We start from the raw sequence: 50,174 nt of genomic DNA on the forward strand, positions 1-50,174 counted from the left end.
CGTTCAGCGCCAAGAGGTTCGTCTGGAAGGCGATCTCGTCGATCACACCGATGATCTTCGAAATCTCTTCCGAGCTCTTTTCGATCTCGGCCATCGCCTCGACCGCCTGGCCGACGATGGCGCCGCCCTTTTCGGCGTTCTTCTGTGCGGTCTCGGCGGAGTTCTGGGCACGGCCGGCGCTTTCGGCCGTCTCGTTCACCGCCCGCGTCACCTCGGTCAGCGCCGCCGAGGTCTCCTCCAGGCCGGCGGCCTGCTGCTCGGTGCGCTGGGCGAGATCGTTGGTGGCCGAGTTGATCTCATCGAGACCCGAGCGGATCGAGCCGATCGAGCCGATCACCGAGCCGAACGTGTCCTCCAGCTTTTCCACCGACGCATTGAAGCGGCCGCGAATTTCCTCGTATTCGGGCGCGACGGGCCGCTCCAGGCGCACCGTCAGGTCACCCTGCGACAGGCGGTCGAAGCCCTGCTCGATATCGCCCACAAAGGCTTCCAGGCGCTCGGCCTTCTCGTGCTCCTCGGCGGCCTGGCGCGCCTTCTCGGCCGCCTCTCGTTCGCGGGTGGCCCGGGCTTCCGCCTCCAGGCGCTCGCGTTCGATCGCCGCCTGCTTGAAGGTCTCCACCGCGCCGGCCATGGCGCCGATCTCATCCTTGCGGTCGACGGCCGGGACGATGACCGACTTGTTGCCGGCCGCGAGATCGCGCATCGTTTCGGTAATGCCGCGGATCGGCTTGGCGATGGCGCGATAGAGAACCCAGCCCAGGCCCACCGCGAGCAGGATCAGCAGCAGCATGCCGGCACCGAGCACCCACTCGGTGGTCTTGGCATTTTGCATCTGCTTTGCCTGGGACGCCTCGGCGGCCTTCTTCTTCAGGTCCCAATAGCCGTCGAGGATCTCCTCCACAGGCTCGATATACTGGTCCGCGACACCGGAGGTGAGAATATCGACGGCCTGCGGGTAGGTCGCTTCGCTGCCGGACAGGGCAATGACCGGGTCGGCGACATGCTCGTGCCAGTTGGCCATCGCGGTCTCGAGTTCGTCCAACCGGCCGAGGACGGCAGGATCGTAGGCCGCAGTGCGAATGTCGTTCACCGCAGTCTTGAAGCGCTCGTAGTGATCCTTGACCCGCTGCGCATAGTACGGGTCCTTGGTGATCATGTAGCCGCGCAGCGACCCTTCCTGGCGGGTGACGGTAAACCGCGCTTCGATCGCAGCCAGCGCAACGGCATTATCCTTCTGCGCTACCAGGTTGGATCGTTCGACACCGAGGACGTTGCCGAAGACGACGGCCCCCATGACGGCCGCGCCGACGACGATGACGACGAAAGCCGCACCGATCTTCCGGGTGATATCGATATCGCTGAAACGCATACTCAAGCTGCCTCATCGTCATGCGAAGAGGTGCAGCGTCGATCGGCCGCACCTGACAGGCGAACGCACACTCTGCTCTGTCGGTCGCGACCTTACGGTGACGACTCCTAAGTATTGGTTACATCGAATGTCTAAGGGAAGCAGCGTCGTTGCCCGATAGCCCGGCTCATATCGTCATCTCGACCGCCAACGCCGGGCTCGGGGCCTGCATAATCACCGCAGATTCAAATAAACGATTTTTGGGAGAAATGTATCTCGCGATTTCCATTTGCCCCAAGCAGCAACTCGCCGCGTCCGTTACCCACGATAAAGGATGTCTTACCCATAATAAGCTAGACGTATCAATGACGCTTCCGCATCGTCGCTTGAGATCAGGTGCCTCGGCGCCGATATTAATGCATGGCGATAGGCCCTACGTCAGCGCCCAGCCGTGGACGGCATCCGGCTGACAACCCGCTTGAGGCTATGCATCGAGGCGGTCACGTTGGCGCAGTCGTGGATCGCGGCCTTCAAATCGTCTTCGTCGACCGGCTTGCCGCCCTCGATATGGTGAAGGAATTCGCAGATCTTGGTCGTGCGCTCGTTGATATGATCAATCGCGCTATCCAGGTTCTTCTTCATCGGGGTCAAACTCCCTGACCGCTTTCGGTATTCGTTCCAGAAAGGCGGCACGAACCGGACCGCGTCGGATCACCACAGACGCTAGGCATCGGGCGACGCATTCATGACAGTGTGAAGCGTTTCCACCAGATCGGTTTCGAGACAAGGCTTCTGGCAGACGATCGCATTCGGATATCGCATCGACAGAGCGGACCGCTCGCCATGGCCGGTATGGAAGAAAAACGGGATGCCCTTGGCAGAGAGCACGTCGGCAACCGGGAAACACTCCCGGCCAGCGAGATCGAGGTCGAGCACCGCGCCGTCGAAATGACCGTCCTCGGCAGCCGCGATCGCCCGCTCGATGGTCGGCGCGCAGGCAACACTTGCCCCGCGGCTCTCCAGACTTGCCTCCAGGTCGATCGCAATCATGAACTCGTCCTCGACCACGAGGATTCTCTTTCCGTCCAACCGTGTCAGCATCAATCAGCGATACCTGTCACTTGAAGCCGCCCCCCGCGGGCCTACTCAACTCTGTTTCAACTCAACGGCTCCAGCCAAGCCGCCTGAACGGGAACGCTCGGGCAGCGCTGCTTCGGGTGAACGTCTCAAGACCGGTCTGGTTGCACGCTCCCGGCGAGAAACACCGAGAGCGAGGTTAACGGCCTAAGGGGCCATATCCCGGATCGCGAGGGGAGACGGAACCCTGGAAAAACCTTTCCAGAAAGCGCGCCATATCCGACAGTCTTTGCTCTTGCCAGCCCTTCGCCAAGTCGTTACCTCCGCGGCAACGGGCTGATAGACGTACACAAATCGGCCGTCCTCAGGGCGGCCGGCGTCGAGTGTCCGCTCATCGCAGGAAGTTCGAGGACCCCAGATGACCTACGTCGTGACCGACAACTGCATCCGCTGCAAATACATGGATTGCGTTGAAGTCTGTCCGGTCGACTGTTTCTACGAAGGCGAGAACATGCTCGTCATTCATCCCGACGAGTGCATCGATTGCGGCGTCTGCGAACCGGAATGCCCTGCCGAGGCGATTAAGCCGGACACCGAACCCGGACTTGATTCCTGGCTCAAGCTCAATGCGGACTATGCCGCGCAATGGCCCAACGTCACCATCAAGCGCGATCCGCCGACCGATGCCGAGGAGCATGACGGCGAAGAAGGAAAGCTGGACAAATATTTTTCGCCGGCCGCCGGCCAAGGCGACTAGAGCAGCGATCGCCTAACCTGCAAGGCCCGTCGCGCCGCCCCCGCCGGCACGACGGCGAATTGCCATGTATACAGCGCATGGTAGGATTGCAGCTACGTGAACAATCCTTGAATTTCGACGCTAAGTCAGGTATCATTGTTGCCACAGTCGAGCGAAAAGTGCTGCGGCTCCTGAGCGGTAGAACGCTCGAGGCTCCATCCGGAAGGACGTTTCCCAATTGGGCTCCGATCATCGCCAGCCATCGGGCTGGGCGGTATTCATGGGCCTTTGGGGCATGTTGCCAACAGAGCCGACTCGACTGTGGTTTCGCCATGACGGCGGAGCCCACACATCACCGGCGGTGCGAAGCACCGAAGCGTGTCTAGCGGCTCTCGCGGCCGGGCACAACAGGGAGTTTTGAAAAGCGTATGAGCAGTCAGAAGAAGGCGTCTCAGCGGCAGGGTTTCAAGACCGGAGAGAGTATCGTTTATCCTGCGCACGGCGTCGGCCAGATCGTGGCCATCGAAGAGCAGGAAGTCGCGGGTCTGCGCCTTGAACTCTTCGTGATCGACTTCGAGAAGGACAAGATGCGGCTCAAGGTCCCGGTGGCCAAGGCTGAAGCGGTGGGCATGCGCAAGCTGTCCGAGACCGATTTCGTCGAGCGCGCGCTGAAGATCGTGCAGGGTCGTGCCCGCGTCAAGAAGACGATGTGGAGCCGCCGCGCCCAGGAGTACGACGCCAAGATCAATTCGGGCGACCTGATCGCGATCGCCGAGGTCGTGCGCGACCTCTATCGGGCGGATACGCAGCCGGAGCAGTCCTATTCGGAGCGTCAGCTCTATGAGGCTGCGTTGGGGCGGATGGCGCGCGAGCTGGCGGCCGTCAAGGAAGTTTCCGAGACCGAAGCCGTTCGTCTGATCGAAGTCAACCTTAACAAGGGTCCGAAGCGCGGCGCGAAGGCAGACTTCGCGGACGAGCAGATGGACGCAGACGCCGACGCGGGAGAGCAGGAAGAGGCTGCCTGACAGCCCTTCCGGCGTGGCGGCAGCGAGCCGCCGAAGCGTTTTCAAGAAGGCTGGCCGCGAGACTTTCGCAGCCGGCCTTTTTTGTTTAGTATTGCCGGTGAAGCGTTTGGAGAATCGACAGGAACCGTTCCGGCTTCCTTGCCCTGAATCGCCAGCGCACTATTTTCCTCCAAAAAGTTTGCCCCTTCGGGAACGTTTCGAAAGAAGCCGCGTTCCGATGACGTAGGCTGCGTGGTTCTTGCTCTGCGCACCCTGCTCCCGGCCATTACGGTCAGGCTCGTCACTGGAGGGTTAGCGATGAAGTCTCAATCCACACGCCGTACGATGATCAGGGCCGCGATGGCGGCGCCTTATCTTCAGCGAGAGGAAGAATACGAACTCGCCGTCAGGTGGAAAGAGCATCGCGATCAAGCGGCCCTGCACAAGATCACCTCCGCCCATATGCGCCTCGTGATCTCCATGGCGGCGAAGTTCCGTCATTTCGGCCTGGCGATGAACGACCTGATCCAGGAAGGCCATGTCGGCCTTCTGGAAGCCGCCGCCCGCTTCGAACCGGAGCGCGACGTGCGCTTTTCCACCTACGCCACGTGGTGGATCCGAGCCTCGATCCAGGACTACATCCTGCGCAACTGGTCGATCGTGCGCGGCGGCACGTCCTCGGCGCAGAAGGCGCTGTTCTTCAATCTACGGCGGCTGAGGGCCCGCCTGAGCCAGGGTTCCGAGAGCCTGTCCGGCACCGCGATGTATCGCGAGATCGCCACCGCTCTGAAGGTGTCCGAGGGCGACGTCGCGCTGATGGACTCGCGGCTGTCCGGTCCCGATTCCTCGCTCAACGCCCCTCTGATCGAAGACGAGTCGGGTAGCGCCGACCGTCAGGATTTTCTGGTGGCCGACGATCCGTTGCCCGACGAGATGGTATCCAGCGTGATTGACGACGAACGCCGGGTGCATTGGCTGCACGACGCGCTCGACGTATTGAGCGAGCGGGAGCTGAAGATCATCCGCGAACGGCGCTTGCAGGACGACGGTGCCACGCTGGAGGCGCTCGGCAGCAAGCTCGGCATTTCCAAGGAGCGTGTTCGCCAGATCGAGACGCGGGCGCTCGAGAAGCTGCGTCACGCGCTTCTCGAGACCAATCCCGACCGCGCGGCCTATGTCAGCTGACGCTCGCCCCCATCGCCTGAAAATTTGAGAAAAGGCCGGTGTCTGCGCCGGCCTTTTTCATTGTCCGGTTCCGTCGAGACGAGGGTTCACCAAAGAATCGATCCACGCGCTCCTGGATCAGCCGAGGGAGCGATCGCTCCGGTTATTCAGCCACGATCTTATAAAGCTCGCCGGCCTTGACCGGATCGTTCACGTCGAGCCCGTTCAGCAAGCGAAACATCTCGAGTTCGCGGTCGACACCGAACATCTTCCCGGCCATCGTCTCGACGGTGTCCTGGGCGCCGGCCTTCACGACGCGAATGCGCAAGGGCTTCAGTGCGTCCTTTTCCTGCGGGCTGAGCAGCCGGAACGATTGCGACACCTGGCCGGCGATGCCGCCGAGTTGGTCTGCCTTGGCGGCGGGCAGCGCGGTGAGGAAGCGGTAGACCTGACTGCCCACCCGCACCACCGTGACGTCGAAGACGTAGTTACCGCCGGAGGCGCGTGCCGACACGGCGTCGAGATTGCCGACCTTTTCCTCGCGCACGCTGTCGCGATCGAGGCCGCCTATCCAGCCGCTTTCGATATAGTCGGTCAGGCTCGTAGAGCGCGGCACGGAGACGCCGTCGAAGCGGATCGCGGTGTCGTCGGGCCCGGTCGCCAGCACCGCCTCGGCCGTGTTGTCGATAACGAAATCGTTCGGCACGGCGAAGGTGATGCCCAGTCCGGGATGATAGAAGCGCGATCCGCGCACATAGCCCTCGGCGGCGGAATCGCCGAACAGCATGCCGTCGATGCCCTGCAGGAAGCGGTCGCGATCGCGTCGCCCGGTGCCTTCCGGCCCGATCTTGCGGGCGTGCTGGCGCGCCAGTTGGATGCGTTGCGGCGTCTGCGGATGGGTGGCCAGGAAATCGAGATCCGGATTGTCGGCCTGGAAGGCGTTGCGGATCTTCGAATAGGCGTCCATCGCCTCCAGGAACCGGGCCGAGGCGTAGGGATCGTAGCCGGCGCGGCCGATCTGCGCGATGCCGAGCGCATCGGCCTGGAGTTCCTGATTGCGCGAGAAGCTGGCGAGGCTGAGCTGGCCGCGGGCCAAGGCGGCACGCCCGGCGGTTTCGCTGGACAGCACTTCGGCGACCACCCGGCCGGCGAGTTCGGCGGCCGCCTCGCGCTGCTGGCGCTCGATGCCGTGGTTGGCCGTCACATGGCCCATCTCATGGGCCAGAACGGCGGCGACCTCGGAGGAATCGGTCGCCAGAGCCAACAGGCCGCGCGTCACATAGAGATAGCCGCCAGGCAGCGCGAACGCATTGACGTTGGGCGAATTGAGAACGGTGATGCGGTAGGCGCGATTGGGATCGTCGCCGACGGCATTGAGCCGACCGACGATGCCGGCCAGCGTCTGCTCGAGCTTGGGGTTGGAGTAGGCCCCGCCATAGGCGGCCAGAATCTTCGGATGCTGCGACCGGCCGATGGACGACTGCGGATCATTCGCCTGAGCCCCCTCGAAGGTGACGGGCTCGCGCGTCTCCGCCGGCAAGTAGCTCGACTGGACCTTGTGGCTTTCCTTGACACTGGCGTCGTCGAGCGCATCCTGAACGGTCGAGCAGGCGCCAACGACCAAGGCGAGCAGCGGCACGACGCCCACGACCAATCGCTTCAGCTTGGCCAAACCGTGTCCCCTCAATTTCCGATCTCCCTCGCCGGCATCCTGGTCGACAGGATCGTTCACGTCGTCCCCCGACGACGCTCTATCCGAAACCCTTCGGTCCGGAGTAGTGAAAGTTCGACACAGGCGTTCAGCTTTTGATCGGATCTTCGACAATTTCGGCTAATTCAAGAATCCGCCAGAATTGCGTCGCTCTGCGGTTGCCGGCGCGTTCCGAGATAGGCCTTCAAGGCGGGCGTGTCGGGGTTGCCCAGGATCTTTTGCGTCGATCCCACCACCACAATTCGGCCCTGATCCAGGAACGCCACGCGGTCGGCGAACCCTGTCGCGTCTTCGGGTTGATGGGTCACCATGAGCACGGTGGCGGCCCTCGCCTCGGCGCGGCCCCGAACCTCCTGCAAGAGGCTCAGCATGTCCCGACGAAGGGCCGGACCCAGCGCCGCAAACGGTTCGTCGAGCAGCAGTAAGGGGCGCTCGCGCGCAAAGGCGCGAGCCAGCGCAACGCGTTGGCGCTCGCCGCCCGACATCTCCCCCGGACGCCGCGCCTCGAACCCGGACAGACCGACGGCGGCGAGCGCGGCGGCGACCCGTGCCTTTTCGGCGCGGCCGAGCCGCAGTCTCGGCGACAGGCCGAGGCCGACATTCTGCGCGGCCGTCAGATGGGCGAAGAGATTGTTCTCCTGGAAGACGAAGCTGATCGGCCGCTCCGCCGGCGGCGCCGCGGTCATGTCCTCGCCGCCGATCAAGACCCGGCCGCCATCGGGCTCGAGAAATCCGGCGACGATGTCGAGCAGCGTCGACTTGCCGGCCCCCGACGGCCCGATGATCGCCAGCCATTCGCCGGCCGGCACGGCCAGATCGAACCGCATCGCGAGGCCTTCATAGGCATAGTCGACGGCATCGAGGACAAGGGCGGGCCGAGCATTGGTCATCGGCGCTCCCCTACCCTGCCAAAGCCCCGCTCGGCAATCGCCATGAGGGCGAGGCAGACCACCCCGAGGATGAGCGCCAGCCCGGCCGCGTCGGCCGTGCGATAGCTGCCCATGCGCTGCAGGAGCAGATAGGGCAGCGTCAGGAAGTCCTGATTGCCGTAAAGCGCCACCGCGCCCAGATCGCCCAGCGAAAGGGCCAGCGCGAAGGCGAAGGAAAGCCCGAGAGGGCGCTTCAGCGCCGGCCATTCGACGTGGCGCAGGCGCGCCAACCCATAGAGGCCGAGGCTGGCCGCGAGCCGGTCGTGCCGCGAGGCCGAGGCGGCGAGCGCCGGCCCGACGATGCGCACGATGAAAGGCATCGACATCACGGCGTTGGTGGCGACCACGACATAAGGTGCCGCCGCGAAGACCTGAGTCACATGCCGGAGCGCCAGAAACCACCCGGCACCGACGACCACGGGCGGCACGACCAGAACCAGACTGCCGGATAGGTCGAACAGCGGCCGCAGGCGCCTCAGCTTCGGCCCGGCCTTGATGCCGGCGGCGCTCGATGCGGCCAATGCCTGGGCGGCGAAGAGCAGCGCCGTCGACAAGAGCAGACCAAGGCTGGCTGCCGCTGCGGCCACCGCGCCGCTGGTGGCGATCGCCCGGCGCACGCTCGCTTCGCCCAGAAGCCGCAGGAGGTCGGCGGCGAGACCATCGACGACGACGGCCAGCAAGGGCGTCACGATGAAGCCGACACCGAGCAGGATGACGATCCCATCGAAGACGCGCAGAGCCGGCGACATCCGGTCATAGCGCCGCGGCCGCCGGCCAAGGGTGAAGCCGCCCAGCCCCTCGCCGCCCAGCCGCAGCATGGCGGCCAGCACGAGTCCGGTCAGCAGAATCTGCGCCAACGCGAGGAACACCGCACGGCCGGGATCGAAATCGTACCGCAGCGCCTGGTAGACGGCGACCTCCAGCGTGGTCGCGCGCGGCCCCCCGCCGAGCGTCAGAACGAGAGTGAAGCTGGTCACGCACAGCATGAAGACGAGGCTGGCCGCTCCCGGCAGCGCGGTGCGGATCGCCGGCCATTCGACCGTCCGGAAGGTGGTGAGCGGATTGAGCGAAAGCTGGCCGGCGAGCTTCCAGCTTTCGGCCGGCACGGCGTCGAGGGCCGCCACCATCAGCCGTGCTGCCAGCGGCATGTTGAAGAAGACATGGGCGATCAGGATGCCCGGCAGGCCATAGATGTCGAGACGCGGCAGGCCGAGCGCCACGGCAGTTTGCGACAGCAGGCCGTTGCGTCCCCAGATGGCGATGATGGCGAGCGCTCCGACCAGCACCGGCAGCGCCTGCGGCAGCAGGAACAGCCGCAGCACCGTGGTGCGCCCGACGAACCGCGAGCGATGCAGGGCCAGGGCGAGCGGCAGCCCGCAGACGAGCGACAAGACGGTCGACAGAAGCGCCTGCTCCAGCGTGAAGCCGGCCACGCCCCAGAGATAGCGGCTGGACAGCACCGCGCCGAGGGATTCGATCGAGCCGGCCTGCACGAGCAGCGAAACGAAGGCCCCGCCGAGGAAGACGGCCAGCGCAAGCACGGCGACAAGTCCGGCCCCGACCCGCCATTCCAGATCCGCAACGGCTTTCACCGCGGTTCGCCTTCCCGATGCCTCACCGCCCCGTTCAGCGCCCCATCGCCTCCAGCCATTCGTCGGTCCAGGCCCGGCGGTTCGCGGCGACCTCGTCCGGCGTGAAGGACAAGGTCTTCTCCGGCATCACCAGCCGGTCGAAGGCCTCCGGCAGGGCGGCGTCGGTCTTGGCGGCCGGCATCATCCAGTTGGTGGTCGGCAGCAGGTCCTGGACGGCGGGCGAGATCAGAAAGGCGAGGAAGTCCCGCGCGAGGTCGGGGTGATCGGAGGCGGCGAGCCGGCCGGCGACCTCGACCTGGATATAATGGCCTTCGTCGAAGGCGGCCGCCTGGTAGCGGTCCGTATCCTCTTCGATCATGTGATAGGCCGGCGACGTGGTGTAGCTCAAGACCATCGGCGTCTCGCCGCCGGTCAGCATGCCATAGGCCTCGCTCCAGCCCGGCGTGACGGTCAGGACGCGGTCGGCCATCTGCTTCCACTTCGCGGCGGCCTCTTCGCCATAGACCTTCTTCATCCAGAGAAGCAGGCCGAGACCCGGCGTCGAGGTGCGCGGGTCCTCGATGACGATCTTCGTCTCGGGATCGCCGGTTACGAGGTCGTCCAGGCTGTGCGGCGGCCGATCGATCGCCTCGCTGTCATAGACGACAGCGAACCATCCATAGTCGAAGGGCACGAAACTCTCGTCATCGAAGCCGCCGGGGACAGAAACGGCCGCCTTGTCGACGTCGCTCGGAGCGAAAAGACCCGTCGCCTTGGCTTCGGCGACCAGATTGGTGTCGAGGCCGAGGACCACGTCGGCGGGCGTCGAACCGCCTTCCAGCTTCAGCCGGTTGAGGATGGCCACGCCATCTTCCAGCCCGACCCATTCGACCGTGCAGCCGCATTGGCCCTCGAAGGCCTCCTTCACCTTGGGACCCGGGCCCCAATCGGCGATGAAACTCTCATAGGCGTAGACCGTGAGCACGGGCTGGTCCTGCGCGGCGGCAGGCCCCGCCGCCACGGCAGCGGACGCCACGAGCATCAAAGAAGCGAGGATCGGACGTGAGCACATGAGCGCCTCCTTGGGTTTCGAATGGGGAAGAGGCGCGTTCGCAAATCACGAAAGCTCTTCATCCCTCCGCCGGTGCGAGCCGGATCAGGTTCGGCGGGTTGGCGGCAAACCGCCTCTCAGCCCGTTCTCGGGCACCCCGTGTGAGCAGCACCAGACTTAGAGAACGAACCGGATGGGGGCAAGCGAAGATGCACGATTGCGCGCCGCCCTCCGGCGCGCTACCAGCGCAATCATGAGCCATTTCGCCATTCTTCTCGCCGGGCCCGTCTGGCCGACCGCCACCCTGCGCGCAAAACTCGCAGGGGCTCGGGTGATCGCCGCCGACGGAGGCATGGCGCATGCCCATGCGCTGGGCATCACGCCGGAGCTCTGGGTCGGCGACTTCGATTCGGCGGCGGACGAGGAGACGAGCCGGCACAAGGACGTGCCGCGCCAGCCTTTTCCGCGCGACAAGGCGGCAAGCGACGGCGAACTGGCGGTGGAAGCGGCGATCGAGCGCGGCGCCACGTCGCTGACGCTGGTGGGGGCGCTCGGTGGGCCGCGCACCGACCACGCCTTCATGAACCTCGGGCTGGCCCTGCGCTATGGTGAGAAGGGCCTGGACGTGCACCTCGCCAGCGGCCGCGAGGAGGCCTGGCCGCTGATCGAGAGCACCCGCCGCTTCGACCTGACGGCGGGCACGGTGTTTTCGATCCTGCCCTTCTCCGATCTCGGCGGCCTCAGCGTCAGCGGCGCGAAATGGCCGCTCGACGCGATCGATCTGCCGTTCCATTCGGTCCTGACGCTGTCGAACGAGGCGCTCGGCCGGGTCGAGGTGACGATCAAGCGCGGCCGCTCCATCGTCCTGGCGCAGTCGGCGACCGTGTAGCGCGCGGATCGAACAGGGTCGCCGATCGGGTCAGGGCCATCCGATCGGGTGTTTGAGGGTTGGCGCAGGCCCTGACTTTGGCTTATGGTGCCGCCGCGTGGTCCCGTAGCTCAGCAGGATAGAGCATCAGATTCCTAATCTGAGGGTCACAGGTTCGAATCCTGTCGGGATCACCAGTTTAAGCAACTGCACCCGCCCTGATCACCGGCCTCACCCGTTCGGCTGGTGAAACCAATCCATTCATAGAAGCTCGCGACTTCAAGGCCTTGTCGACCGGCGGAAAGCGCCTGTGGCGGGGTCAGGCGTAGGGCGTGCCGGCCATGGCTGCCTTCAGGCCGAGGGTTCCCTGGTCGACGATGGCGAGGAAGGCGGTTTTCGCGTCCCTTGCCGACCCTCCCTGTCGAAAGACCCGATGCGCCTGGAGGAAGGCCACGCTCCACGTCGCCAGAAGCAGGCCGGCTGCGAGATGGGCGTCGGGATCGGATGGGTCCCGCCCGACGCGCTCCGATAGCGCCACGGCCACGACTTGCGCGAGTTCATCACGGATCGCCCTGGCGCGCGCCTTCAGGGCCTCGCTGCGTTCGACCGTCTCCACGAAGCTCCGGCTGCCGGCCGAAAACTGGAGAAAAGGGATCCGCTCCGCAACGAGCCGATGGGCCAGCAGGCGCAGCGTCTCGATCGGCGCAACGCCGGGATCCTTCCGCCGCAACGCATTGCGTAGAATCTCGCGCCCTTCCTCGTCGCGGTCGAAGAACATGTCCTCCTTGCGGGGGAAGTGATTGAAGACCGTCATCCGCCCGACATCGGCGGCGGCCGCGATCTCATCCACCGTCACATGATCGAAGCCCCGCTCCCGAAAGAGCTGGTCGGCGGCCAAAGAAATAGCCCGTCGCGTGGCTAGGCGCTTGCGGGTGCGACGGTCGTCGATCGGCTCTGACATCGGGCACCCATAACACGTCCTTGGACCGAGTCCACATTGCGGATTGACACGGGGATGGGTCGAGGCGTAATCATATATGTACTCAGTACATTTTAAAATCCAGTACATATTATTGCGCTGCGAAGACCGAGAGCGGGTTCAAGGCGGAGAACGCATGAAGGCGATTCAATTCAACGACTATGGCGGCGCGGACGTCCTGCGCGTCGTCGAGATCGACGAGCCGCATGCCCGCGCCGGCCAGGTGCGGATCGCGGTCCGCGTCGCCGGAGTCAATCCCTCGGACTGGAAACGCCGGGCCGGGCTCTATCGCGCCTTCGAGGAGGTCGCCTTTCCCGCCGGCGTCGGCGTCGAGGCCTCGGGTGTGGTGGACGAGGTCGGAGCGGGAGTCTCCAACGTTCGCGTCGGAGACGCCGTGTTCGGCTTTGGCCAAGGCACGGTCGCGCAATATGCGGTTCTCACCCACTGGGCGCCCAAGCCCGACGACCTGCCGTTCGAGGTCGCCGGCGGCCTGCCGGTGGTCGTCGAGACAGCGTCGCGCAGCCTGGATCAGGTGGGCGTGAAAGCCGGTGAGACGCTTTTGGTGAGCGGGGCCGCCGGAGGGATCGGTTCGGCCGTCCTGCAATTCGCCCGTCACCGCGGGATCGTCGTCGTCGGCACGGCAAGCGCCCACAATCATGACTATTTGCGCGAGCTCGGCGCCATCCCGACGACATACGGGCCGGGTCTCAAAGACCGCGTCGGCGCGCTCGCGCCCAAGGGCGTGGACGCGGCCCTCGATCTTGCCGGCTCGGGCATCATTTCAGAGTTGATCGATATCGTCGGCGACCCTTCGCGCGTCGTTTCCGTCGCCGATTTCACGGCGCCGCAATACGGCGCGCGGTTTTCGGCCGGCCCTCCAAAAGACCCGGAGCGGATCCTGAGCGACGTGGCGCGGCTTTGGCGCCGGGGCCTGTTCCTTATGCGCGTGAACCAGGTCTTCCCGCTCGAGCGGACCGCGGAAGCGCACGAGGTCAGCGCCAAGGGGCATGCGACGGGCAAGCTCGTCGTTTCCGTCGCCTGAGACCGTTCCTTTTCAAGCTTCCCCCATGAACAAACCGCTGACCGTCATCTTTGCGGCCATTGGTCTCGACGCCGTCGGGATCGGCCTGATCTTCCCCATTCTGCCGCGACTGATCGAGGAGGTGACCGACGCCGCCCACGTGGCGCCCACGATCGGCATCATGACGGCGCTCTACGCGATGATGCAGTTCCTCTTCGCCCCGGTGCTCGGAGTTCTCAGCGACCGGCTCGGCCGCCGGCCGGTGCTCTTGATCTCGCTCGCCGGCGCCGCCGTCAACTATGTGATCTTGGCCTTCGCGCCGCAGCTCTGGATGCTGTTCGTCGGGCGCGCGATCGCCGGCCTGACCAGCGCCAATATTTCGGTCGCCACCGCCTATATCACCGACATCTCGCCCGAGGATCAGCGCGCGCGGCGCTTCGGCCTCTTCAACGCCAGTTTCGGCGCCGGCTTCATCATCGGACCGGTCATCGGCGGCGTGCTGGGCGACGCCTGGCTGCGCCTTCCGTTCATCGCCGCCGCGCTCCTCAATGCCGGCAACCTGCTTCTCGCGCTGTTCGTGCTGCCGGAATCGCGCACGCCCAGCCGCGAGCCGATCGACATGGCGGCGCTCAATCCGCTGCGTCCCTTCCGATGGGTCGTGTCGACGAAGGGCCTGATGCCCGTCGTCGTCGTGTTCTTCGCCTTTGCCGCCACGGGCGAGGCCTACGGAACCTGCTGGGCGCTCTGGGGCACCGACGTGTTTCAATGGAACGGTCTCTGGATCGGTCTCTCGCTCGGCACCTTCGGGGTATGCCAGACGCTCGCTCAGGCCTTTCTCCCAGGGCCGGCCGTCAGGCTCCTGGGCGAGCGTGCCGCCATTCTCGCCGGTGTTTCCGGTGCCTGTCTGGCCCTGATCGTCATGGCCTGCGCGACCCAAGGCTGGATGATCTTCGCGATCATGCCGGTCTTCGTCCTGGGCGGCATCGGCGCCCCGGCGCTGCAGTCGTTGGCGACCCGGATGGTCGACGAGGACCGGCAGGGCCAGTTCCAGGGCGTGCTGGCATCGGCCGTCAGCCTCGCATCGGTTGTCGGCCCGCTTGCGTTCTCGACCGTCTACCTCATGGTCGAGGAGCGATGGCCGGGTGCGGTCTGGCTGTCCGTCGTGTTCGTCTATGCGCTCACCGTGCCTCTGGTCCTGAACCTGCGTCTCGCAAAACCTGGGACCGCCCCGGCCATCTGACCGATCCTGCTCCGTCGACGCGGCAGCTCGCTGCCCGGAGGCGATATCCGGCAATGCTGCGCGGACAACCTCGGCCCGGTCTCATGGGCGAGCTGCCAAGCCCACAGAGGTTTGTCGACCTCCGCCGAGTCGTGTGATCCCGGATGAAGAATGTTGCGTTATAACATCCGGAGCGCGATAAGGCGGTCTCGATCTTTGGATGGAGTGGTCCGATGAGGCTCTCGATGCATCGCCGCGTTCTCTCGCTCATCTCGATCCTAGCCATGGCCGCCCTCGTTCTTCTGCCCGACGCGGCGAGCGCCCACATCATCCAGGGCGGCACGGGCGGTTTCGGCAGCGGCTTCGAGCATCCGCTGACGGGACCGGACCACTTCCTCGCCATGTTCGCCGTGGGTTTGTGGGGTGCGCAGATGGGCGGCCGACCGGTCTGGTCGCTGCCCGTGACCTTTCCCCTGATCATGGTGGTGGGCGGTGTGGTCGGGATTCTGGGGATCGCGCTGCCGGGCATCGAGATGGGAATCGCGCTCTCCATCGTCGCGCTCGGTCTGGCCATCGCCTTTGCCTGGCATCCGCCGGAATGGGGCGCTCTACTGCTGGTTTCGGTCTTCGCGGTCTGTCACGGCTACGCTCACGGGGCGGAGCTTCCGCAAGCCGCCGATCCGGCGGACTACGCCATCGGCTTCGTGGTGGCGACCGGCATGATCCACCTGATCGGCATCGGCGTCGGCCTTCTCCTCAATCGGGTTTGGGAGGGCCGGCTCTGTCGGGGCCTGGGCGGATTGATCGTTCTGGGCGGGCTCTACTACCTTGTCGTCTAGCCGGACCGCCTGGCCTCTCGTCTCGGGGATGCGCGGGGCCGGGCCGGCGATTGCCCTGATCGGCATCGGTGCCGCGGCCTGGCTGCTGCTGCGGTCGCCGGCGGGCCTCGGCGAGACGGGCTGGTGGATCATCGAGAACGGCCTGTCGCCGCAGAACCTGTTGCCCATGGTGGGGCTCGGCATCGGCTGCGCTCTGGTGCCGGCGGGTGCCCTGATCGCCGGTTCTGCCTTGCTCGCTGCCGGGATGCTCGCCGCCTATTGGGCCGAGCCCGTGTGGTACCCGCTCCTGTCGACCTTGCCGGACGCCGCCGCCCACGATTTTTTCGCCGGGCCCATGGCGAGCGTGGCAGCGGGCCTCGCACTGATCGCCGGCGCGCGTCTCCGCCCGTTTTTGCTGCCGCCCGCGGCGTTCGTCGTCGGCTTTTTGTCGGCGCTCTGGATCAGGCTGACCGATCCGACGCTCGGCTCGTTCTCGATCACCCTGGCGGGCCTTCTGTGCGACCTCTGGGTTCTGGTTGCCGTGCTGCTGACGCTGCGGGCCTTCCGGCGGCCCTGGTTCGAGATCCCGGCGCGTATTGGCGGCAGCTGGCTCGTCGCCATCGGCCTGCTTCACGGCGGAGCCCTGCTGGCGCAGCGCGACACGCTCCAGCCGTTGGAGACACCTATGCCCGACCAGACGTACCAGCCGGACCCGATGCTGCCGCCCGATGGGGGCGATCCGTTTGGAGGCCCCGGCCCCTCACCGGATCGGTCGCTTTTCCCCGACCAGCCGAGCGTCTACTGATTTGAGCCGATACATTTTCGGCTCATGGCGATTTCGGGGTCTGGTCGGCATTTGCCACCCATTTGCCGGTCGACCGCTGTGGAGCTGATCGCAACAACGCCGGCCAACGAATGGTGTTTCGCGAGCCCCCTCTCGTTCGCCGGCCGCTATAGCGCGGCGCCGGTTTCGTCGAAGGCGAGGAGGTTTTCCACGTCGAGCGGCCAGGTCACCGCGTCGCCGCCCTTGACGTCGTAGCGGGCGGGTTGGACGGAGCGCAGAACCACGTCGTCGCGAAGCCTGACGTCGAACAGTGTTTCGCGCCCCTGCGGTTCGATGAAGGCGACGGTGCCGGTCAGCACGGCGGCGCCGGAGCTGCCGAAATGCTCGGGACGCACGCCGAGGCTGATCGGCTTGCCGGCCGGCAGCGACGCCAACCGCGAGGGCAGCGGCACCGCGAGATCGCCGTCGGCGATGACGACGCCTTGTTGGCCGACCTCCCCTTCCAGGAAGACGATCGGCGGATTGCCGAGAAAGCCGGCGACGAACCGGGTCGCGGGCGCCCGATACATCTCGGCCGGCGTTGCGATCTGCAGGATCTCGCCCCTGTCCATGATGGCGATGCGATCGCACATCGACATCGCCTCCACCTGGTCGTGCGTGACGAGGATCGCGGTGATGCCGGTCTCCAGCTGGATGCGCCGGATCTCCGAGCGCATCTCCAGGCGCAGCTTGGCGTCCAGATTGGCCAACGGTTCGTCGAGCAGCAGAACGTCCGGACGGCGAACGAGCGCGCGGGCCAGCGCGACGCGCTGTTGCTGACCGCCCGAGAGTTGGCTGGGCCGGCGATCGAGATAGGGCTCGATGTGGGTGAGTTCGGCGATTTCGCGTACCGCCCGGTCGATGTCCGCCGCTGTTTGCTTGCGCACCTGCAGTGGGAACGCGATGTTCTCGAAGGCGGTCATGTGCGGGTAGAGCGCGTAGTTCTGGAAGACCACGCCGACATTGCGCTTCTGGCTCGGGACGTTGCTGACGTCGCGGTCGTCGAACAGGATCTGACCGCCATTGACGCGGTGGATGCCGCTGATCGCCAGCAGGGTCGTCGACTTGCCGCAGCCCGACGGTCCGAGCAACGCCAGCATCTCGCCGTCGTCGATGGTGAGATTCATCCTGTCGATGACGGGCGTGCCGTCGAACGTCTTGGTGAAATCCTTGAGCGTGATCCGCATTAGCCTTTGACGCCTCCGCCGAACATGGTCATCAGCCGGTTCTGAAAGAAGATGAACAGGATCATGATGGGCATCGTGTAGTAGAGCCCGACCGACTTGAAGAGGTTGAAGTTGTAATCGACCGAATCCGGCACGTTCACATCGTTCAGGAACACGGACAGGACCGGAAAATTGGTCGTCGGCGCGAGCACGCGCGGCAGCACGTATTCGCCCCAGGATTCGATCAGGCAGAAGATCGCGAGCGCAATCATGCCCGGCATGACCAGCGGCAGCACCAGCCGCCACCACACCGTGAAACGGCTGGCGCCATCCTGGATGCCGGCCATCTCGATCTCCCAGGGCACAGCGTCGTAGAAGCCCTTCATGATCCAGATGCCGAGCGGCAGGAGCATGCCGGCCTTGATCGCGATGACGCCGGCGAGCGATCCGTAGAGACCGGCGAACTGCAGCACCAGGAAGGCGCCGATGATCAGCGTTACCGCGGGAAATGCATGCATCACCATGATGCCGGCCAGGAAGAACCGGCGATGCGGCAGGTTGAGCCGGGAGATGGCGTAACCGCCGGTGGTCGACAACGACAGCACCAGAACCGCAAGCACGGCGGTGAAGATCAGCGTGTAGGCCGTGGCGCCCCAGACATTGCCGGTGATGCCCGGATCGACCAGAAACTGCCAATGCTCCAGGGTGAATTCGTTCGGGACGAGCGAATCGGGCGGCGTATTGGTGAAGCTGTCGACGACCAGCGAGCCGTACATGATGGCGATCGGCAGGCTGATCACCCCGAGCACCAGATAGATCGGCCAGGCGGAAAAATTGCGTGACATCGGCCGCTCCTAAATCTCGATCCGAGGCTTCTCGACCAAGTCGCCGAAACGGAACAGGCGTAGAAGCACCATCGAGGCGACGAGGCCGACGCCGACCAGGATCAGCGCCATCGCGGCGCCGAGGCCGTAACGCAGATTGCCGGTGTAATCGAACAAGGCCGTCCGGAACGCTTCCAGCGCCCACACCGTCGTCGTGCGGCCCGGTCCCCCGTCGGTGGTCAGCCAGATCTGCTCGTAGGAGGAGAGCAGCGACAGCGTCTGGTAGCAGGTGAAGAACAGGATCGGCCAGCGCATCTGCGGCAGGATGATGCGACGAACCTGCTGCCAGCGGCTGGCCCCGTCGACCTCGCTCGCCCAGAGCTGCTGTGGAGGAATGGCGCGCAGGGCTCCCGAAAACAGGATCATGCCCAGAGAGGCGCCGACGAAGCCGTTGACCAGGATGACGATCGTCCACGCGGTCGGCACCGAGCCCTTCATGTAGTTGAAGGCCGGCAACCCCAGATGTTCGGCGACGATGGGCAGGAAGCCGTTGTCCCAGGTGAACCACTTCCACAGGATCGCGTAGAGCACCGCCGGCGTGATCTTCGGCAGGAGCCAGAGCGCATTGAAGAAGGAACCGGCGCGGCGCGGCAGGTAGAAGGTGGTGACGGCAAGAAACAATCCGGTCAGCACGTTGAAGGCCAACGTGCAGCACACGTAGAAGGCGGTGTTGAGCACGACCCGCACCGTCTCCGGCTTGCTCAGGAGCTGGCTGAAATTGTCCGCCGTCCAGACCCAGCCAGTGTAGCTGCGCTCCAGGATCGTCTCGAGTTCGGCGGCACCGATATCGGGCGCCACTCCGCGGATCGCGTCGGCGGCCTCGTCGCGGGACGAAAACCGCGTGTTCAGGATGGAACGGCTGAACGGCTCCATGGCCCGCTTGAGGTCGCGAATGCCGCGCGGATGGTGCGGCAGGTCCTGCAGAGCGCGCTTGAAATCGCGATCGTCATCGAAGGCTTTGCCGAAGAGCCGTGCCTCGATGTCGCCGAGGAAACTCTCGTCGACGCCGGCGGCACGAGCCGCCGCAATCCCCGCTTCATCGACGAGGATGGTTTTTCCGCCGAGCTCTTCGAGCGTTTGCCGGGCCATGCCGGTGCCGTTCAAATCCCGCAGCAGATTGCTGCTGATCACGTAGGCGCCGCCGCTGATGCCGGTGGCGCTGCTCATGTTGGTGAACGAGAAGATGGCCGTCAGCAGAGCCGGGACGACGAAGAAGGCACCCAGCAGGAGCACCGCCGGGGCGATCATCATCAAGCCCAACAGGCTCGTTTTCGGGTGGGCGGCGCTTGCGGCGCGGCTGCCCGGCGAAGCCCGATCGGCCGGACGCGCAAGAGCGTCCGGCCGGAGGCCTCGGGCGGTGGAGGCGGTTTCGACCATGAGGGCGGCTTACTGAATGACGATGTCGTCGCCGAGGGCCGACTTCACTTCGCCCTCCGCCGCCGCGACCGCCTCTTCGACCGACGAGGTGCCGGTCCAGGCCGCTTCCAACCCCTTGTACATCGCCGTCCAGAAGACGCCGAAATCAGCGTTGTTGGGAATGGCGTTGGTATAGGGAAGCAGGAGTTCGGTGGCCTCGGAGGTCCAGCGGTCGTTGTAGTAGAACGGGATCTTGGTCTCCTCCGAGCCGATCGCAAGGTGGCCGGACGCGACGGCGTGCAGCGCGTTGATCCGCGGTTCCGAGGCGATCGAGATCAGCTCCGCCGCCAGCGCGGCATCGTCGTCCGAGCCGGTGGTCGACAGCAGATAGACGAGCGGATGGGTGATCGAATTGGCGCGGCCGCGCTCGTTGCCTGCCGGAATCAGCGATGCGACCACGTTGTCGAAGAAATCGTGCAGCTCGAACTGGCCCGTCCACTGGGCATAGTGCCAGGTCCCGCCGTGCCAGGTGCCATATTTTCCGGCCGCCACGTTGCGATGCCAGTCGTCCCAATCGGTGCCGAGATAGGTGGCAGGCACCACGCCCTTCGCCACCGCGTCGACAAAGAACTGATACATGTCGGTGAGCGCCTGGCGATCGAAGATGAGCTTGCCGCTCTCCGGATCGGCCATCTCGCCGCCGAAGCTTTGGTAGAACTGCCAATAGTCGGGGCCGTTCACCGGACGCGGGGCGAAGCCCTTGCCCGGCTCGACGACACCTTCGTCCTGCATCTTCTTGACATCGTCCAGCATGGAATAGAGCGTGTATTCGCCGGTGCGGACGCGCTCGGGCAGCGCCTCGATATCCGCGTCCGAATAGCCGATGGCTTTCAGGTCCGGGCGCGAGAAGAAAAAGACGCGAGCCTCGGCGTCCTGGGGAATGCCCCAGATCTGACCATTGTAGCTGGCGACGTCGATCAGGTTGTCATAGAGCTGGCTGAGCGGCCAGGCGTCGAAATCGACATAGTCCTCGATCGGCCGCAGGATGCCCGCTTGCGACCAAGGACCGATGTCCTCGTGGCCGGACACGATGATGTTGGGCGCGGTGCCGGATTCGGCGGCCAGCGTAATCGCCTGCTTGAAGTCGTCCCAACCGCTCCAAACCTGGCTCTCGACGGTGATCTTGAGGTCTTCGCCCCGAACGGCCGCCTGGCGCTGCAGGAGGTCGGCCGCCATTTTGATGGCGTCGATGCGGTAGTGCGCCGAATCGCCGGTGCCGCCGGCCCATATGGTGATGGTGTGGTCTTCGGCAGCCGCCGTCATCGCCGTCGCGCACAAAAGCGCGGCCGAGATCGCGGCGCGGGATAGCATCTTCGTCGTGGTCATGGATCGCCCCTCTGACATAACTCGCAATCGTGTTTGCACGCGCGTGCAACGACGGGGGTGATAGCGTTTCTATATGACACGCTGATAACGCGTCGGCCGAGGATGTTGCCGAAAGGCGAAGGCTACGGTCCAGACGATGGCAGCCGGGGCCGAACCTCGCCGGCGCCGTTCACTCGTCCGCGGGCTCGCCCTCGGCCAGGGAATAGCGGAAGTCGCAATGCGAGGCGCCCTGCATGATCGTCTGGGTGCGCTCCAGGCTCATTTTCGGATTGTAGCCGACGCAGAACTGGCCGTCGCGATTGCAGGACAGGAGGTGCCCGATCGCGCCCAGACCCATGGCCCGATACATCTCGGCGTAGCGGCAACGCACGACATCGAAGGACAGCCTGTCGGCCGCCGTCTCGTGAATTTCGATCTGCAGCGCGTCTTCGGCCGTCCAGTTCGGCAGGATGTCGGCAAAGTCCCTCAGGTCTGGCTCGCGGCCAAGTTCGTCGCGAAACCGCTGCCCCTGCTTGACCGCCGAGCGCGAGGCGGCCTCGCCGACGGTGCGACGCGCCGCGTCGACGCCCTGTGTTTCGATCAGGACGTCGTAGACCTCCTTCAGGATTTCGGCCTCGATGCGACGACGTTCGATGATCGACAGGGCCATCCGGGCATGTCTCCTACGGGCCGGCGCCTATGGGCTGGAGCCGTTCCCATAGATCTATCCGGCCCCAACCCGGCCGCCAAGGCCGATCCCGTTCCGGCTTCGGAATAAGGAAGATCCCGGCCAGAAAGACCGATCAGGACGCCGCCACCGCATCGAGACGGGCGTCGCGGCGTGCCTCGCCGGCTTCCGGATCGCTCGACACCCCGTCGGCGAAGTCGACCGCCGCCAGGGCATGCACCTTGGTGGAATCGATGACCGGCAGGTCGGTGTCCGCGGGGCCGATCAGCAGACCGATTTCGGTGCAGCCCAGGATGACGCTGTCGGCGCCCTGGGCCCGGCCCTGCTCGATCACCTCCAGATAGGCCTGCCGCGAGGTCTCTGAGATCACGCCGCAGCACAGCTCCTCGAAGATCGTGTCGTGAACGGTCGTCCGACCCCGCTCGTCCGGAACGATCGCCTCGATCCCGAAATTGCGGCGCAGACGGTCGCGGTAGAACCCCTGCTCCATCGTATAGCGGGTGGCCAACAGCAGAGGTTTGCGGGCATTCGCCGCCTGCAGCGCCCAGCCCGTTTCGTCGACGATGTGAATCAGCGGCACGTCGATGCGCTCCGCCACGGCGTCGGCGACGAGATGCATGGTGTTGGTGCAGATCAGAATGCACTCGGCCCCGGCGTGGGTGAGTTCGACGGCGATCCGGGAGAGGTATTTTGCCGCATCGTCCCAGCGATCGGCCTTCTGCAAGGCGACGATCGGCTCGAAATCCACCGAGCGCAGCACCATGTCGGCCGAGCGCAACTGGCCATGGCGCCGCCGGACCTCTTCGTTGATCTCCTTGTAATACACCACGGTGCTTTCCCAGCTCATGCCGCCGATCAAGCCGATTGTCCGTTGCACGTCCGCCTCCGTCATTTCGAGTCGGTCGGCAGATTGACCGAAGAAGGATGAAAAGTGTCGGGATTCTGAGCTGCATTCCGACAGAAACGATAGACGACATTGCGCCGAAACGCACTTTTGTCGAAAATCATTTCGCCGACACCTCCGAGGGACCGGCGTCATTCCCTGGCATGGCATAGATCGGCCATAAAAGTCCCTAGGATCGGATTGGTCGCCTCAATTTTGATTATTATATTCAGGTATAATTTCCACTCTCGAGGTAGGGGTTGCCACATGGCGCACGCCAAGGTAGCAAACCTCGAGCGTCGGTATGAGTCGTGGGCGTCAGATCGGGTAGGAGGCGGACAGCATGATCCATTACACCGCCATGGGCGGTCATCCCTTTACGAGCGCACTGTCCGAAGAGAAACGACGCCAGTATCGCACCCTCGCAGAGACCGTCGAAAAGCTGCAGGCCGTGGTGCGCGAGGCCGAACAGGCCGCCGCGCAAAGCTTGGCCAAGGCCAATGCCGCGCCGAGGCCGCACACCGGTTCCAACCCGACCTTCATGGCGCTCTATGATGCTCATACTCAGCATCGCGAAGCGCTCTTCAGGGCGATGCGCAACCTCGACGATGCGCGCCAGGCGCTCGATTCCATGACGGCCGACCTGTCGGCCTCCAATGCGGAGACCGTCCGACGTGCTCTGCGGGACGAGATCGAGGCACAGGAGCGAGCGCAGCGCCGACTGGACGCGACCGGCTGACATCGCGGGAGTTGGCTCAGGCGCCGGCCCGACGGCATGGCGCCAGAGCGCCGCTCAGTGGCGAAGGTGCTCGGGGCGGAAGCCTATGCCGATCAGCCGTCCGGTCAGATGCGGCAACAGTCGCGAGCGGGCAATGGCACGCAGAAACGCCGGGGGTCCGCTGCGGTTCGGTTCGGCGGCGTCGGGTTTGCGTTTGCGCCGCATCATCAGCTGGACCGACTGGGTCGCTCGGGTGGGAAAGCGCCGACGTGCTTCGACGGCGGCGAGGTGCGCCTCCGTCAAGGCTCCATCGCGAAGAGGTTCGGCGAGGATGTTGGCGGCGGCGACGGCGTCCTGAATGGCGAGATTGACGCCGACGCCGCCGATCGGCGACATGGCGTGGGCCGCGTCGCCAATGCACAAGAGCCCCGGTTTCCACCAGCGCTTCAGCCGGTCCATGCGCACATTGAGCAGCCGCACCTGATCCCAGCCGGCCAGTTCCTCGAAGCGCTCGGCCGGCAGCGGCGCGACGGCGGCGAGCTTGGCCCGGAACGCCGGCAACCCCTGCTCTCGCGTCCCGTCGAAGCCGCCTTTGCGAATGACGTAGCCGAGCTGCCAATAGTCGCCGCGGTCGATCATCACCAGTCCTTGCGACGGGCCGGCGTGGCTCATGGCCTGGACCGGATCATCGGGACGGCGCGACAGCTTCATCCACAACACGTCGACGGAAGAGCCGAGGTCCTCGACCTCCAGGCCGGCCGTAGCGCGCAACACGGATTCGCGCCCGTCGGCGCCGACGACGAGGGCGGCCCCCAGCGTCTCTTCCCCACCATCCGGATGCCGGATGCGGACACCGCTGACACGATCGTCGTGCTCGATCAACCCAACGGTCTCGTAGCCCATCATCAGCCGGAAGGTCGGCAGTTCCTGCGCCTTCTCGGCCAGGAAACTCAGAAAGTCCCATTGCGGCATGAAGGCGATGTATTTGCAGCGGGTCGGCAGGCGCGAGAAGTCGGCGATGGTCGCCGATCGGCCGGCGATCTCGGCATGGAGTTGCGGCGCCTTCTGATGCGGCAGCGTCAGGAACTCTTCGAGGAAGCCCAGTTCGTGCATCACCTCCAACGTCGAGGGATGGATGGTGTCGCCGCGAAAGTCGCGCAGGAAATCGGTGTGCTTTTCGACCACCGTCGTGCCGACGCCCGCCCGGGCCAGGAGCAATCCGAGCATCAGGCCGGCCGGTCCGGCCCCCACGATGCAGACGCCGTGCTCGCTCATCGTTGTCTCCAGTCCTGACGGAAGAGCGATCCCCCCACCGATCGCCGCGTCACCGATCGCCGGCTGCCGCGTCCGCGATCTGCAGCGTCATGACGATATCCTGGTCATGATTGCCGAAGCCGCGCCCGAAGATGTTCAGGCCGCCGGGATGCTTGGCGTCGTCGTCGATGCCGATGCGCAGACGGATGGAATGGTGTCGGGTCAGTTCGAGATCGGCGATCGAGACGTCGGAGACCTTCGCACCGTTGACGAAGGTGCCGTCGCTGCGGACCGTCCAGTGCACCAGCTGGCCGTATTGCGAGCCGGCGAGCTTCCACCAGCCGGGGGTGTAGGTGCCGCGCTTGTCGCCATAGTCGCCCGGCGAGGTCCAGGTTCCAAGCCGGATGGTATTGACCCAAAGCGTGATGTCGGACGGCCAGTTGGTGTTGGTGCCGGGAACCTCCGAGGACATTTCCAGGCTGAAATCGATTGCCTCGACGGTGCCGCCGGTGGAGCGCGCATTGTTCGGAAACTTGTATTCGACATAGCCGCGGCCGAACCACAGCAGCGCAGCCTGCATGCGCTCCGGCTGAAGGAAAGCGTCGGGCACGTCGAGCAGACCGATGATACCCTGGCCGGAACACAGGCCGCATGGCGCGGTGACCGCGCAGCTGGTGTAGAGGCCGAGCGGCATCGACACGGTGATCTCGTCGTCGCGCGCGGCATCGTCCCGGGTGAAGTGAAGAACGATCTCTTCGTACCGGAACGAGCAGACCTTCTGATGGCCCTTGCGCGCCTTGATGGTCTTGGTCACCACCAGTCCGGCGTTTTCCAGGACCTGGATATTGCTCGCCACCGTCGACTGCGGCAGCCCGAGCTGCTGGCAGACCTGGTTGACGTTCAGCGGCCCGTGAGCATGCAGGCACTTCAGGATATCGAGACGCAGCGGCGAGGCCAGCCCGTGCAGCACCTGCAGCCCATCGTCCGGACCGATGGTGAGAAAGTTGCGCCCCTCCGCCGCCTCCAGTCCGGGGTCGGCCGACGTTCGCGCCACGCCGGACCGTTTGCGCGTCCGGCGCCCGGTCAGGCTCTCGCTGCCGGCGGCCTCAGCCGTTCCATTGGGCGGCATGGGTTTCACGGGATGCTTCGCCTGCAAGTCTTTCTCGATCGTGGCGCAGACGACCTGCGCCCGCATCGTCCGGCGAAAGAACCGAGTCCTTGAGCAGGATCGAGTAAGGGTGCTGCGGCGCCTCCAACACCTGGCGCGCAGCGCCGGATTCAACGACCTCACCCCGGCGCATGATCAGAATGCGGTCGCTGACATAGTACGCGGTCGCCAGATCGTGTGTAATGTAGATGATAGATACGCGCAAGTCGTCGCACAGGGCGCGAAACAGGTTGACAATGGCGATGCGCAGCGACGCGTCGACCATGGAAACCGGCTCGTCGGCGACGATGAGCGAGGGACCCGGGATCAGGGCGCGCGCCGTTGCGACGCGCTGCAGCTGACCGCCCGACAGCTCGTGCGGATAGCGCCCCCTCACCTCGGCGAGCGTCAGGCCCACCTTGCGCAGCGCTTCGTCCATCTCGGCGTCGATCTCTCCCGCCGTCCTTGCCTCGGTGAAGCCCGCGGCGGTCGCGTGCAGATAGCGCTCGACCCGCTTCATCGGGTTGAACGCCTCGAACGGATTCTGGAAGATCGGCTGCACGCGCTTCATGAAGGCTCGACGGTCGGCGCGCCGGCGGATCGTCGACAGATCCTCTCCGTCGAAGCGGATGGCGCCGGCGCTGACCGGCATGCCGCCCAGGACCATGCGGGCGAGCGTCGACTTGCCGGAGCCGGACTCGCCAACGATTGCCAGGATCTCGGGCGCGTCGGCGTCGAGCGTGAAGCTCACGTCCTTGACCGCATCGACCCGCCGGCGACCCAGCGCTCCACCGGAATGGAAGGTCTTGAAGACATGATCGACCTCGAGCAGCGGTTTCGTCATGGTCGCCCTCCCCCATCCGTGACCGCGAAGCAGGCGACTCGATGATCCTCGCCGATCGTGGCGAGCGGCGGGGATTCGACCTTGCAGCGATCCATCGCCAGCGGGCAGCGCGGGTGGAACCGGCAGCCGGACGGCGGATCGGCGAGATTGGGGGGCTGGCCGCCGAGGCCCGGGCGTGGCCGCTGATCGCCGATGCGCGGCAGGCTGCCGACCAGATGCGTGGTGTAGGGATGGCGCGGCGCCTTGAACAGCGTCCGCGTCGGCGCCTCTTCGACCAGCCGCCCGGCATAGATGATGCCGATCCGGTCGGCGATGTTGGCGTGCACCGCCATGTCGTGGGTGACGAAGATGAACGAGGATCCGAGTTCCTCCTGAACGCCGGAGATCAGCGCCAGCACATCCTTCTGCACGACGACGTCGAGCGCCGTCGTCGGCTCATCGGCGATGACGAACTCCGGCGTGCAGAGCGTGGCGAGCGCGATCACCACGCGCTGGCGCATGCCGCCCGACAGTTCGTGGGGATAGGAATCGAGCACCCGCGGCGAGAGGCCCAGGCGCTCGATGTGAGCCTCGGTCGCCGCCCGGAATGCCTTGCGGTCGAGACCCATGTGGCGGGACGCGAAGTCGGCGAAGGTCTGGCTCACGCGGCGAACCGGATTGAGCACGCTCATCGAGCCCTGCATCACGTAGGACAGATGTTTCCAGCGGATGGCCGAGAGCGTGGCCGGAGTTGCCTTGGTGATGTCGATCGCCTGGTCGCCGAAGCGATAGACGGCAGAGCCCGCGAGGACGTTGAGCGGCGGTCGCACGGCGCCCACCAGGACCTTGATGAAGGTCGACTTGCCGCTGCTCGATTCCCCGGCGATGCCGTAGATCTCGCCTCGCCGGACCTCCAGCGAAATGTCGTCGGTGGCGCGCACATCCCGCTCGATGCCGAACGCACCCAATTGGTAGTAGGCGCGCAAGCCCTCGACGGTGAGGATGGGATCCGTCCGGGTCATCGCGCGCCCACCCGGTCCAGCCGCGTGCGCGGGTCGATATATTCGTTCATCGAGACCGACAGGAGGAACAGTCCGATGAACAGGAGCACGACGGCCACCACCGGCACCGCGATCCACCACCAGATGCCGGCGGTGAGCGCGGTGTATTGATTGGCCCAGAAGATGGTGACGCCGATGGTCGGCGCACCGATGTCGGTCAGGCCCAGTACCGCCAGCGTGATCTCCATGCCGATCGACCAGATCATGTTGTTCATGAAGGTCGAGAACATGATCGGCAGCACGTAGGGCAGATGCTCCTGGAACAGGATCTGGCGCGTGCTCATGCCGGCATAGACCGCATGTTCGGTGAACTCGCGGGTCCGAAGGCTGATCGCCACGGAGCGGATCAGCCGGGCGTCGTAAGGCCAGCCGAGCGCCGCCATGACAAGGATGAGGGTGGTCCAGCTCATGTCGCTGCGCAGGATGAAGAAGACCAGCACCAGCACCGGAAAGGCCGGGATCACCAGGAAGGTGTCGTTGATCGACATGATGATGCGGTCGGCGATGCCGCCGAGATAGCCGGACACGAGACCGACGACGAGCGCGACGATCCGGCTCAGGAGCGCCACGCCGAGGCCGAACAGCAGCGTGTTTCGCAACGCCACGCTCAATTGCCAGACCATGTCCTGACCGCGCGAATTGGTGCCGAGCCAATAGGTCAGGCCGGGCGGCACGTCGGGCGCCACGACATAGGTGGCGTAGCTCGGATAGGGCGAAAAGACCGAGGCGGCGGAAAAGACGATGATGATCGCCACCAGCACCGAACCGATCGCGAATTCGGGATTGTAGACGAAGAGATCGCGGAACACTCGTCGCATGTCGTCAGCCCAACCGGATACGCGGATCGAACAGCGGATAGAGGATATCCACGATGAAGACGGCGCCGGCCACCGCGATGATCGAGACCGCGGTCACGCCCAGCACCAGGCCGTAGTCGCCGGCGTTGACGCCGTCGATCAGGAGCTTGCCGATGCCGGGATAGCCATAGACCTGCTCGGTGATGATGGCGCCGCTGAAGATGGTGCCAAGCGACATGGCAAGGGCGGTGATCTGCGGCGTCAGCGCGTTGCGCATCACGTAGGACCACAGGATGCGCCGCGACGGCACGCCGCCGAGCTCGGCATAGACGACGTAATCCTCCGAGACGATGTTGGAGACCAGCGCGCGCATGCCCATGAACCAGACGCCGATGGTGGTGATCACCAGCGAGGCCCCCGGCAGGATCGAGTGCCACAGCACATCGCCGATGAAAGTGAGCGACCAGCCGGTCTGCGAGTTGATCTGGTAGCCGCCGGTCAAGGGAAAGATCGGCCAGACATAGCCGAACAGGATCAACAGCACGAAGGCCGAGATGTAATAGGGGATCGGCTGGATGGTCATCGCCACCAGACCGGCGGCACGCAGCCAGGGATTGGTGCGGTGATAGCCGGCAAGCCCGCCCAGCAGATTGCCGATCGCCCAGGCGAGTACGGTAGAGGTCGCGAGCAACCCGACCGTCCATGGCAAGGCGCGGCCGATCAACTCCGAGACGGGAGTCGGAAAGGCCGACAGCGACGGGCCGAAATCGCCGCGCAGCACGTTGCCCCAGAAGGTCACGTACTGATCCCAGGCCGAGCCCTGCAATCCGTAGAGTTCGGTCAGGGACTGGCGCATCAGTTCGATCGCCTCCGGGCTGGAATGGCCGAAGGCGGTCGCCGCACTGATCGTCACCTCCACCGGATCGATCGGGGTCGAATGGGTGATGATGAAGGTCACCGTGATGCCGAGGAACACGACCAGCACGAACTGGCCGAACCGCCGCAGCACGAACAGGAGATAGTTTCGCATGGCCCCCGTCTTCCGTGGCTTACGCCGCGGCGCCGATCAAAGCTCGGTCAGGCGTTCGCCGGCTTCAGGCGGGGGAACATGTATTTGGTGTTGCCCCAGTTCGGCACCGGATTGGTGTAGGGATCCTCATGCGAGGGATATCCGGTCCAGTGGGTCGTATCCATGGCGGTGAACACGTTGTAGGACATCAGCGGGATGATCGGCATCTCGCGGACCATCAGCTTCATGAACTCCAGGCCGTATTCGACGCCCTTGGGATCCTCGAAATCGACCGAGGTGATCTTCTTGATGATCTCGTCGAGTTCCGGATGGGTCCAGCGCTGCCAGTTGCGCGGCGTCTGGGTCTGCCCCGGCTCGGCCACGAACTCCGATCCCCAGGTGGTGATGAAGAAGGTCAGGTCCGGATCGCCGCCCCAGGTTTCGATGCTCCAGGCGATGGCCGCCTCGTAGTTGCCCGTCGGCAATTCGTCGTAGAACAGGTGCGGCGCCTGCCCCAGCTTGGCGTCGATGCCGAAGGTCTTCCACTGCTCGATGATCATCGATGCGGCGCGGGTGAAGACCGAACGCGCGTTGCCTTCGCAGATCAGCGTGATCGAGAAGGGCGTGCCGTCGGGCGACATCCAGCGGTTGCCTTGCTTGGTATAGCCCGCCCGCTCTAGCAGCTCCGTCGCCGCCTGCGGGTCGGGCTTCCACCAACCGAAGCCGAAGGCCGCGCGGATTTCCGCCGGATCCTCGGGGATGTCGTCCCCCGCCGACGGCCGCAGCATTTCGGCGATCTGCAAGGTGATCTCGGGATCGTAAGGCTTGACCTTGCTCTGTCCGGTATCGAGCTCGAAGTCCTTCAGCCACTCGTGCATCGGCGCCTGATACGCCTCCATCGCCACGCCCGTGGGCGGCACGGCGATCGCCGAAATCGTCGCGGCGCCGCGATAGGAAGCCATGGACATCTGCTTGATGTCGATCAGCAGCGCCAGGGCCCAGCGCAGGTCCGGATTCTGCAGCTTCTCGTTCTGGGTGTTGAAGAGAACCGCCGGCAGCGTCGGGTCGGGATGGGCGTAGGGGAAGCCCTTGAACCAGGAGACGGTCGAGTCCGACTGGCGTTTCAGCGTCAGCATGCCCTCCGGCGTGTTGTCGTGGATGATGTCCAGTGTGTGGTTCATCTGCGCGATGGTGCGCTTTTCCGGCGGTCCGGCGTCCACATAGGTCACGTAGCGCGGACCCGGCTCGCCGAAGCGACCGACGCTGGTGCGATCCCAGTCCTCGCGGCGTTCCCAGATGTACCAGGCGCCGTTCGGATCGAAGCTGTGCAGCTTATACTGGCCGAGCGAGACCGGCGGATTGAAGTCGAACTTGCCCGGCTCATCGGCCTTTTCGAAAACGTGCTTCGGCATGATCCAGACCGCGTTCCACCGGACGGTGAAGTTGGAATGGAAGCGCGAATTGGGCTTTTTCAGCGTGAAGACGACGGTGTAGTCGTCGGTCGCTTCGACCTTCTCGACCCAGATCTGCATCAAGGAGCTCCAGGTCATGCCGGGATTGGCGGCCTGGGACTCGACGGTGTAGACGACGTCGGCAGCGGTGAACTCGACGTCGTCGCTCCAGTAGAGCCCCTGGCGCAGCTTCACCGTCATCTGCGAATAGTCGTCGTTATAGATGGGCGGTTCGGCAGCCAGCGAATTGTCCCAGGCGCCGTCAAGGCCCGCCTCGGGATCGATATACCAGAGCGTATCGAGAGTGAGCTGCTGCAGGCCCGTCGAAACGCCGCCGCCGCCCTGGGCCCAAGCGTTGAACCAGCTCGGGTTGCGGACGGTGCCTTCCGGATTCTCGATGATCAGGGTTTCGTTGCGCGGCAGGTTGGAGATGTAGTCCTGGGCCTGCGCCAACGTCGGAGCCGTGGCGATGACCGCGCCGGCTCCTATCATGAATTCTCTGCGATCCAACTTCAATGACATCGATGATCCTCCCGTTCGGCTCGAATGTCAGTTGCACTTCCTTCGCGTCTCGGATCTTCTGTTTTGGCCGCCGTCACTCCCATGGCGAGGCCAGAAGAGGTCAGACAGACAGGCGAAGCACGGAATAGGACAGCGGCGGCAGCTTTGCCTTGAGGACGCCGTCCTCGACGCTGCTCGCGCCGCCGGTCGACGGCCCGATCCGCTCCGGCGTTTCCAACGTGTTGGCGGCCTGGAGATCGTGACCCGACATCTCGATATGCTCGACCAGCGTCGCCGAGGCGAAGCCCTGGAGATCGGCGGCGAGATCCATCGTCTGGTTCGGGTGGCGGTTGACGACGAAGAGCGTCAGTTCGCCCTTGTCGGCCGCATGGACGGCGGACAAGTCGAGATAGGGCACGTCGTCGGCGGCCTCGGCATCATAGCGCGGCACGTCGACGACCGGCTGCAAGGCCGTGCCCCGACCATAACGCGAGGCGTAGTAATAGGGCCAGAAGATCGTCTGGCGCCAAGCCGGCCCGCCCGGCTCGGTCATGATCGGCGCGATGACGTTGACGAGTTGCGCGATGCAGGCGATGCGCACCACGTCGGAGCGCCGGATCATCGTGTTGAGGATGGTCGCGACCTGCAGCACGTCCTCGAAATTGTAGACGTCCTCCAGAAGCCGCGGCGCCTCGGGCCAGTCCCAGCGGTCCATGCGGTCCTGGTCGTCCTTGCGGGCGTGATACCAGACGTTCCACTCGTCGAAGCAGATGCGCACCTTGTGGCGCGACCGCTTCTTGGCCTGGACCATGTCGATGACACTGCCGATCGTCGCGATGTAGCGATCCATTTCCTCGGTCTTGGCGAAGAAATTCAGCGTGTCGCCTTCGTAGTTCTCGAAATACATGTGCAGCGACACGTAGTCGACGGAGTCGTAGCACTGGTCCAGAACCTCGGCCTCCCAGGCCGGATAGGAGGCCATGTGCGGATTGGAGCTGCCGCAGACGATGAGTTCGAGGCTCTTGTCGAAGCCCTTCATCGCCTTGGCGGTCTCGTTGGCCAGCCGCCCGTACTCGTAGGCCGTCTTGTGCCCCACCTGCCAAGGGCCGTCCATCTCGTTGCCCAGACACCAGAGGCGGATGTCGTGCGGCTCTTTCCAGCCATGCCGGATGCGCAGGTCGCTCCAGGCGCTGCCACCCGGATGGTTGCAATATTCGAGCAGCTTGCGCGCGGCGTCGAGGCTGCGCGAGCCGAGATTGACGGCCATCATCATCTCGGTGCCGACGAGCTTGCACCAGTCGGCGAATTCGTTGACGCCGATCTGGTTCGTTTCCTTGGTTCGCCAGGCGAGATCGAGGCGGGTCGGGCGCTGGTCGCGCGGACCGACACCGTCTTCCCAGTTGTAGGCGGAAACGAAATTGCCGCCCGGATAGCGCATCACCGGCGGCGCGAGGTCACGCACCAGAGCGGCCACATCCTTGCGGAAGCCGTTTTCATCGGCCTGCGGATGACCCGGCTCGTAGATGCCGGTGTAGATGGCCCGGCCGAGATGTTCCAGAAAGGCTCCGTACAACCGCTCGTCGATCGGACCGACCGTGAAGTCGCGGTTGAGCACTGCGCGCGCGTCCAACGCCTTCCTCCCTTATGTATCACATTATCGGGTACGCATCGGATACTATAGGCCCATCGTTTGGACGACACAATATAAATCTGACGAAACGGACTATATCCGATATTCGGGAATAAACGGTGATCGCCTGGCTCACGGAAGTCGGCGCACGCGTAAGCGGCCGCCCGGAGCCACCCGGGACGGGATGTCATCTGCTCACAAGCTCGGGAAATACGACGGCGGAAACCGGCGCCCGCTAGATCGCCTGGCCGGCGGCGTCGAAGACATGCATCCGGGCGGGATCCCAGCCGATGCCGACCGGCTGGCCGAGCTTGACCTGGAGATTGCCGTCGCCCTGCTTGACCACCTGCCCGAGGTCGGTGGCGACGTAGACGATCGTCGAATTGCCGAGACGTTCGACCAGTTCGACGGCGCCGGTCAGGACGGTTCCGGCCGATCCGGGCTCGGCCAGCGTGACGTCTTCGGGGCGGATGCCGGCTTCCAGGAGCCCGGCCGGCACGGTCGCCGGCCGGCCCCGCAGCGGGAGGGTTCCGGGCGTGCCGCGAAGTTGAACCGCCGGGGTGGCCCCCTCGCCGCGCGTCGGCTCGGCCGGCAGGAAATTCATGCCCGGCGAACCGATGAAGGCGGCGACGAACTTGTTCGCCGGGTGGTGATAGAGGTCGAGCGGCGAGCCCACCTGCGAGATCCGCCCCGAATCCATCACCACGATCCGGTCGGCGAGCGTCATCGCCTCGACCTGATCATGGGTCACGTAGATCATCGTCGTCTCCAGCTCCTGGTGGAGCTTGGCGAGTTCGAGGCGCATCTGCACCCGAAGCTTGGCGTCGAGATTGGACAGCGGCTCGTCGAACAGGTCCTTGTTGTAGATCAGGATCGAATTTTCCGGCGTGAAGGGCACGCCGTAGATGCGGTCCTCGTAGGTGCCGAGATCCCGCAGCGCCTTGACCGTGTTCTCATAGTTCGGGTCCGTCCCGACCATGTCGGTGACGTCTTCGAAGAAGCCGGCGCGCATGAACGGCGGCGCAAAGATCAGGTCCAGCGACAGAAGATCCGGCACCTGACCGGCGGTGGCGGCGGTGGCGAATTTCGTCACCATCTCGTCGGCCGGGATCACGGTCAGTTCGACCGGGTCATCCGGATTTTCCTTGTTCCAGAGATCGACGACGCGCTGAATGATGCTGGCGCCGCTATCGCGGGCCCACATCGACAGATTAGCGGCGTAGACCGAACTCGCGGATGCCGAAAGCAATACCGCGCCGAGCGCAGCGATGGCTGCGCGCCTCTTGGACTGTCCCATTGTTTCCTCTCCCGGCCCACTCGCTCCCGTCGAGGGCCATGCTTCCCAATTCCCGTCTCACCATCCGGTGCGGCAAGCCCATTGACGGTAGGATCATGAACCGTAATGTATCAACGAAAACCTTTTCTTTGCTTTCAGAGAGTAGGATTTGCGGCCCAATTGGCTTACTGAACTCGGTGACGAGCGCCAAAACCGAGAGTGACACGAGCGCAGTCGACGCATTTCCAGATCCCAAACACGGCGGTTGCTTTCGCCCGTGCTGGGTTCCGGCGCTTGTGAGCTTAGTATCGAGCACCCGACGATCGACAGACAGCCAACCGGACGAGCCCGCCATTGACCATGGACCCACCCGCCGACCACCCCGATAGCGGAACGAGATCGCCGCGCGCGTTCGCCGCCCCCGGATCGCGCGTGACGATCCGCATGGTGGCTGAAGAGGCAAGTGTCAGCATCGCCACGGCGTCGAAGGCCTTGAACGGACGGGGTCAAATGATGCCGCAGACACGCGAGCGGGTTCGCGAAGTCGCGCAGCGGCTCGGGTTCCGGCCGAATGCGATGGCGCGCGCCCTGTTGACGCAGCGCAGCCTGACCGTGGGACTGCTCACCACCGACACCTACGGCCGTTTCACCCTGCCCGTCGCCGGCGGTCTTTCCAAGGCTCTGGTGGACAAGGGAGTTTCGGTATTCCTTTGCGCGGTCGACGACGATGCCGAACGGGGCCGCCTCCATCTCGAGGCGATGCAGGAGAAGTGCGTCGACGGTCTGATCGCGGCCGGCAAGCGGATCGACGGCACGCTGCCCGTCGATCTCCATCGCAGCGGCCTACCGATCATTCACGTCATGTCGCAGTGTCCGGACGGAGACATCGGCTTTGTGCCCGACGACCGCCAGGGCGCGCAACTGGCAACGGAGCATCTGCTCGCTCTCGGCCGGCGACGCATCGCCCACGTGACGGGGCGGCAGGACTTTCTCGCGGCGCGGCTGCGCGCCGAAAGCTGGCAGAAGACCTTGATCGAGGCCGGCGCCCAGCCGTTCTCTCATGCGCTGTTCGGCAGTTGGACGGAGGCCTGGGGCTACGAGGCGGCCAGGATTCTGTTCGCCGACCCGCCGTGGCAGGCTGACAGGCCGGACGCCGTCTTCTGCGGCAACGACCAGATAGCCCGCGGACTGATCGACGGCCTGACGGCGCAGGGCCTTGGCGTGCCGGGTGACGTCGCCGTGGTCGGGTTCGACAATTGGGAGATCTTTTCGGCCGCGACCCGGCCGCCCTTGTCGACGATCGACATGGACCTGGACCCCCTCGGCCGGCAGGCCGGGCTCGCGCTTCTGGACCTGATCGGCGGCAAGCCCATCGCGCCCGGCGTACGCACCATGCCTTGCCGGCTGGTCGTGCGGGAGTCATGCGGGGCGGATCGCCGTTCCAACGGAATGCGGTAGACCGCCCCGCCGCCATAGGGCTCGCGAGGAGCGAGCTGGGCCGGCCGTTAAAGGTCGAAGTTGCTCGGCATGATCACGACATCGCGGATGGTGATGGTGCGCGCCCGGGTCAGCATGAACATGATGGCGTCGGCGATGTCGGAAGGCTCCATCAGCGCGCCCTCGTCCTTCGCTCGTTGCAGGCGATCCTGCGGCCAGTCGGCCAGGAGCGCGCTGGCGACCGGTCCCGGCGAAACCGAGCCGACGCGGATGCCGTGCTTGAAGACCTGGCGGCGCGTGATCTGGACGAAGCTGTGCATCGCCCATTTGGAAGCCGAATAGACCGGCTCCCAGGGGGTCGGATAGTGTCCGGCCAGCGAGCTGGTCACGACGATGTCGCCCGTCCGCCGCTCGATCATGTGCGGCAGCACGGAACGGACGTTCTTCATCACCACATTGACGTTCAGGTTCAGCATGCGGTCGATGTCGTCGAGCTCCGCATCGACCAGGTCGCCGCCGATATAGGTGCCGGCATTGGCGTGGAGGATGTCGATCCGGCCGGTCGTCTCCAGAATCCGCGGCACCAGGGCGGCGCATCCCGCGGGATCGAGAAGGTCGACAGCCATGGGAACGGCCGCCTCGCCATAGGTGGCGACGAGTTCCTTCAGCCGCGCTTCGTCGCGATCGGCCAGGACGACCTGCGCGCCGGCGGCCATCATCGCCTCGGCGCTCGCCTGTCCGATGCCCGAGGCCGCGCCCGTGACCACCGCGACCTTGCCCTTCAATTCCTCTGCCATTGTTTCCTCCCTCACCGTTTCAAAACCGAAAGCCCAGCGTCGAGCTGGACATCGCCGTCAACCGGCTCGCGCCCCCTTCAGCTCGGCCAAGGTGGCCGGCAGGTGGTCGAGCCGGTCGATCACCCGATCCACCCCAAGATCGTCGACGCTGACCGCCCCATAGCCGCCGCGCACGATGATGGTGGTCATGTTCGCTGCCTGGGCGGCTGCGGCGTCGTTTTCGCCGTCGCCGACGAAGACCGCCGCGTCCGTGTCGATCCCCAGCCTCTCGCAGGCGAACAGGATCAGGCCCGGATGCGGCTTCTTCGGCGGCCCCGCATCGCCGCCCACGACGAGTTCGATCAGCTTGGCGATGCCGAAATGGGCGAGGATGACTTCCGTCTCCGCCTGGTTCTTGTTGGTGACGACACCGAGCCTCACGCCGCTCTGCGCCAGCGCGTGAACGGCTTCGGCGGCGCCGGGGTTCAGCGTCGTCAGCTTGGTGGCACGCGGCCCGTAGATCGCCAGAAAGCGCTTGACCACCTTGTCGCGGCTCGCCGGATCGAGTTCCTTGCCGAGCGCCGTATAGGCCCGCTCGATCAGCTTGGGCACGCCGGCGCCGATCATCCGGGTGACGGCTTCGTAGGTGAACGGCGGCTCTCCGTAGCTGGCCAGTGTCTCGTTCAGCGCTTCGTGCAGGTCGCCGGCCGAATCCACCAGCGTTCCGTCGAGATCGAAAAGCACCGCCTGGGGCCAATCGCCATTCACCATCGAGTTTCCTTTCCGATGTCTTCCGCCTGGCCTCGAACGACCGTCATGCCGTTGGCGGCTCCAGCATGGCCAGGGTGATCCAGTGGGCCGTGAGCGCCGGCTTGGCCGCGCCCTCCACCTCGACCGCCGCCTCCCAGGCCGACTGGACGCTCACCGCCCGCTCCGTCAGCCCAACCAGCCGAAACCGGCCGCGCACGCGCGCTCCGCTCTTCACCGGCGTGATGAAGCGCACGCTCTCGAAGCCGTAATTGACGCCCATCCGGGTATGCTCGACCGCCGGCAGCACGTCGTAGGCCAACGCCGACAACAGCGACAATGTCAGGAAGCCATGCGCGATAGTGCCGCCGAACGGCGTTTCCGCCTTGGCACGCGCGGGATCGACATGGATGAACTGATGGTCGTGCGTGGCATCGGCGAACCGATCGATCATCGTCTGATCGACCGTGAGCCAGTTCGAGACGAACTCCTCGCCATTGAGATGGGCGCGATAGTCGTCGATCGGCACGAGCCTTGCGCGCAGCGCCTCGGCGGTGTCGGACATCAATTTCGTTCCGTCTCTTTCCGGTCGTCTCGCCCTGCCCGCTTGTTCCTGCGGGCCGGACCTGATTTGATCGTTTCAGTCGACGAACTCTCCTAGCCGGTTAACGGCTGCGATCAAGGGCCTATATGCGCCAAGCGGGTTCCGCGCAAACCCGTCTTTACGGATTTGCGTCGCCGAGCCCACCAAGACGAAGGACCTCGATACCCTCGGCGTGGCACGTGTCCACGTTCGCAACGACGCATCCATTGAGAAAAGGAGCGCCCATCTATGTGCGGAATCTGCGGCGAGATCCGGTTCGACAACCGGCCCGCTTCACCCGAAACGCTGTCTCGCATGGCGGCCTGCCTGGAGCGGCGAGGACCGGATGGAGGCGGACAGATCGTACGCGGCCGCTTCGGGCTGGGTCACCGCCGGCTGAAGATCATCGACCTGTCGGAAAAGGCCGAACAGCCGATGGTCGACCCGGGACTGGGCCTTACCATCGTCTTCAACGGCTGCATCTACAACTATCCGGAGCTGAAGGCGGAACTGCAGGGCCTCGGCTACAGCTTCTTCTCCAACGGCGACACCGAGGTGATCCTCAAGGCCTTTCACGCCTGGGGCAAAGACTGCGTCAAGCGCTTTCACGGCATGTTCGCCTTCGCCATCGTCGAGCGTGACAGCGGCCGCGTGACGCTGGCGCGCGACCGCTTCGGCATCAAGCCGCTCTATCTCAGCCAGGACGACAAACGTCTTTATTTCGGCTCCTCGCTGCAGGCGATCCTGAGGACGAACGACGTCGACACCACGATCGATCGCGAGGCGCTGCACCACTACATGACGTTTCACGCCGTGGTGCCGCCGCCGCTCACCATCGTCAAAGGCGTGCGCAAGTTGCCGCCGGCGACAGTGCGCACGATCGAGGCCGACGGCCGCTTTGTCGACGAGGTGTTCTGGGCGCCGGTGTTCGGATTGCAGCCGGGCGACGAGGCCCGTTCCAGCGAGGATTGGCGCGATCTCGTCATGGACGCGCTCAAGACCGCGGTGAAACGCCGCATGGTGGCCGACGTGCCGGTCGGCGTGCTTCTGTCGGGCGGCGTCGACTCCTCGGTGATCGTCGGGCTGCTGGCCGAGATGGGCCAGAAGGACCTCAACACCTTCTCGATCGGCTTCGAGGACGCCAATGGCGAGGTCGGCAACGAATTCGTCTATTCCGATCTGATCGCCAAGCACTACGGCACCGAGCACCACAAGATCTTCGTGCCGGGCGCCGAGTTGATGGAGCATCTGCCCGGCGCGATCGCGGCGATGTCCGAGCCGATGGTCTCCTACGACAATATCGGCTTCTACCTGCTGTCGCGCGAGGTCTCCAAGCATATCAAGGTGGTGCAGTCCGGACAGGGCGCCGACGAGGTGTTCGGCGGCTATCACTGGTATCCGCCGATGCGCGGCGCCAACGATCCGCTCGGCGCCTATTCGAAGGCCTTCTTCGACCGCAGCCATGAGACGCTGAAAAGCCAGCTTTCGCCCGACTGGATGGCCGATCACGATGCCAGCCGCGACTTCGTCGCCGATCATTTCGCCCTGCCGGGAGCGGAGAACCCGGTCGACAAGGCGCTCAGGATCGACGCCCATGTCATGCTCGTCGACGATCCCGTCAAGCGCGTCGACAACATGACCATGGCCTGGGGCCTGGAGGCGCGCGTACCGTTCCTTGACCACGAACTGGTGGAGGTCGCCGCCCGTGTCCCGGCCGAGGAAAAGCTGAAACAGGATGGCAAGGGCGTGCTCAAGGAGGTCGCCCGCCAGGTCATCCCCTCCGAGGTGATCGACCGCAAGAAGGGCTATTTTCCGGTGCCGCAGCTCAAATACCTGTCCGGCGAGACGCTCGACATGGTGCGCGATGCGCTGGGCTCGGAAGCGGCGCGCTCCCGCGGGCTCTTCCAGCAGAGCTATCTCGATGCGCTGTTCGCCGATCCGGCGGCGCACATCACGCCGTTGCGCGGATCGGAACTCTGGCAGGTGTCGCTTCTTGAACTGTGGCTGCAACAGCAGGGTCTTTGAACATGACCGAGCACGATGACAAGCAGACCGGCCGCGCCGACGCGGTCATCGATTGCGGCTGGGGCAAGCTGATCTTCGGCCAGACCTTCGACGATCCGGCGGAACTGGTCGACCTCCTGCGCAAGGAGGCGCCGGAGAGCCGGGACATCGCCTTCTACGTGCAGGACCCCCATGTGGTGCTCAGTCATGCGCCGCAGGAGCTGTTCCTCGACCCCTCGCACACCTTTCGGCTCGACCTCGCCGGGTATCGGCCGCCGGAGGACAGTCCGCTCGGCTTCACCACGCGCCGGCTCGATTCGGAGGTCGATGCCGAGCAGGTGAACCGCATCTATCAAAGCCGCCACATGATCCAGGTGGATCCGGCGTTCTTCTGGCGTCACCGCGGCAGCAAGTCGCTGATCCATCTGGTGGCGGTGGACGACACCACCGGTGCGATCGTCGGCACGGTGACCGGCGTCGACCATCGCGAGGCCTTCGGCGATCCCGAGCGCGGCTCCTCGCTGTGGTGTCTGGCCGTCGACCCCCAGGCGGCCCATCCGGGCATCGGTCGCGCGCTGGTCCAGGCGCTCGCCCGCCATTTCAAGGAAGCCGGTGCCGCCTTCATGGACCTGTCGGTGATGCACGACAACGAATACGCCATCGCGCTCTACGAGAAGCTCGGCTTCGAACGCATCCAGGTCTTCGCCGTCAAGCGTAAGAACGAGATCAACGAGAAGCTGTTCACCGGCCTGGCGGAAGACTTCGACGCGCTCAACCCCTATGCGCGCATCATCGTCGACGAGGCGCTGCGACGCGGCATTCACGCCGAGATCACGGATGCCGCCGGCGGCTTCTTCCGCCTCACCTACGGCGGCCGCTCCATCCATTGTCGCGAGAGCCTGTCGGAGCTGACCTCCGGTGTCGCGGTCTCGATCTGCGACGACAAGGCGGTGACGCGGCGTGTGGTCCAGGCCGCGGGCGTGGTCGTGCCCGAGCAGATGGAGGCCGGCGACGACGACAACGCGATCGCCGCCTTCATCGAAAAGCACGGTGCCGTCGTCGTCAAACCGGCGCGCGGCGAGCAGGGCCGCGGCGTCGCCGTGGGCATCCGTACGGTGGAGGATGCCAAACGCGCCATCGCCGTGGCACGCCAGCAATCCAACCGGGTGCTCATCGAGGCGATGTTCGAGGGCGACGATTTGCGGCTCATCGTCATCGATTTCCGTCTGGTGGCGGCCGCCATGCGAAGACCTCCGACGATCACGGGCGACGGCAAGCACTCGGTGCGCGACCTGATCGAGCATCTGTCGCGCCGCCGTGCCGCCGCGACGGGAGGCGAAAGCCGCGTGCCGATCGACGGCGAGACCGAACGCTGCGTCCAGGATGCGGGATACGCGATGGACGACGTCCTGCCCGAGGGCGAGACCATCAAGGTCCGGCGAGCGGCCAATCTGCACACCGGAGGCACCATCCACGACGTGACGGGCGAAGTGCACCCTCGCCTGGTGGAAGCTGCGATCGCCGCCGCGCGGGCGATCGATATTCCCGTCTGCGGCATCGACTTCATGATCAAGTCGCCGCGCGAACCGGACTATGTGTTCGTCGAGGCCAACGAACGGGCGGGCCTTGCCAACCACGAACCGCAACCGACGGCCGAGCGCTTCATCGACCTCTTGTTTCCGCTGTCGATTCCGTCTTCTGTGCGCACCGCGCAACGGAATCGCCTGAAAGGATAACAACGACGTGCCGCGGCTTGCCATCGATACCCGCTACCTTGTCGATCAGCTCAAGGCGCTGCTCAACACACCCAGCCCCACGGGCTATACCGACACCATCGTGCGCCACGTCTCGCGCGAGCTGGAACGGCTCGGCCTGACGGTCGAGCTGACGCGGCGCGGCGCCATTCGCGCCGTGCGCCAGGGCAGCCGCCGCGCCTCGGCGCGGGCGATCGTCAGCCATCTCGACACGCTCGGCGCCCAGGTGAAGTCGCTGAAGGCCAATGGTCGGCTGGAGCTGGTGCCGATCGGCACCTGGTCAGCCCGCTTTGCGGAAGGGGCGCGGGCGACGATCTTTTCGGAAACTGGAGCCTACCGAGGCACCATTCTGCCGCTCAAGGCCTCGGGCCACACCTTCAACCACGACATCGATACGGCGCCGATCGGCTGGGACTATGCCGAGCTCAGGGTGGACGCGCTCGCCCGCGACAAGACGGAGCTCACCAAGCTCGGCATCGAAATCGGCGACATCGTCGCCATCGATCCCCAGCCGGAGTTTCTCGACAACGGCTTCATCGTGTCGCGGCATCTCGACAACAAGGGCGGCGTGGCCGTCATGCTCGCCGCCATCGAGGCCATGGAACGCGAGCATACCCGGACGCCGGTCGACATCCATTGGCTCTTCACCATTGCGGAAGAGGTGGGCGTCGGCGCGGCGTCGATCCTGACCCACGACATCGCCTCCATGGTGGCGGTGGACAACGGCACCTCGGCGCCGGGGCAGAACTCGTCGGAGTTCGGCGTCACCATCGCCATGGCCGATCAGACCGGACCGTTCGACTATCATTTGACGAAGAAGCTGGCGCGGCTCTGCCGCGAGGAAGACATCCGCTATCAGAAGGACGTCTTCCGCTATTACCGCTCCGACTCGGCCTCGGCCATCGAGGCTGGGCACGACGTGCGCACGGCGCTGATCACCTTCGGTGTGGACGCAAGCCACGGCTGGGAGCGCATCCATGTCCATGCGCTACGCTCGCTGGCCGAACTGGTGACGGCCTACGCCACCTCGCCGGTGGAGATCGAGCGCGATCGCAACCTGCATGGCGGCCTCAAGGGCTTCACCCGGCAGCCGACCGCAGAGGCGCAGCAGGATCTAGGGGAGGATTCGGAGCCGGCCGAATAGCGGGGCCGGTCGTCTGAACGCCAGCGAGCCCCGGAGTTCGAGACCAGAACCGGCGGTTCATTGGTTTTGGGCTCCCCCGGCAACGGAAGGTCGCGGTCGGCCGCTCTTTGCCCCGGATGGCGCCGGAAGGCTCGCGGTGTTCCGTCCAAGAGCCTCAAAGCCCGACGAAATATCCGGGATTGGGCTGACGCAGCCGCTCTCTTTCCGCCTTGCGGCGGTCGGCTTCCTGCACCGAGAGCGAACCGTCGACGGCTTGGCCGCGATGGTTGGCCTCGGGGCCGCCCAGGCGACGGGCGATAGTGCGAAAATTCTTGATCATTTGGGCAACTCCTGATGTTGCCCCGAATCTGGGCGATGGCGGCCAAACGCACCAGTCCCAATCCTTGCAATGAAGCTTTGCATCAAAAGCCGGGGTTTGCAGCCAGGACGGCAAGACGACGGTAACCATCTGCCGGGTCGGCACGAGGTCGGCGGTCGCCCTATCCTCTTGCTGGTCGCACGACGTACGACAGCGGCCGGATCGTCTATCCCGCCAAGGACCGGCCGGCAAAGCCGGAACAGTTCTCCAGCCAGCGCCGCTCGAAGTCCTTCGCCGGCATCGGACGGCCGAACAGGTAGCCCTGCCCCTCCTGGCAGAAATATCCCTGCATGATCTCGGCCTGCGGAATCTCCTCGATTCCCTCGGCGATGACTTCCAGACCGAGCCCCCTGGCCAGTTCCGTGATCGCCTCGACGATCACCTGGTCCTGCCGGTTCGACGCCAGATTGCGGATGAAGGACCGGTCGATCTTGAGGCGGCTGACGGGATAGTCCTTCAGCATGGCGAGGGATGCGTAACCCGTGCCGAAATCGTCGAAGGCCACGCCAACGCCCATGGACCGCAGATCTTCCAGCTGTTCCTTGATGGTCTGCTCGCGCTGCAGGATGATGTTCTCGGTGATCTCCAGTTCGAGCGCATAAGCCGCCAGCCGATAGTCGGCGAGCGCCTTGGCGATGATGATCGCCAGGTCGCGGTTGCGAAACTGCGCGGCGAAGAGATTGACCCCCATGCGAAAGCGGCCGGTGCTGAGTTCCTGCCAACTGGCAGCCTGGCGGCAAGCCGTGCGGATGATCCATTCGCCGACCGGCAGAGCCAGTTGACTGAGTTCGAGAACCGGCAGGAAACTGCCGGGCAGGATCGTACCATGCAGCGGCGACTGCCAGCGCAGCAGAGCTTCCGCACCCACCCACTTGCCGTCGGACAAACGGATCTGCGGCTGATAATGCAGCTCGAAGGCGCCGGATTCCCAGGCCTCCTGCAGTTCGAGGCTGGTGTTGCCACGCTCCTGGGCCCGCAGCCGCATGTCGTGGGTGAAGATGCGGGCGCAGCCACGCCCCGCGGCCTTGGCCTGATAGAGCGCCAGATCGGCATTGCCGAGCAATTGGTCGGCGCTGCGATCTGTTGCGCCGGCAAACGCGATGCCGACGCTGGCACCGATGTGAACCGCCTGGCCATCCAGATCGATCGTTGCCTGGGCGAGATCGATGACGTCGCCGGCAAGAGCCTTTGCCGCCAGCGGATCGGCGGCACCCTCGATGAAGATGACGAATTCGTCACCGCCGAGTCGCGCGACCGTCCGGTCCGGACCGGCGAAGGATTTGAGACGATCGCTCACCCGCCGCAGCACGTCGTCGCCCGCGCCGTGGCCCAGCGTGTCGTTGATCTCCTTGAAGCCGTCGAGGTCGATCAAAAGCACCGTGGCGAGACTGTTTTCCGCCCGGGCCTGCATCTTTGCGAGCAGCGTCTGGCGATTGGCGAGCCCCGTAAGGGTATCGAGCCGGGCCTGATGATTGAGGCGCAGCAACTCCATGTGCTCGACTACAAAGGAAGCCAGCCGACGCAGAACGATCCGCTCGTCGAGGTTGAAGCGACGCGGAACCCTGTCGACGAGACAGAGCGCGCCCAGTCGGTGCCCACCCGGCGAGATCAGGGGAGAGCCGGCATAAAAGCGAATGCGCGGTCCCTTCGTCACCAGCGGGTTGTTCGAGAACCGCACGTCCAGGCGTGTATCTTCGACGACGAGGACCTCGTCACTGCGGATCGTGAAATTGCAGAAGGCGAAATCTCGGTCCATCTCGCCGAAGGGCAGCCCCAGATGGGCATGGCATATCTGGGTGGTGTCTCCGACCGTCGAAATATAGACGTTTGGCAGGTCGAAGATTCGGGCCGCAAGCTGAAGGATGTGATCGAACTGCGTCTCCTCGAACGCCCCAGACGAGACGTAAGACTGAAGCGCGTCGAGGCGCTCCTGTTCAGCAAGAGACGAAGGCAGGACTGAAAGCATGAGGCCCGAACCGACTAGGAAGCAAGCCTTATTGGAGCAAAAGCGAGTTAATTATTCTCTCCCCAATCGATCAGGATATTCGAATACTTCGCAATCCTCATCTTTTCCAACAGCAACCATGGGGTCGCCCGATGTTGTCCGGCGCGCGTCCGTTCCGACCGCACAGCATGCAGCTTGCGCCGCACGTCGCGTCCCCATACATCGGCCGAAACAGCTGCGCGAAAGAGATGCGATGACCGATCCAACCAACGGCCTGAGCCAGCTCGGCAAAGCGAGCCGCCCGGCCGCCTCGCCCGAGGAAGCCGTCATCGAGACCGTGCCGTTCGAGCGCAAAGAGGGACCGGCCGCCATCGTGCGCTTCACCTGCCCGGAGTTCACCTCGCTCTGCCCGGTAACCGGACAGCCCGACTTCGCCCATATCGTGATCGACTATGCGCCCGACGGACGGCTGGTGGAATCGAAGTCGCTGAAGCTGTTCCTGACGAGCTTTCGCAATCATGGCGCCTTCCATGAAGATTGCACCCTGATGATCGGACGCCGCGTGGTCGAGGCGACCAAGCCCCTGTGGCTTCGGATCGCCGGCTTCTGGTATCCGCGCGGCGGCATCCCGATCGACGTGTTCTGGCAAACCGGTGCGCCGCCCGAAGGCGCCTATCTGCCCGAGCCCGGCGTGCCACCCTATCGCGGGCGCGGCTGAATGGCGTTCACCGGCAAACGGTGCGTTCAGCGATCGCCGACGCCAGCGCGATTGATCGGCAGAGCCAAAGCGCCTAGAGCACCCATCAGTTTTTGAGGGGCTTCCCATGGAACTCGACACTATCGAAGAGGCGATCGCAGCGATCGCCGCCGGTGAGCCGGTCGTCGTGGTCGACGATACCGATCGCGAGAACGAAGGCGATCTGATCATGGCGGCCTCGAAGGCCACGCCGGAGAAGATGGGCTTCATGATCCGCCATACGAGCGGCATCATCTGCGTTCCCATGGCCGCCGAACGGGCCGAGCGGCTGAACCTGCCGCCGATGGTCGCCAACAATCTCGATCCCATGCGGACCGCCTTCACGGTCTCGGTCGACTACAAGGTCGGCATGACCACAGGCATTTCGGCCGAAGAACGCGCCAACACGGCGCGGGCGCTCGCCAACGACAATTGCCATGCCAGCGACTTCCTGCGGCCGGGTCATGTCTTTCCGCTGATCGCGCGGGCCGGCGGCGTGCTGACGCGTTCCGGTCATACCGAAGCGGGCGTCGATCTCGCGCAGCTCGCCGACCTCGGCTCCGTCGCGATCCTGGCCGAGATCGTCAACGACGACGGAACCGTGAAGCGGTTGCCGGAACTCGTGCCGTTCGCGCGCGAGCACGGGCTCAAGATCATCTCGATCGAAGACCTCATCTCCTATCGGATCCGGCGCGAAAGCTGCGTCCGCTGCATCAAGGAAGAGGACACGTCGGTCGGCGGGATGGCGGCCAAGCTGCGCATCTACGAGACGCCTTTCGATCCGATGCAGCACATCGCCATCGTGATCGGCGACGTCGACGGCCGCGAGCGGGTGCCGACGCGCATCCACCGCGAGCAGCCGGCCCTCGACCTCCTGGCCCTGACTGACGGAACCAAGAGCTGGGTCGAGATCGCCGCAAACACGCTGCGTACGGCCGGCTTGGGCGTGATCGTGCTGCTGCGCACCGCGCATGTCGACGATCTCTCCTCGACGACGTCGGGCGATCCAGGCGATCATAGCGCCGAAGCCCACGGCAGTGCCCTGTCGCGCATGCGTCGTTGGCGCGAGGTGGGCCTGGGAGCCCAGATCCTGCGCGATCTCAACGTGCGCTCGATCTCGGTGGTGGCGACGCACGAGCGATCCTATGTCGGCCTCACCGGGTTCGGCATCGAGATCGCCGGCACGACGTTGGTCGAGGACTGACCGGTCAGGCCCCGTCCAGCCGCAGCCACTCGAAGCCATAGGCACCGAGCCTGATCACGCAGCGGCCGTCGGTGCGGTCGACATCGACGTCGATATCCTGCCGGAGCAGCGGACGCGTCGTCTCTGACGGCAGATGCCCGGTCAGATCGACGGTCACCGGATGGTCGGCGAGATTGTGCAGCGTCACCACGGTGCCGCCGCGCCAATCGCTTCTGAGCGCCAACACGCTCGGGCAGTCGTGATCGAGCACCTGAAACTCGCCCCAGCCGATCTCGCGGCAGCTGCGCCGTATCTTGATCAGCCGCTCCACGGTCGACAGCACCGAGGCGCCGTCCATGCGCTGGGCCTCGGCATTGACGTGGGTATAGCCATACGGACCTTCCGCGATAGGCGGACGGACACAGTCCTTGGGAGCAGCCGTGGTGAAGCCACCGCCCTTCGCCGAGGACCATTGCATCGGCGTGCGCACGGATTGACGTTCCGGCAGATCGAGATCGTCGCCCATGCCCAGTTCGTCGCCATACCAGATCACCGGCGTTCCCGGCAGCGCCAGCATCAGGCTGAAGGCCAGGATGATCCTGCGTCGATCGCCCCCCAGCATCGGCGCCAACCGCCGCCGCACGCCACGATCGTAGACCTGCATGGACTTCTCGGGTCCGAAGGCGGCGAACGCCTCTTGTTGCTCCTCGTCGGTGAGACGGCCGAGGTCGATTTCGTCATGGTTGCGCAGGAAGGTGGCCCACTGCCCGGTCTCGGTGATCGGCGGCAGGGTTTTCAACATCTCGGCCACCGGCGTTGCATCCTTGCGGGCGAAGGACAGGAACAGCTTCTGGTTCAGAAGGAAGTTGAAGACCAGATTCATCCGGTCGCCGTCGCCGAAATAGGCATCCGCCTGATCCATGGGGATATTGGCTTCGGCCAGCATGACCGCCTCGGCGCGCCGCCAGGCGAGAAAGTTATGCATTTGCGAGAGATAGCGATAAGGCTCCCATCCCGAGCGCGGCCCTGACAGGTCTTCGATCAGGAATGGCACCGCGTCGATGCGGAAGCCCGCGACGCCGAGCTGAAGCCAGAAGCCCATGATGCGCTCGATCTCCTCGCGCACCTGCGGATTGGCGATGTTGAGATCCGCCTGGTGCTTGTAGAAGCGATGGAAGTAGTACTCCCGGCGCTTTTGATCGTAGGTCCACGTGCTCTCCTGCACGCCTGGAAAAATGATGCCGTCCTCGGCATCCTCCGGCTTGTCCTTCGACCAGACATACCAGTCGCGGTATTTGGCATCGCCGGCCCGGCTCGCCTGAAACCAGGGATGATCGATCGAGGTGTGGTTGACCACCAGGTCGACGATGACGCGCAGGCCGCGATCGTTCGCGGCATTCATGAAGTCGACGAAATCGCCAAGCGTCCCCAGCCGCGGATCGACGTTGTAGTAGTCGGTGATGTCGTAGCCGTTGTCACGGTCGGGGGTAGGATAGAAGGGCAAAAGCCAGATGCAGGTCGCCCCAAGCGCCTGGATATGATCGAGACTGTCGGTCAGGCCGCGAAAATCGCCGTAGCCGTCGCCGTTGGAATCCTTGAAGGCGTCGACATCGACACAATAGATAACGGCGTTCTTGTACCAGAGGTTGAGCATCGGTCGGTCCGTTGAACGTTTCGTCCGGCATATAGGCCAGGATCACGGATCGACACCCGGGCTTATCTTTCCGCGATGGCGCGGTAGTCGCTCTGGTACCAGTCGACGAAGCGGCGCACCCCGGAGCGGACGTCGGTCGCGGGCCGGCAGCCGGTGAGCGCCTCCAGCAGATGATGGTCGGCGTAGGTGACCGGCACGTCGCCCGGCTGCATCGGCAGCATGATGTGTTCGGCAGACTTGCCGAGCGCCGCTTCGACCGCCTCGATGAAAGCCATCAGATCGACGGGCTCGCCGCCGCCGATATTGACCACGCGCCATGGGGCTATCGGCGACAGCGTATCGGCGGCGCCGTCCGTCTCGACCGGCCGCCCCTGTTGCGGCACGCAGTCCACGAGGCGCACGATCGCCTCGACGAGATCGTCGACATAGGTGAAGTCGCGGCGCATCCGCCCCTTGCCATAAACCTCGATCGGCTGCCCCTTCTCGATGGCGTCGACGAACTTGAACAGCGCCATGTCCGGCCGGCCCCATGGGCCATAGACGGTGAAGAAACGGAAGCAGGTCGTGGGAATTGCGTAAAGGTGGGCGTAGGAGTGCGCCATCGCCTCCATCGCCTTCTTGGTCGCGGCGTAGAGGCTCAGCGGCTCGTCGGCCTTGTCGATCTCGCGGAAGGGCTTCGTCTCGTTGGCTCCGTAGACGGAACTGGTGGAGGCCATGAGCAGATGCTTCGGCTTCAGCGCTCGCGCCAGCTCGAGGACGTTGAAGGACCCGATCAGGTTCGAATCGGCATAGGAGCGCGGCTCCTCGAGCGAATAGCGTACCCCCGCCTGCCCAGCGAGATGGACGACGACGTCGGGGTCGGCGTCGTCCGCCGCCCGCTGGAGTGCCGCCATGTCCTCCAGTCGCCCGACATGCGCGCGGAAGGCATCGGAGCGTTCCAGGATCGCGTGCCGGGCCTGTTTCAGCCGCACGTCGTAATAGGGCGTCAAAGCATCGAAGCCGACGACGGCATGGCCGTCCTCGATCAGGCGCCTGGCGAGATGGAAGCCAATGAAGCCGGCGGTGCCGGTGACAAGAAATTTCATGAGGCTCGACCCGCCGGCCCGTGACGATTCTGGTGCGGCACGGGACCACGTCACCGGCCCCGAATCGCCATGCTCTGATCTGGATCAGATACCCGAACCGGCGAACTGAGCACCATCCCAAGCATACTGATGCATGATGAGATAGTCGACCACCTGGGCGGCAAGCTCTTCGGGCGACGCATCATTCGCGACGAGATGCACCTCCGGCTTTTCTGGCCGCTCGTAGGGGCTGTCGATGCCCGTGAAGTTCTTCGTCAGCCCTTGCCGGGCGCTCTGATAAAGCCCCTTCCGGTCGCGGTACTCAGCCACTTCGAGGGGTGTATCGACGAAGACTTCGATGAACTCGCCTGGGTCCAGGAGGTTTCTGGCGAGTTGGCGTTCGGCGCGGAACGGCGAGATGAAGGAGCAGAGCACGATCAGCCCGGCATCGGCCATCAGCT

At 64.9% G+C, this 50,174-nt stretch carries 46 protein-coding genes, 1 tRNA gene and 1 riboswitch; of the genes, 16 read left to right on the forward strand and 31 right to left on the reverse strand.

Translation table 11 applies throughout. The features are described from left to right. The 3 genes from SMD10_RS18595 to SMD10_RS18605 all read right to left on the reverse strand — a co-directional run. Nucleotides 1-1,369: HAMP domain-containing methyl-accepting chemotaxis protein (locus SMD10_RS18595; RefSeq protein ID WP_331687234.1), on the reverse strand; the 1,369-nt coding region annotated here is incomplete at its 3' end. Nucleotides 1,370-1,786: 417 nt separating this feature from the next. Further along, complete coding sequence (locus tag SMD10_RS18600; RefSeq protein ID WP_331687235.1) at nucleotides 1,787-1,990, reverse strand: hypothetical protein; 204 nt, start codon at nucleotides 1,988-1,990, stop codon at nucleotides 1,787-1,789. An 81-nt stretch (nucleotides 1,991-2,071) separates the two neighbouring features. After that, complete coding sequence (locus SMD10_RS18605; RefSeq protein ID WP_331687236.1) at nucleotides 2,072-2,398, reverse strand: response regulator; 327 nt, start codon at nucleotides 2,396-2,398, stop codon at nucleotides 2,072-2,074. A gap of 445 nt (nucleotides 2,399-2,843) precedes the next feature. Here SMD10_RS18605 and fdxA point away from each other — a divergent pair, with 445 nt between their 5' ends. From fdxA to SMD10_RS18620, 3 genes are all read left to right on the forward strand, one after another. Next, nucleotides 2,844-3,182: a ferredoxin FdxA gene (gene fdxA, locus SMD10_RS18610; RefSeq protein ID WP_331687237.1), complete on the forward strand. Its 339-nt coding sequence runs from the start codon at nucleotides 2,844-2,846 to the stop codon at nucleotides 3,180-3,182. 407 nt (nucleotides 3,183-3,589) lie between these two features. Beyond that, nucleotides 3,590-4,186: a CarD family transcriptional regulator gene (locus tag SMD10_RS18615; RefSeq protein WP_331687238.1), complete on the forward strand. Its 597-nt coding sequence runs from the start codon at nucleotides 3,590-3,592 to the stop codon at nucleotides 4,184-4,186. Nucleotides 4,187-4,483: 297 nt separating this feature from the next. After that, nucleotides 4,484-5,350: an RNA polymerase factor sigma-32 gene (locus SMD10_RS18620; RefSeq protein ID WP_331687239.1), complete on the forward strand. Its 867-nt coding sequence runs from the start codon at nucleotides 4,484-4,486 to the stop codon at nucleotides 5,348-5,350. Between the two features lie 142 nt (nucleotides 5,351-5,492). On the opposite strand, the gene SMD10_RS18625 is transcribed toward SMD10_RS18620, so the two are convergent. The 4 genes from SMD10_RS18625 to thiB form a co-directional block, all read right to left on the reverse strand. Then, a complete protein-coding gene (locus tag SMD10_RS18625) occupies nucleotides 5,493-7,016 on the reverse strand; it encodes a M48 family metalloprotease (RefSeq protein ID WP_331687240.1) in 1,524 nt (507 codons plus the stop codon). A 149-nt stretch (nucleotides 7,017-7,165) separates the two neighbouring features. After that, entirely contained in the window at nucleotides 7,166-7,930 is a 765-nt protein-coding gene (gene thiQ / locus SMD10_RS18630; protein ID WP_331687241.1) for a thiamine ABC transporter ATP-binding protein, read from the reverse strand. Then, a complete protein-coding gene (gene thiP, locus SMD10_RS18635) occupies nucleotides 7,927-9,561 on the reverse strand; it encodes a thiamine/thiamine pyrophosphate ABC transporter permease (protein ID WP_331687242.1) in 1,635 nt (544 codons plus the stop codon). The genes thiQ and thiP overlap by 4 nt, the downstream gene beginning before the upstream one ends. Nucleotides 9,562-9,595: 34 nt before the next feature. Beyond that, entirely contained in the window at nucleotides 9,596-10,612 is a 1,017-nt protein-coding gene (gene thiB / locus SMD10_RS18640; RefSeq protein ID WP_432757275.1) for a thiamine ABC transporter substrate binding subunit, read from the reverse strand. A gap of 44 nt (nucleotides 10,613-10,656) precedes the next feature. Continuing rightward, nucleotides 10,657-10,761: riboswitch (TPP riboswitch) on the reverse strand. Between the two features lie 83 nt (nucleotides 10,762-10,844). Between thiB and SMD10_RS18645 the strand changes: the two genes are divergently transcribed. Both SMD10_RS18645 and SMD10_RS18650 read left to right on the forward strand, forming a co-directional pair. Next, nucleotides 10,845-11,480 (forward strand): thiamine diphosphokinase, encoded by a 636-nt coding sequence (locus tag SMD10_RS18645; RefSeq protein WP_331687243.1) that lies wholly within the window; start codon nucleotides 10,845-10,847, stop codon nucleotides 11,478-11,480. Between the two features lie 99 nt (nucleotides 11,481-11,579). After that, nucleotides 11,580-11,656, forward strand: a tRNA-Arg gene (locus SMD10_RS18650). Between the two features lie 122 nt (nucleotides 11,657-11,778). Here SMD10_RS18650 and SMD10_RS18655 read toward each other — a convergent pair. After that, a complete protein-coding gene (locus SMD10_RS18655) occupies nucleotides 11,779-12,420 on the reverse strand; it encodes a TetR/AcrR family transcriptional regulator (RefSeq protein ID WP_331687244.1) in 642 nt (213 codons plus the stop codon). A gap of 154 nt (nucleotides 12,421-12,574) precedes the next feature. On the opposite strand from SMD10_RS18655, the gene SMD10_RS18660 reads away from it, so the two are divergent. The 4 genes from SMD10_RS18660 (at nucleotide 12,575) to SMD10_RS18675 (ending at nucleotide 16,301) form a co-directional block, all read left to right on the forward strand. Continuing rightward, nucleotides 12,575-13,480, forward strand: coding sequence for an NADP-dependent oxidoreductase (locus SMD10_RS18660; protein WP_331687245.1), 906 nt, complete (start codon nucleotides 12,575-12,577; stop codon nucleotides 13,478-13,480). A gap of 25 nt (nucleotides 13,481-13,505) precedes the next feature. Continuing rightward, nucleotides 13,506-14,699 (forward strand): TCR/Tet family MFS transporter, encoded by a 1,194-nt coding sequence (locus tag SMD10_RS18665; RefSeq protein WP_331687246.1) that lies wholly within the window; start codon nucleotides 13,506-13,508, stop codon nucleotides 14,697-14,699. A 212-nt stretch (nucleotides 14,700-14,911) separates the two neighbouring features. Then, on the forward strand, nucleotides 14,912-15,517 hold the full coding sequence (locus SMD10_RS18670) for a HupE/UreJ family protein (RefSeq protein WP_331687247.1): 606 nt from the start codon (nucleotides 14,912-14,914) through the stop codon (nucleotides 15,515-15,517). Nucleotides 15,518-15,545: 28 nt separating this feature from the next. Further along, a complete protein-coding gene (locus tag SMD10_RS18675; RefSeq protein WP_331687248.1) occupies nucleotides 15,546-16,301 on the forward strand; it encodes a hypothetical protein in 756 nt (251 codons plus the stop codon). A gap of 146 nt (nucleotides 16,302-16,447) precedes the next feature. Here SMD10_RS18675 and SMD10_RS18680 read toward each other — a convergent pair whose 3' ends face one another. The 6 genes from SMD10_RS18680 to SMD10_RS18705 form a co-directional block, all read right to left on the reverse strand. Continuing rightward, nucleotides 16,448-17,506: an ABC transporter ATP-binding protein gene (locus tag SMD10_RS18680; RefSeq protein WP_331687249.1), complete on the reverse strand. Its 1,059-nt coding sequence runs from the start codon at nucleotides 17,504-17,506 to the stop codon at nucleotides 16,448-16,450. After that, the gene (locus tag SMD10_RS18685; protein ID WP_331687250.1) at nucleotides 17,506-18,330 is read right to left on the reverse strand and encodes a carbohydrate ABC transporter permease; all 825 of its coding nucleotides are present in this window, start codon (nucleotides 18,328-18,330) and stop codon (nucleotides 17,506-17,508) included. The genes SMD10_RS18680 and SMD10_RS18685 overlap by 1 nt, the downstream gene beginning before the upstream one ends. A gap of 9 nt (nucleotides 18,331-18,339) precedes the next feature. Continuing rightward, complete coding sequence (locus SMD10_RS18690; RefSeq protein WP_331687278.1) at nucleotides 18,340-19,620, reverse strand: carbohydrate ABC transporter permease; 1,281 nt, start codon at nucleotides 19,618-19,620, stop codon at nucleotides 18,340-18,342. Between the two features lie 135 nt (nucleotides 19,621-19,755). Further along, on the reverse strand, nucleotides 19,756-21,111 hold the full coding sequence (locus SMD10_RS18695) for an ABC transporter substrate-binding protein (RefSeq protein WP_331687251.1): 1,356 nt from the start codon (nucleotides 21,109-21,111) through the stop codon (nucleotides 19,756-19,758). A 169-nt stretch (nucleotides 21,112-21,280) separates the two neighbouring features. Then, on the reverse strand, nucleotides 21,281-21,760 hold the full coding sequence (locus SMD10_RS18700; protein WP_331687252.1) for an L-2-amino-thiazoline-4-carboxylic acid hydrolase: 480 nt from the start codon (nucleotides 21,758-21,760) through the stop codon (nucleotides 21,281-21,283). A 133-nt stretch (nucleotides 21,761-21,893) separates the two neighbouring features. Continuing rightward, on the reverse strand, nucleotides 21,894-22,655 hold the full coding sequence (locus tag SMD10_RS18705; RefSeq protein WP_331687253.1) for an aspartate/glutamate racemase family protein: 762 nt from the start codon (nucleotides 22,653-22,655) through the stop codon (nucleotides 21,894-21,896). Nucleotides 22,656-23,004: 349 nt separating this feature from the next. Between SMD10_RS18705 and SMD10_RS18710 the strand changes: the two genes are divergently transcribed. Then, nucleotides 23,005-23,400, forward strand: coding sequence for a hypothetical protein (locus SMD10_RS18710; RefSeq protein ID WP_331687254.1), 396 nt, complete (start codon nucleotides 23,005-23,007; stop codon nucleotides 23,398-23,400). Nucleotides 23,401-23,454: 54 nt separating this feature from the next. Here SMD10_RS18710 and SMD10_RS18715 read toward each other — a convergent pair whose 3' ends face one another. The 9 genes from SMD10_RS18715 to SMD10_RS18755 form a co-directional block, all read right to left on the reverse strand. Beyond that, a complete protein-coding gene (locus tag SMD10_RS18715) occupies nucleotides 23,455-24,654 on the reverse strand; it encodes an FAD-dependent oxidoreductase (protein WP_331687255.1) in 1,200 nt (399 codons plus the stop codon). A 49-nt stretch (nucleotides 24,655-24,703) separates the two neighbouring features. Next, nucleotides 24,704-25,771, reverse strand: a complete 1,068-nt coding sequence (locus SMD10_RS18720; protein WP_331687256.1) for an ArsR/SmtB family transcription factor — start codon at nucleotides 25,769-25,771, stop codon at nucleotides 24,704-24,706. Beyond that, nucleotides 25,740-26,624, reverse strand: coding sequence for an ABC transporter ATP-binding protein (locus SMD10_RS18725; RefSeq protein WP_331687257.1), 885 nt, complete (start codon nucleotides 26,622-26,624; stop codon nucleotides 25,740-25,742). Before SMD10_RS18725 ends, SMD10_RS18720 begins: the two co-directional genes overlap by 32 nt. Continuing rightward, nucleotides 26,621-27,625, reverse strand: a complete 1,005-nt coding sequence (locus tag SMD10_RS18730) for an ABC transporter ATP-binding protein (protein WP_331687258.1) — start codon at nucleotides 27,623-27,625, stop codon at nucleotides 26,621-26,623. The genes SMD10_RS18725 and SMD10_RS18730 overlap by 4 nt, the downstream gene beginning before the upstream one ends. Beyond that, nucleotides 27,622-28,482, reverse strand: coding sequence for an ABC transporter permease (locus SMD10_RS18735; protein WP_331687259.1), 861 nt, complete (start codon nucleotides 28,480-28,482; stop codon nucleotides 27,622-27,624). Before SMD10_RS18735 ends, SMD10_RS18730 begins: the two co-directional genes overlap by 4 nt. A gap of 4 nt (nucleotides 28,483-28,486) precedes the next feature. Then, nucleotides 28,487-29,491, reverse strand: a complete 1,005-nt coding sequence (locus SMD10_RS18740) for an ABC transporter permease (protein ID WP_331687260.1) — start codon at nucleotides 29,489-29,491, stop codon at nucleotides 28,487-28,489. A 47-nt stretch (nucleotides 29,492-29,538) separates the two neighbouring features. Then, nucleotides 29,539-31,443, reverse strand: a complete 1,905-nt coding sequence (locus SMD10_RS18745) for an ABC transporter substrate-binding protein (RefSeq protein ID WP_432757276.1) — start codon at nucleotides 31,441-31,443, stop codon at nucleotides 29,539-29,541. A 100-nt stretch (nucleotides 31,444-31,543) separates the two neighbouring features. Continuing rightward, nucleotides 31,544-33,052, reverse strand: a complete 1,509-nt coding sequence (gene arfA, locus SMD10_RS18750; RefSeq protein ID WP_331687261.1) for an arabinosylfuranosidase ArfA — start codon at nucleotides 33,050-33,052, stop codon at nucleotides 31,544-31,546. 235 nt (nucleotides 33,053-33,287) lie between these two features. Further along, nucleotides 33,288-34,349, reverse strand: a complete 1,062-nt coding sequence (locus SMD10_RS18755) for an extracellular solute-binding protein (RefSeq protein WP_331687262.1) — start codon at nucleotides 34,347-34,349, stop codon at nucleotides 33,288-33,290. A gap of 411 nt (nucleotides 34,350-34,760) precedes the next feature. On the opposite strand from SMD10_RS18755, the gene SMD10_RS18760 reads away from it, so the two are divergent. After that, nucleotides 34,761-35,786, forward strand: a complete 1,026-nt coding sequence (locus SMD10_RS18760) for a LacI family DNA-binding transcriptional regulator (protein WP_331687263.1) — start codon at nucleotides 34,761-34,763, stop codon at nucleotides 35,784-35,786. A 47-nt stretch (nucleotides 35,787-35,833) separates the two neighbouring features. Here the strand turns inward: SMD10_RS18760 and SMD10_RS18765 are convergent, their stop codons facing one another. The 3 genes from SMD10_RS18765 to SMD10_RS18775 are packed head-to-tail and all read right to left on the reverse strand — an operon-like array spanning nucleotide 35,834 to nucleotide 37,853. Continuing rightward, on the reverse strand, nucleotides 35,834-36,562 hold the full coding sequence (locus SMD10_RS18765) for an SDR family oxidoreductase (RefSeq protein ID WP_331687264.1): 729 nt from the start codon (nucleotides 36,560-36,562) through the stop codon (nucleotides 35,834-35,836). Between the two features lie 57 nt (nucleotides 36,563-36,619). Continuing rightward, entirely contained in the window at nucleotides 36,620-37,312 is a 693-nt protein-coding gene (gph, locus tag SMD10_RS18770) for a phosphoglycolate phosphatase (RefSeq protein ID WP_331687265.1), read from the reverse strand. Between the two features lie 43 nt (nucleotides 37,313-37,355). After that, the gene (locus SMD10_RS18775) at nucleotides 37,356-37,853 is read right to left on the reverse strand and encodes a MaoC family dehydratase (RefSeq protein ID WP_331687266.1); all 498 of its coding nucleotides are present in this window, start codon (nucleotides 37,851-37,853) and stop codon (nucleotides 37,356-37,358) included. 267 nt (nucleotides 37,854-38,120) lie between these two features. Here SMD10_RS18775 and SMD10_RS18780 point away from each other — a divergent pair, with 267 nt between their 5' ends. From SMD10_RS18780 to SMD10_RS18790, 3 genes are read left to right on the forward strand one after another with little or no spacing between them, the layout of a single operon-like run. Next, nucleotides 38,121-39,896 carry an N-acetylglutaminylglutamine amidotransferase gene (locus SMD10_RS18780; RefSeq protein ID WP_331687267.1) on the forward strand — a complete coding sequence of 592 codons (1,776 nt, stop codon included), beginning with the start codon at nucleotides 38,121-38,123 and terminating at the stop codon, nucleotides 39,894-39,896. Between the two features lie 2 nt (nucleotides 39,897-39,898). Next, on the forward strand, nucleotides 39,899-41,611 hold the full coding sequence (ngg, locus tag SMD10_RS18785) for an N-acetylglutaminylglutamine synthetase (protein WP_331687268.1): 1,713 nt from the start codon (nucleotides 39,899-39,901) through the stop codon (nucleotides 41,609-41,611). Between the two features lie 7 nt (nucleotides 41,612-41,618). Continuing rightward, nucleotides 41,619-42,773 carry an osmoprotectant NAGGN system M42 family peptidase gene (locus tag SMD10_RS18790; protein WP_331687269.1) on the forward strand — a complete coding sequence of 385 codons (1,155 nt, stop codon included), beginning with the start codon at nucleotides 41,619-41,621 and terminating at the stop codon, nucleotides 42,771-42,773. 154 nt (nucleotides 42,774-42,927) lie between these two features. Here SMD10_RS18790 and SMD10_RS18795 read toward each other — a convergent pair whose 3' ends face one another. Together SMD10_RS18795 and SMD10_RS18800 are read right to left on the reverse strand one after the other, a co-directional pair. Beyond that, on the reverse strand, nucleotides 42,928-43,092 hold the full coding sequence (locus SMD10_RS18795) for a hypothetical protein (protein WP_331687270.1): 165 nt from the start codon (nucleotides 43,090-43,092) through the stop codon (nucleotides 42,928-42,930). 205 nt (nucleotides 43,093-43,297) lie between these two features. Beyond that, entirely contained in the window at nucleotides 43,298-45,097 is a 1,800-nt protein-coding gene (locus tag SMD10_RS18800) for a putative bifunctional diguanylate cyclase/phosphodiesterase (protein WP_331687271.1), read from the reverse strand. Between the two features lie 232 nt (nucleotides 45,098-45,329). Here SMD10_RS18800 and queF point away from each other — a divergent pair, with 232 nt between their 5' ends. Continuing rightward, nucleotides 45,330-45,794, forward strand: coding sequence for a preQ(1) synthase (queF, locus tag SMD10_RS18805; protein ID WP_331687272.1), 465 nt, complete (start codon nucleotides 45,330-45,332; stop codon nucleotides 45,792-45,794). A 106-nt stretch (nucleotides 45,795-45,900) separates the two neighbouring features. Beyond that, the gene (gene ribB / locus SMD10_RS18810) at nucleotides 45,901-47,016 is read left to right on the forward strand and encodes a 3,4-dihydroxy-2-butanone-4-phosphate synthase (protein WP_331687273.1); all 1,116 of its coding nucleotides are present in this window, start codon (nucleotides 45,901-45,903) and stop codon (nucleotides 47,014-47,016) included. 4 nt (nucleotides 47,017-47,020) lie between these two features. Here the strand turns inward: ribB and SMD10_RS18815 are convergent, their stop codons facing one another. The 3 genes from SMD10_RS18815 to SMD10_RS18825 all read right to left on the reverse strand — a co-directional run. Beyond that, nucleotides 47,021-48,649, reverse strand: a complete 1,629-nt coding sequence (locus SMD10_RS18815) for an alpha-amylase family protein (RefSeq protein ID WP_331687274.1) — start codon at nucleotides 48,647-48,649, stop codon at nucleotides 47,021-47,023. 62 nt (nucleotides 48,650-48,711) lie between these two features. Further along, nucleotides 48,712-49,734 (reverse strand): NAD-dependent epimerase/dehydratase family protein, encoded by a 1,023-nt coding sequence (locus SMD10_RS18820; RefSeq protein WP_331687275.1) that lies wholly within the window; start codon nucleotides 49,732-49,734, stop codon nucleotides 48,712-48,714. An 84-nt stretch (nucleotides 49,735-49,818) separates the two neighbouring features. Continuing rightward, a partial coding sequence (locus SMD10_RS18825; RefSeq protein WP_331687276.1) for an adenylyl-sulfate kinase occupies nucleotides 49,819-50,174 on the reverse strand: 356 nt, incomplete at its 5' end.

Source organism: Consotaella aegiceratis, assembly GCF_036541425.1.
Taxonomy (GTDB): Bacteria; Pseudomonadota; Alphaproteobacteria; order Rhizobiales; family Rhizobiaceae; genus Consotaella; species Consotaella aegiceratis.

Bases quoted from the DNA above. Each gene is read 5' to 3' on its own strand.
- SMD10_RS18815 (WP_331687274.1), bottom strand. From the start codon at position 48,649: ATGCTCAACCTCTGGTACAAGAACGCCGTTATCTATTGTGTCGATGTC.
- SMD10_RS18820 (WP_331687275.1), bottom strand. From the start codon at position 49,734: ATGAAATTTCTTGTCACCGGCACCGCCGGCTTCATTGGCTTCCATCTC.
- SMD10_RS18685 (WP_331687250.1), bottom strand. From the start codon at position 18,330: ATGTCACGCAATTTTTCCGCCTGGCCGATCTATCTGGTGCTCGGGGTG.
- fdxA (WP_331687237.1), top strand. From the start codon at position 2,844: ATGACCTACGTCGTGACCGACAACTGCATCCGCTGCAAATACATGGAT.
- SMD10_RS18710 (WP_331687254.1), top strand. From the start codon at position 23,005: ATGATCCATTACACCGCCATGGGCGGTCATCCCTTTACGAGCGCACTG.
- thiQ (WP_331687241.1), bottom strand. From the start codon at position 7,930: ATGACCAATGCTCGGCCCGCCCTTGTCCTCGATGCCGTCGACTATGCC.
- SMD10_RS18780 (WP_331687267.1), top strand. From the start codon at position 38,121: ATGTGCGGAATCTGCGGCGAGATCCGGTTCGACAACCGGCCCGCTTCA.
- SMD10_RS18800 (WP_331687271.1), bottom strand. From the start codon at position 45,097: ATGCTTTCAGTCCTGCCTTCGTCTCTTGCTGAACAGGAGCGCCTCGAC.
- SMD10_RS18745 (WP_432757276.1), bottom strand. From the start codon at position 31,443: ATGTCATTGAAGTTGGATCGCAGAGAATTCATGATAGGAGCCGGCGCG.
- SMD10_RS18665 (WP_331687246.1), top strand. From the start codon at position 13,506: ATGAACAAACCGCTGACCGTCATCTTTGCGGCCATTGGTCTCGACGCC.
- SMD10_RS18715 (WP_331687255.1), bottom strand. From the start codon at position 24,654: ATGAGCGAGCACGGCGTCTGCATCGTGGGGGCCGGACCGGCCGGCCTG.
- queF (WP_331687272.1), top strand. From the start codon at position 45,330: ATGACCGATCCAACCAACGGCCTGAGCCAGCTCGGCAAAGCGAGCCGC.
- gph (WP_331687265.1), bottom strand. From the start codon at position 37,312: ATGGTGAATGGCGATTGGCCCCAGGCGGTGCTTTTCGATCTCGACGGA.
- ngg (WP_331687268.1), top strand. From the start codon at position 39,899: ATGACCGAGCACGATGACAAGCAGACCGGCCGCGCCGACGCGGTCATC.
- SMD10_RS18600 (WP_331687235.1), bottom strand. From the start codon at position 1,990: ATGAAGAAGAACCTGGATAGCGCGATTGATCATATCAACGAGCGCACG.
- SMD10_RS18740 (WP_331687260.1), bottom strand. From the start codon at position 29,491: ATGCGAAACTATCTCCTGTTCGTGCTGCGGCGGTTCGGCCAGTTCGTG.
- SMD10_RS18735 (WP_331687259.1), bottom strand. From the start codon at position 28,482: ATGCGACGAGTGTTCCGCGATCTCTTCGTCTACAATCCCGAATTCGCG.
- SMD10_RS18605 (WP_331687236.1), bottom strand. From the start codon at position 2,398: ATGATTGCGATCGACCTGGAGGCAAGTCTGGAGAGCCGCGGGGCAAGT.
- SMD10_RS18680 (WP_331687249.1), bottom strand. From the start codon at position 17,506: ATGCGGATCACGCTCAAGGATTTCACCAAGACGTTCGACGGCACGCCC.
- SMD10_RS18660 (WP_331687245.1), top strand. From the start codon at position 12,575: ATGAAGGCGATTCAATTCAACGACTATGGCGGCGCGGACGTCCTGCGC.
- SMD10_RS18755 (WP_331687262.1), bottom strand. From the start codon at position 34,349: ATGGGACAGTCCAAGAGGCGCGCAGCCATCGCTGCGCTCGGCGCGGTA.
- SMD10_RS18795 (WP_331687270.1), bottom strand. From the start codon at position 43,092: ATGATCAAGAATTTTCGCACTATCGCCCGTCGCCTGGGCGGCCCCGAG.
- SMD10_RS18615 (WP_331687238.1), top strand. From the start codon at position 3,590: ATGAGCAGTCAGAAGAAGGCGTCTCAGCGGCAGGGTTTCAAGACCGGA.
- SMD10_RS18690 (WP_331687278.1), bottom strand. From the start codon at position 19,620: ATGATGATCGCCCCGGCGGTGCTCCTGCTGGGTGCCTTCTTCGTCGTC.
- SMD10_RS18775 (WP_331687266.1), bottom strand. From the start codon at position 37,853: ATGTCCGACACCGCCGAGGCGCTGCGCGCAAGGCTCGTGCCGATCGAC.
- SMD10_RS18695 (WP_331687251.1), bottom strand. From the start codon at position 21,111: ATGACCACGACGAAGATGCTATCCCGCGCCGCGATCTCGGCCGCGCTT.
- thiB (WP_432757275.1), bottom strand. From the start codon at position 10,612: ATGTGCTCACGTCCGATCCTCGCTTCTTTGATGCTCGTGGCGTCCGCT.
- SMD10_RS18765 (WP_331687264.1), bottom strand. From the start codon at position 36,562: ATGGCAGAGGAATTGAAGGGCAAGGTCGCGGTGGTCACGGGCGCGGCC.
- SMD10_RS18730 (WP_331687258.1), bottom strand. From the start codon at position 27,625: ATGACCCGGACGGATCCCATCCTCACCGTCGAGGGCTTGCGCGCCTAC.
- SMD10_RS18675 (WP_331687248.1), top strand. From the start codon at position 15,546: ATGCGCGGGGCCGGGCCGGCGATTGCCCTGATCGGCATCGGTGCCGCG.
- ribB (WP_331687273.1), top strand. From the start codon at position 45,901: ATGGAACTCGACACTATCGAAGAGGCGATCGCAGCGATCGCCGCCGGT.
- SMD10_RS18670 (WP_331687247.1), top strand. From the start codon at position 14,912: ATGAGGCTCTCGATGCATCGCCGCGTTCTCTCGCTCATCTCGATCCTA.
- SMD10_RS18725 (WP_331687257.1), bottom strand. From the start codon at position 26,624: ATGACGAAACCGCTGCTCGAGGTCGATCATGTCTTCAAGACCTTCCAT.
- SMD10_RS18655 (WP_331687244.1), bottom strand. From the start codon at position 12,420: ATGTCAGAGCCGATCGACGACCGTCGCACCCGCAAGCGCCTAGCCACG.
- SMD10_RS18620 (WP_331687239.1), top strand. From the start codon at position 4,484: ATGAAGTCTCAATCCACACGCCGTACGATGATCAGGGCCGCGATGGCG.
- SMD10_RS18700 (WP_331687252.1), bottom strand. From the start codon at position 21,760: ATGGCCCTGTCGATCATCGAACGTCGTCGCATCGAGGCCGAAATCCTG.
- SMD10_RS18645 (WP_331687243.1), top strand. From the start codon at position 10,845: ATGAGCCATTTCGCCATTCTTCTCGCCGGGCCCGTCTGGCCGACCGCC.